At 40.0% G+C, this 57671-nt stretch carries 40 protein-coding genes (1 of these 40 running past the window's edge); 12 read left to right on the top strand and 28 right to left on the bottom strand.

Annotation, left to right across the window (positions count from 1 at the left end):
- The 4 genes from thrC to H5092_RS15980 all read right to left on the bottom strand — a co-directional run.
- Positions 1–257, bottom strand: partial view of a threonine synthase gene (gene thrC / locus H5092_RS15995; RefSeq protein WP_182734004.1) — the start only. Its footprint begins 1027 nt before the window's first position; only the first 257 of its 1284 coding nucleotides appear in the window; its start codon is at positions 255–257; its stop codon lies off the left edge, out of view.
- Positions 258–268: 11 nt separating this feature from the next.
- Positions 269–1204, bottom strand: a complete 936-nt coding sequence (thrB, locus tag H5092_RS15990) for a homoserine kinase (protein ID WP_182734001.1) — start codon at positions 1202–1204, stop codon at positions 269–271.
- 9 nt (positions 1205–1213) lie between these two features.
- A complete protein-coding gene (thrA, locus tag H5092_RS15985) occupies positions 1214–3631 on the bottom strand; it encodes a bifunctional aspartate kinase/homoserine dehydrogenase I (protein WP_138489567.1) in 2418 nt (805 codons plus the stop codon).
- Positions 3632–3859: 228 nt separating this feature from the next.
- A complete protein-coding gene (locus H5092_RS15980; protein ID WP_024596295.1) occupies positions 3860–4228 on the bottom strand; it encodes a response regulator in 369 nt (122 codons plus the stop codon).
- A gap of 355 nt (positions 4229–4583) precedes the next feature.
- Here H5092_RS15980 and H5092_RS15975 point away from each other — a divergent pair, with 355 nt between their 5' ends.
- Both H5092_RS15975 and rdgC read left to right on the top strand, forming a co-directional pair.
- Complete coding sequence (locus H5092_RS15975; protein ID WP_182733998.1) at positions 4584–6353, top strand: sensor histidine kinase; 1770 nt, start codon at positions 4584–4586, stop codon at positions 6351–6353.
- 461 nt (positions 6354–6814) lie between these two features.
- Entirely contained in the window at positions 6815–7732 is a 918-nt protein-coding gene (gene rdgC, locus H5092_RS15970) for a recombination-associated protein RdgC (protein ID WP_002962662.1), read from the top strand.
- A 356-nt stretch (positions 7733–8088) separates the two neighbouring features.
- Here rdgC and H5092_RS15965 read toward each other — a convergent pair whose 3' ends face one another.
- Positions 8089–8325: a YgjV family protein gene (locus tag H5092_RS15965; protein WP_002962663.1), complete on the bottom strand. Its 237-nt coding sequence runs from the start codon at positions 8323–8325 to the stop codon at positions 8089–8091.
- A 288-nt stretch (positions 8326–8613) separates the two neighbouring features.
- Here H5092_RS15965 and H5092_RS15960 point away from each other — a divergent pair, with 288 nt between their 5' ends.
- Positions 8614–9270: a Crp/Fnr family transcriptional regulator gene (locus H5092_RS15960; protein ID WP_002962665.1), complete on the top strand. Its 657-nt coding sequence runs from the start codon at positions 8614–8616 to the stop codon at positions 9268–9270.
- A gap of 48 nt (positions 9271–9318) precedes the next feature.
- Here H5092_RS15960 and H5092_RS15955 read toward each other — a convergent pair whose 3' ends face one another.
- Together H5092_RS15955 and pepB are read right to left on the bottom strand one after the other, a co-directional pair.
- Positions 9319–9885 (bottom strand): phosphoribosyltransferase, encoded by a 567-nt coding sequence (locus H5092_RS15955; protein WP_007377478.1) that lies wholly within the window; start codon positions 9883–9885, stop codon positions 9319–9321.
- Positions 9886–10068: 183 nt separating this feature from the next.
- Positions 10069–11364: an aminopeptidase PepB gene (pepB, locus tag H5092_RS15950; RefSeq protein WP_002962668.1), complete on the bottom strand. Its 1296-nt coding sequence runs from the start codon at positions 11362–11364 to the stop codon at positions 10069–10071.
- A 123-nt stretch (positions 11365–11487) separates the two neighbouring features.
- Here pepB and sfsA point away from each other — a divergent pair, with 123 nt between their 5' ends.
- From sfsA to H5092_RS15910, 8 genes are all read left to right on the top strand, one after another.
- The gene (gene sfsA / locus H5092_RS15945; RefSeq protein WP_182733997.1) at positions 11488–12207 is read left to right on the top strand and encodes a DNA/RNA nuclease SfsA; all 720 of its coding nucleotides are present in this window, start codon (positions 11488–11490) and stop codon (positions 12205–12207) included.
- Between the two features lie 308 nt (positions 12208–12515).
- Positions 12516–12959, top strand: a complete 444-nt coding sequence (dksA, locus tag H5092_RS15940) for an RNA polymerase-binding protein DksA (protein ID WP_002962671.1) — start codon at positions 12516–12518, stop codon at positions 12957–12959.
- 20 nt (positions 12960–12979) lie between these two features.
- Positions 12980–13924, top strand: coding sequence for a tRNA glutamyl-Q(34) synthetase GluQRS (gene gluQRS, locus H5092_RS15935; protein ID WP_024597170.1), 945 nt, complete (start codon positions 12980–12982; stop codon positions 13922–13924).
- A 78-nt stretch (positions 13925–14002) separates the two neighbouring features.
- On the top strand, positions 14003–15484 hold the full coding sequence (pcnB, locus tag H5092_RS15930; protein WP_002962675.1) for a polynucleotide adenylyltransferase PcnB: 1482 nt from the start codon (positions 14003–14005) through the stop codon (positions 15482–15484).
- A 4-nt stretch (positions 15485–15488) separates the two neighbouring features.
- Positions 15489–15974, top strand: coding sequence for a 2-amino-4-hydroxy-6-hydroxymethyldihydropteridine diphosphokinase (folK, locus tag H5092_RS15925; RefSeq protein WP_002962677.1), 486 nt, complete (start codon positions 15489–15491; stop codon positions 15972–15974).
- Positions 15975–16004: 30 nt separating this feature from the next.
- The gene (panB, locus tag H5092_RS15920) at positions 16005–16799 is read left to right on the top strand and encodes a 3-methyl-2-oxobutanoate hydroxymethyltransferase (protein ID WP_002962679.1); all 795 of its coding nucleotides are present in this window, start codon (positions 16005–16007) and stop codon (positions 16797–16799) included.
- Complete coding sequence (panC, locus tag H5092_RS15915) at positions 16799–17647, top strand: pantoate--beta-alanine ligase (RefSeq protein ID WP_182733995.1); 849 nt, start codon at positions 16799–16801, stop codon at positions 17645–17647. The genes panB and panC overlap by 1 nt, the downstream gene beginning before the upstream one ends.
- 33 nt (positions 17648–17680) lie before the next feature.
- Positions 17681–17917, top strand: a complete 237-nt coding sequence (locus H5092_RS15910) for a hypothetical protein (RefSeq protein ID WP_024597166.1) — start codon at positions 17681–17683, stop codon at positions 17915–17917.
- 70 nt (positions 17918–17987) lie between these two features.
- Here H5092_RS15910 and H5092_RS15905 read toward each other — a convergent pair whose 3' ends face one another.
- The 12 genes from H5092_RS15905 to H5092_RS15850 form a co-directional block, all read right to left on the bottom strand.
- Positions 17988–18956 carry a PstS family phosphate ABC transporter substrate-binding protein gene (locus H5092_RS15905; protein ID WP_002962686.1) on the bottom strand — a complete coding sequence of 323 codons (969 nt, stop codon included), beginning with the start codon at positions 18954–18956 and terminating at the stop codon, positions 17988–17990.
- Positions 18957–19071: 115 nt separating this feature from the next.
- The gene (phoR, locus tag H5092_RS15900; RefSeq protein ID WP_182694011.1) at positions 19072–20379 is read right to left on the bottom strand and encodes a phosphate regulon sensor histidine kinase PhoR; all 1308 of its coding nucleotides are present in this window, start codon (positions 20377–20379) and stop codon (positions 19072–19074) included.
- A gap of 65 nt (positions 20380–20444) precedes the next feature.
- Entirely contained in the window at positions 20445–21134 is a 690-nt protein-coding gene (gene phoB / locus H5092_RS15895; protein WP_006791869.1) for a phosphate regulon transcriptional regulator PhoB, read from the bottom strand.
- 1039 nt (positions 21135–22173) lie between these two features.
- Positions 22174–23238, bottom strand: coding sequence for a class II fructose-bisphosphate aldolase (gene fba, locus H5092_RS15890; protein WP_182733993.1), 1065 nt, complete (start codon positions 23236–23238; stop codon positions 22174–22176).
- A 201-nt stretch (positions 23239–23439) separates the two neighbouring features.
- A complete protein-coding gene (locus H5092_RS15885) occupies positions 23440–24615 on the bottom strand; it encodes a phosphoglycerate kinase (protein ID WP_002961525.1) in 1176 nt (391 codons plus the stop codon).
- 64 nt (positions 24616–24679) lie between these two features.
- Entirely contained in the window at positions 24680–25696 is a 1017-nt protein-coding gene (epd, locus tag H5092_RS15880; protein ID WP_002961528.1) for an erythrose-4-phosphate dehydrogenase, read from the bottom strand.
- Between the two features lie 178 nt (positions 25697–25874).
- Positions 25875–26537, bottom strand: a complete 663-nt coding sequence (locus H5092_RS15875) for a peroxiredoxin-like family protein (protein ID WP_182733990.1) — start codon at positions 26535–26537, stop codon at positions 25875–25877.
- A 79-nt stretch (positions 26538–26616) separates the two neighbouring features.
- Positions 26617–27345, bottom strand: a complete 729-nt coding sequence (locus H5092_RS15870; RefSeq protein ID WP_182733987.1) for an SIMPL domain-containing protein — start codon at positions 27343–27345, stop codon at positions 26617–26619.
- A 138-nt stretch (positions 27346–27483) separates the two neighbouring features.
- The gene (locus H5092_RS15865; protein WP_182733982.1) at positions 27484–28107 is read right to left on the bottom strand and encodes a 3'-5' exonuclease; all 624 of its coding nucleotides are present in this window, start codon (positions 28105–28107) and stop codon (positions 27484–27486) included.
- Positions 28108–28122: 15 nt separating this feature from the next.
- Positions 28123–29961 (bottom strand): DUF294 nucleotidyltransferase-like domain-containing protein, encoded by a 1839-nt coding sequence (locus H5092_RS15860; RefSeq protein WP_039490378.1) that lies wholly within the window; start codon positions 29959–29961, stop codon positions 28123–28125.
- Between the two features lie 123 nt (positions 29962–30084).
- A complete protein-coding gene (locus H5092_RS15855; RefSeq protein WP_002961534.1) occupies positions 30085–31809 on the bottom strand; it encodes a sodium:solute symporter family protein in 1725 nt (574 codons plus the stop codon).
- Between the two features lie 10 nt (positions 31810–31819).
- A complete protein-coding gene (locus tag H5092_RS15850) occupies positions 31820–32083 on the bottom strand; it encodes a DUF4212 domain-containing protein (protein ID WP_002961535.1) in 264 nt (87 codons plus the stop codon).
- 414 nt (positions 32084–32497) lie between these two features.
- Here H5092_RS15850 and H5092_RS15845 point away from each other — a divergent pair, with 414 nt between their 5' ends.
- Positions 32498–35938, top strand: coding sequence for a PAS-domain containing protein (locus H5092_RS15845; protein ID WP_182733978.1), 3441 nt, complete (start codon positions 32498–32500; stop codon positions 35936–35938).
- A 117-nt stretch (positions 35939–36055) separates the two neighbouring features.
- Here the strand turns inward: H5092_RS15845 and H5092_RS15840 are convergent, their stop codons facing one another.
- The 9 genes from H5092_RS15840 to H5092_RS15800 all read right to left on the bottom strand — a co-directional run bounded on the left by H5092_RS15840 (position 36056) and on the right by H5092_RS15800 (position 57571).
- Positions 36056–38701 carry a DUF2339 domain-containing protein gene (locus H5092_RS15840; protein ID WP_182733976.1) on the bottom strand — a complete coding sequence of 882 codons (2646 nt, stop codon included), beginning with the start codon at positions 38699–38701 and terminating at the stop codon, positions 36056–36058.
- A gap of 126 nt (positions 38702–38827) precedes the next feature.
- On the bottom strand, positions 38828–40189 hold the full coding sequence (locus tag H5092_RS15835; protein ID WP_182733973.1) for a hypothetical protein: 1362 nt from the start codon (positions 40187–40189) through the stop codon (positions 38828–38830).
- A 164-nt stretch (positions 40190–40353) separates the two neighbouring features.
- Positions 40354–41259 carry a GGDEF domain-containing protein gene (locus tag H5092_RS15830; RefSeq protein WP_182733971.1) on the bottom strand — a complete coding sequence of 302 codons (906 nt, stop codon included), beginning with the start codon at positions 41257–41259 and terminating at the stop codon, positions 40354–40356.
- A gap of 98 nt (positions 41260–41357) precedes the next feature.
- Positions 41358–41942: a YqaA family protein gene (locus H5092_RS15825; protein WP_024600650.1), complete on the bottom strand. Its 585-nt coding sequence runs from the start codon at positions 41940–41942 to the stop codon at positions 41358–41360.
- 128 nt (positions 41943–42070) lie between these two features.
- Positions 42071–42649 (bottom strand): OmpA family protein, encoded by a 579-nt coding sequence (locus tag H5092_RS15820; RefSeq protein WP_182721235.1) that lies wholly within the window; start codon positions 42647–42649, stop codon positions 42071–42073.
- Between the two features lies 1 nt (position 42650).
- Positions 42651–43952, bottom strand: coding sequence for a TolC family outer membrane protein (locus H5092_RS15815; RefSeq protein WP_182715575.1), 1302 nt, complete (start codon positions 43950–43952; stop codon positions 42651–42653).
- Positions 43953–43966: 14 nt separating this feature from the next.
- Positions 43967–45274: an HlyD family type I secretion periplasmic adaptor subunit gene (locus H5092_RS15810; RefSeq protein WP_182715576.1), complete on the bottom strand. Its 1308-nt coding sequence runs from the start codon at positions 45272–45274 to the stop codon at positions 43967–43969.
- On the bottom strand, positions 45267–47390 hold the full coding sequence (locus tag H5092_RS15805) for an ATP-binding cassette domain-containing protein (RefSeq protein WP_182733968.1): 2124 nt from the start codon (positions 47388–47390) through the stop codon (positions 45267–45269). Before H5092_RS15805 ends, H5092_RS15810 begins: the two co-directional genes overlap by 8 nt.
- A complete protein-coding gene (locus H5092_RS15800) occupies positions 47387–57571 on the bottom strand; it encodes an Ig-like domain-containing protein (protein WP_310736018.1) in 10185 nt (3394 codons plus the stop codon). The genes H5092_RS15805 and H5092_RS15800 overlap by 4 nt, the downstream gene beginning before the upstream one ends.
- Positions 57572–57671: the final 100 nt, after the last annotated feature.

Genomic DNA, 57671 nt, shown 5'->3' with positions numbered 1-57671 from the left:
TCCACCAGCTTAACTGGAAAGTTAAATGCATTTTTAACCATTTGTGTCACAGTGTCGCTAGGCAGCTCATCACCAATTAGGTGAGATAATATTTTGCCACTGCGTGTAACAAAGTCCATATCAAGCAAAGCATGAACATCGGACAGTGGGGCAAGGGATTCAGGGAAAAACACACCTTGATTACGACCCAAACCTGTTTTTACGGCTTCAACGAACGACACTTTTTGTGAGCTATCTTTTAAATTATGTAATTGCATGACTACCTATCCTATAAAACTGTTAATTGACGCGTGCCGTCGTTATCTAATTTACAAATGTGGCAAAAGCCTTGCTCGTTAATGTAATTTGCCTCTAACCACTGCGCGCATTGCTTTGCAGCTTCAAGTGTTTTACATACACTAAACAAGGTAGGTCCTGCGCCCGAAATACTCACTATTTCAGCGCCCAACGCTGGTAAGCTTGCTTTGGCTTCACTAAAACCTTTAATAAGCGGTGCGCGGTAAGGTTCTGCTATTTCATCTTTCATTATGCTCAGTGCATCGTCAAAACGATTAGTCAACAGTAAGCTACTAAATGCCGATAAACGCTGTGCAAACTCAACACTTGCATGCATGCTCAACTCTTTTGGTAAAACCGAGCGCGCTTTTGCAGTGTTGAGTGAAAAACCAGGGAACGCAGCAACGTAGTACCAATTTTCATCAACAGGCAGTGCAATCGATTTATCAGGGATTAAATCACCTGTTAATTGCAAACCACCTAAATAGCATGGCGTGATGTTGTCGTAATGACGACCACCGCTCACTACAGCTTCAAAGTCAGCCATAAGCTCAATAAGCTCAACCTGACTTAAGTTAGTTTGTGCAAACTTATCAAGGGCAGCAAAGGTAGCCACGACCGAGCATGCACTAGAACCAAGTCCAGATCCAATTGGTAAATTCTTTTTAAGCTCGAGCTTTACGCTTGGCATATCAGGCGCGACATGCGCTCTAAAATGTACTAAACACTGGTACGCTAAGTTTTCATTCGCCTCACTTGGTAACTTGTGAGCGTAGTCGCCAGTACAAATAAATTCGTCACTTGGTGCTGCACTTACAACAGCTACATCGCCTAATAAACTACCATCGATTGGCGCAAGCGCTGCGCCAAGTGCATCAAAACCCACTGCAAAATTACCAATAGACGCCGGAGCATATACTTCAATCATAACGAGCTCCTAGCGCGATAGTGTTTTTAAAATATCAGCAAATACACCCGCTGCTGTTACTTCAGAGCCGGCACCATAACCACGAATTACAAACGGACGTGGCTGGTAGTATTGGCTTAAAATAGCAAGCGCGTTTTCGCCATCGCGAATTACATTAAGCGCATGTTTTTCATCAACAGCCTCAATACCTACTTTACAGTGACCTTCTTTAATTGTACCTACATAACGAAGTACCTTTCCTTCGCTCGCAGCACTTTGAATGCGGTCATTAAAATCAGCATCTAGGCTTGGTAGTTTTGCCATAAACTCATCAACGCTATCACCTTGTGCAAAACCTTGTGGTAATACTGACTCAACTTCAATATCGCTTAGCTCCAACTTCATACCGGCTTCGCGAGCAATGATCAGTAACTTACGTGCTACATCGGTACCCGATAAATCATCACGAGGATCTGGCTCAGTAAAACCGCTTTCTTTGGCTTTAATAGTTGCCTCAGAAAGTGATAAACCATCTTGAAGTGCGCCAAACATATACGAAAGTGAGCCTGATAAAATACCGCTAAACTCTAGTAACTCATCACCGGCACCAAATAATGACTGCAAGTTATCGATTACTGGTAAACCTGCACCAACGTTAGTTTCGTATAAAAATTTACGATTATTCTTTTGCGTAGCAGCTATTAAATCTTGGTAATACGTGTATGAGCTTGTTGTCGCTTTTTTATTAGCTGCAACCACATGAAAACCTGCATTTAAAAAGTCTACGTACTGCGCAGCAAGTGCATCTGAAGATGTACAATCTACTAATACCGGATTCACTAAGTGGTTTTGCTTAACAAATTGCTCTACTAATTTTAAATCAAATGCTTGCTCAGATGAGGCCAATTTTTGCTGCCAATCACTAAAAGCGATGCCTTCGTTATCAAGGTGTAATTGACGAGAGTTAGCAACACCATACAAGTTAAGTTTAATATTACGCTTTTCAAGCCAAGCTTGCTGGCGCTCAAGCTGATTAATAAGCTCTTGCCCTACTAAGCCACAACCTAGTAAAAACACATCAATTGACGGCACATGCGTGAAAAAGTTTTCATGGCATATTTTTACAGCGTCATTACATAACTCACCATCAATTACCGCAGAAATAGCACTTTCTGTAGAATCCTGTGCAATTGCCACAATATTTACTTGCGCTTGTGCAAGCGATGCAAAAAACTTAGCCGCTAAGCCACGGTGTGCGCGCATGTTGTCGCCCACTAAAGTAACAATGGCTAAATTACGCTGTACTTGTACAGGCTCAATAAGCCCTGCTTGTAATTCAAGCTCAAATGCAGTTTGTAGCGCATCCAGTGCAAGCGCTAGGTCTGTTTCGTGCACACAAAAACTAATACTAAATTCACATGATGATTGCGTGATCAATACAATTGATACGTTATCGTGAGCAAGCGCGTTAAATACCTTAGATGCCATGCCTACTTTACCTTTCATGCCTGGGCCTGAAACAGTTAACATTGCAAGGTCTTGTAAGCTAGAAAGCGCTTTTACGGGCTCATCAGATGAATAATCATTACCAATTAATGAGCCTTGTGCGTCTGGGTTATGCGTATTTTTAATTTCACATGGCACGCCTGCTTTAGCACACGGTAAAATTGTTTTTGGATGAAGTACTTTTGCACCAAAGTAAGAAAGCTCCATCGCTTCTTTATAAGATAAAAAATCTACTTTAGTGGCTTTTTTAATATAACGAGGATCAGCGCTATATACGCCATCAACGTCAGTCCAAATTTGGCAAATCTCAGCTTCTAAACATGCCGCAGCAATAGCTGCTGAGTAATCTGAGCCATTACGGCCAAGCGTCGTAAGCTCACCTTTATCATTACTCGCCGTAAAACCAGGCATAATATAAATAGTTGCAGGGTTTTCTTTAAGCACAGCTTGAAAGCGAGCTTTACTTGCCACTAAATCAGCTTCTGCATCAATGTAGCCACCAGTTGAAGCAATACAGCTTGTTGCTTCTAAGTACCTTGCATCTTGTGAGCTCAATAAAGCCTGCATTAAAGAAACGCTAACGCGCTCTCCAAAGCTAATTACAAATGCGCGAACTTGATCAGGGCAACACTGTATAAGCGACACGCCATCTAATTTATTTTTAAGCTCGCCTAGGTCTGGCCAGCTTGTAACGACTACGCCACTTTTTTCAACGTCAGCTTTTAAGCCTTCACAACGACTCGCTAATGCTTGCCATTGCTGCGAAAAATCTAAGCCTTGCTCTGCAGCACTTGCAAGTGCAACTAGCGAATCGGTCATTCCACCTGGAGCAGAAAGCACCAATAACATTTCATCTTTTAACTGTGCTTTAACTAACTGAGCTACCTGTTGTAAGCATGCATAATCGGCAAGTGAAGACCCACCAAATTTTAAAACTCGCATTGTTTATGTTCCTCATCCCATAAAACGAAAAAAGGCCTGTGTTCTAAGTGAACACAGGCCTTTAAATTTGTTGCACCGACCTATGCCACTATCCAGTAAGAATGATGGTTGTAATAATAATGGTCAGTACGCGATTAATTGTTTTCATATGTTAAGACTGCCTTAACAAAGGCTATGCTGTCAACCCTAAATTAAAAGATAAAACAGCCTTTTTTAACATGAAAAAACCTAATGAATGCCAAATTTATGCAATATTTCATTCAAGCTTGATTTATTAATAGGTTTATCAATAAAATCAATTGCGCCAAGTTGGGCGACTCGTTGCTTCATTTTTTCCTGTATATCAGCAGAAATAACCAACACAAAGCACTCTATTTTTTCTGTTTTTATAGTTTCAAGTACTTGTATACCATCAACCTCTGGCATGGTGAGGTCTAGGCACAGTAAATCAAAGTTTTGTGCTCTTAAAAGATCGAGGGCGTTTGCTCCATTTATAGCTTGTTGTATATCTGCGTCTATACACTCATTTAAACACCGCACGACTTGTTTACGAGCAACAGCAGAATCATCACAGACTAATATCGAAAATTTCATCATGTTTACTACTACACAACCATCAAAGTTATTAAAAGACCATCTTTCTTTGCACTCAGGACACTTTAACACGCATCTAAATACTTAGCGCATTAATAATTCAATGCAATGATAAATATAGAATTAACTCATTTAAATATGATTAACGAAACTAAATTCTAATCAAACTTACAAAACTTAACGTCTAGCAAATTTACTAATTCATAGCTGAGTTTAATTACATTAATACTACATACCGACTTAATTAGATTTATCTTATTAAATTTTAACTTTTTTATTTATTTTTAGAGGTTTATTGACTAACTTTTAAATTACAATAGTAACGTTACAAAAATAACAAAGGATGAACAAGTCACTCATGTTACAAAAAAGCCTTTCTAAGAAGCTGCTAACAAGCGTTTTATCCGTTTATTTTTTGCTTACCTTCGTAGTGACTTGCGGACAGGTGCTTGCTGAATATCTCAATACTAAAGACTATATACGTGATGAATTAAGTACATTACAAAAAACCTTTAGTCGTAGCTTAACACGTGCAATTTGGGAGCTTAATACCAAGCAAACAATTACAACAGCAGAAGGTTTACTCGCCATTCCCATGATTGAAGGGATTATTGTTCGAGACGACAGCGGCGAAATTATTTCACAGTTAGGGCGCTCGCTCGACATACATAAGCTATATAACCAACAGTTAGTACAAGAAGAAGCTATTTTAGAAGACGCGAAATCCGGTCTGTTTGGTTACACCTTTCCACTTATTTTTGAATTTTCTGGCCGTGCTACCCAAGTGGGCGACGTTACCTTGTTCTCTAGCCGAGAAGTTGTTTTAAGCCGAATTATGGTATCAATCTACTTTTTGATTGGTAATGCGATGATTAAAACTACCTTTTTAATCATTTTATTTTTAATGGCATTTAGAAAGCTTCTTACAGATCCCTTAGCTGAGCTTACTGAGCAACTAGAAAACCTAGAATTAGATGAGCTAGAAGGACAACACATAGAAATAGAAACAGAGGAGCATAACGAACTAAAAGTAATGGAGCAGTCGTTTAACAAACTAATAGATAAAGTGGTTCAGTACAGAAAAGAGCTTGAGCACACCCAAAAAGAACTTATTATTAGTAACGAAAAGCTCGATCATCACAACATACAACTTGAGCAAGACGTAGCCCGTAAAACATCAAACTTAAGCCAAGCAATGATGGAATTACAACAGCAAAAATACGAACTTGAGAAGCAAAAAATTGTGCTCACTGAAGAAATAGACTTACGCCGCAGCACAGAGCAAGAGCTAATTACAAAACAAACTGAATCTCAGCGTTATATAGAGGAATTAAGCCTTGCACAGGAACGTTTATTAGGCACAGAGAAGATGGCCGCACTAGGCGGGCTTGTGGCGGGTATTACGCATGATATTAACACCCCTATTGGGATAGGTGTAACGGCAATATCGTTTTTGCAAGAACGCTTAAATAAACTCGAAAGTGCTTATAGTGAAAAAACACTTTCACCAAAAGCACTAGAAGAATTTATTAACGAAGCAAAACAAAGTACAAGCTTGTTAACCACTAACTTAGATAGAGCCTCAGAGCTTATTGCTAGCTTTAAGCAAATAGCGGTCGATCAGGCCAGTGAAGCTGTAAGAACTATTAACTTTAAAGATTACACTAACGAAGTAATACGCTCACTGCATCCAAAACTAAAAAAGACATCCCATACAATAAAATTAGAATGCCCTGATGATTTAGTTTTAAATTTACCGGCAGGCGCCATCAGCCAAATTTTTACTAACTTAATTATGAATTCACTCATTCATGGCTTTGAAGGTAAAAGCAACGGTGTGATGAATATCAAAATAAGCGCAGATGACACTAACTTAACGATTGATTACAAAGATGACGGTAACGGAGTTACCAGTGAGCAATTGAAAAAATTGTTTGACCCATTCTTTACGACTAAACGCGATGAGGGCGGAAGCGGATTAGGTACCCATATAATGTTTAACTTAGTTAAACAAACTCTTAGTGGATCTATTGATGCAACGAGTGAACCTGGTAAAGGTCTGCGTTACTATATTCAATTTCCAAAGAACATGGCTAAGCCAATGCCTATTTTTGATAAATATGAATAAAAAAGTATATGCATTAAATTATTAGGGCGTGTTGTTCTTTGGTGGTTGAATTTGCAGCAATATGTTTGGTTTTTAGGCAAGGCAGAGCCTATGTAGTGTGGTTATTCCCCATAAGTAGGCGATAACGCAGCATAAATACCAAACATGCGCTGCCCTTTGAGCTCGATCTAGGGACGATTAACTCTTTGTTGCCTACATGGATGTAGGTAAGGGGCGTGAGCAGGACGCGGAAGCTTTGCTCGGTTTTTACTTATTCTTACATGGATGTAAGCCAGTAGAATAACGCAGGAGCAGTTACCGAGCCCACTAGGTTACAAACCTAGCGCCGCGATTTAATCTTCCTTGGATTGAACAAATTTCAATCCATAAAGTTCAACACGCCCTAGTAACAAATCAGTCATTTCGAGATGCTGTTTTTATTGCTATGATTGGACAAATTTTTCAAATGGATCAATTCCCCTATGTGGTTTAGTAACCTTATTTGTTACCGCTTTAAGCAAGACGTTTCATACACCCAAGAAGATTTTGATAAAGCATTAGAGCAAGATTTATTTCGCCCATGTACTGGTCAAGAGCTTGCAACATTTGGTTGGACGAAAGCGTTTGGAAAGCATGGCGAAACACTATCGCATTTTTCTCAAAAAAGTATTTTAGTTTGCGCAAAACGTGAAGAAAAAGTACTCCCAGCTTCTGTTATCAACGAACTAGTTGCTGAGAAAATTGATCAGATAGAAGCCGAAGAAAACCGCCCTGTTAAAAAGAAAGAAAAAGACGAATTAAAAGAAAACATTCTTCATACTCTTCTACCCCAGGCATTTAAAAAGTCGAGCTTACAATTTGCCTTTATTGACCAAGAAAATGGCTGGGTGGTTGTAAATAGTGGCAGCTTTAATAAAGCTGAAGAGCTACTGGCACTACTTCGTAAATCGTTAGGAACGCTCCCAGTTGTACCTGCGTTTGCTAACTACGACCTAGATGTATTCTTAACTGATTGGTTAACTAACTTTAGTACACCAGAAGGCTTTGCTATTGGCTCTGACGCTGAGCTTGAAGAAGCTGACGACAGCGGTGCACAAGTAAAACTAAAAGGCCATGATCTGGCATGTGATGAGGTTAAATCGCACTTAGAAAGTGGTAAACGCGTAACTAAACTGGCACTTGATTGGCAAGAACGCCTCAAGTTTATGCTGCAAAACGATGGCTCTATCAAGCGTTTAAGCTACTCTGAAACTCTAAAAGAAGAGAACGCAGATATTCCTAAAGAAGATATGGCTTTAAAACTTGATGCTGACTTTATTTTAGCTTCTGAGGAAATAAAGCAATTACTTGAAGAACTAACTGCTGGCTTAGGTGACGTTGAAGATTTAGAAAAAGCGTAAATACCACAACCTACATAAATATTTAAGCGCTTTGAAGCATTAAATAGACCCACATATAAGCAGGTTGGTATAACAGATAAAAAATCCGATAGCAGTTTACTGCTATCGGATTTTTTAATGGAATTTTTAGAAGCGCTTATTTATATATTTGTTATCCGCGAACAGAATTTAGCTAACGTTCGGCGTATTAAAACCTAATGTAATCATCTTTTAAGTAAGAGCTTACAGCAAGGTTCAAAGGAAAGTTATGTAGAGTGATATGAGATTATCTGTATTCACTTCAAGCCGGAATGCACAAAAACTGAAATTTTGATTTTAATTAAAACCATTAACTTACTTTGTGCAGATAACTTATTTTAGCTTTTAGCGTCTTCAACTTTAGGTTGGCGATATATTTTTATAATGTGGTATAAATTTACAAGCGACAATAAGCCGTTGGTAAAAATAACAGGCACTGCGCCAATGGCAACACCGTATGCGGTAAATACAATACAACCAAACATGTTGTACCAACGTAGTTTTACTACATCTGTCATTGTTAACGATGCAACCAATAAAGCTGATGCAATATAACCTAAATATTCCCAACTCAATTGTTCTCTCCTAGCCTTTAGGTTAGCATTACATGTACTGCTAGCTTATGGCACTTATAAGTATTGCAAAGTTACAACAAAATAAAAAAGCTAACCTGCTTAAAAAACCTGAAAAAGTTTGCCGGAAAATACCAGCAAATTCTTAAATCATTACACGGGAAATGAAGGTAAAATAATACTCTTAGCAAAGCTAATAATATTAATAGCAAGTTAGCGTAAATTCTTAGTGTCTTAATGCTATCGTCATTAAGATGTAATAAATAGGACAAATGTCCGAAGAGCACATTGATGTTTCAATACCATTTTTCTAGTTACCTTGTTGATCAGCTTTTAACCTTTGCCGGTAGTAGCTATCAACAATCAAAAAAAGAAGTCCTGATCCATCAAGATCAGCCTTTAAGCAAGCTTGTGCTTGTACGCAGTGGCACTGTGTCGTTTAGTTACGACGTAGGTAATGGACGACGCCTGCTGTTAGGTCAATTGGATTGTAACAATACCCTTATTGGTGAAATAGAAGCGCTAAATAATAATCCATGTATTTATACAGTTACGTGCTTTAGCGATGTAACCTATAACCTTATTGAATTAAGACATTGGCGTGCTCTGCTACTTGAAAAACCAGAACTGAGCTTATACACCGCACAAACCATTGCGGCTAAGTTTCAGGAAAACCAAAAAATCAATTTAGATAAGTTATTACTACCACTTAGCTATAACATAGCTAAAGATTGCTTACTAAGGGCCGAGAACAACAACCCTACGCTACTTAGAGCCTACCCAACTGTAAATGCTGAAGCCGAACGCTTTGCTACCACTGAGCGAGCTTACAGACGTGTTGTTACAGAACTCGTAGAAAAAGGCTTAGTACTTAGAAGCAACGATGGCTTACAAGCCGTCGATATACCAAAGCTAAGTGAATACGTAGATAGCTTTGCTCAGCTTTAAAATAAAAAAAGGCCTTCACGGCCTTTTTTTATTTATGCAAATTACTAATTACTTCTCTAGCAAAATGTCATGAATTTTCGCAAGATCAGATTTACCAGCAATAATTTCATCCGGTGTTAAACCCGATAGTTCATGCGGGAACACTAACCACTCTTCAGACTCATGAATATAATAATCTGGAACAGTGTCTACTTTTGAGTTTTTTGGCTTGTAGTACGGACATGCAATACGAATATCACGTGGCAAGTTTAAGCGCATAAGCTCTGAAAGCTTTTCTTTTAATGCAACAATACTACGACCAGAGTCAAATACATCATCAACAATTAATAATGAGTCGCCTGCATTTGCGTTCTCAACAATGTAATGCAAACCGTGCACTTTAATTTCTTTAGATTGTTTACCAATACCGTAATAAGACGATGTACGTACTGCAATGTGGTCAGTCTCAATGCCTTTATAATCGTAATATTCTTGAACAGCAATACCGATCGGGGCACCACCTCGCCAAATACCAATAATAAAATCAGGACGAAAGCCATCTTGGTATACTTGTGCCGCTACGCGGAACGAATCTTCAAGCAGCTGTTGAGCTGTGATGTAGCACTTATCTGACATAATTAGAAACCCCAGTGGTGGATATAAGATTTGAGCGCAGCTTAGAGTTAAGCAAAAATTAAACTCAAACAGGTATTGGCGACGGATTTTACCGCAAATGAAATAAAATTGCTTGCCTGTAAATTAAAAAATAGGCACCCAAAGGTGCCTATTTTTAGTGTAAAAAGCATAATTTAGTAAATATTATGCTTTTTCTTGTAGGGTACGAGCAACCGTACGCATACCTTGAGTTGTTGCGCCCGCTGCCCATTGGCTTGTACTGCCCATGTTAAAAGCAGCAGCTAAATCTATGTGCACCCAGCCTTTGCCATCGTTTGGCACAAAGCGTGATAAAAAGCCTGCAGCATTCGATGCACCGCCGTAACCGCCACCCTTTTGTGCACGGCTATTTGCCGTATCAGCATAAGGAGATGGGCAGTTTTGTTGATGCCATTTTTCAAGAGGAAGTGGCCAAGCAGCTTCCATTTCTTGAGATGCAAAACTTTCAACTTCACGTGCAAGTTCTTTATCAAGTGCAAATAATGCATTGTACTCTTGGCCAACAGCAACAAGCGCTGCTCCAGTTAGTGTTGCTGCATCAATGATAAGTGGAGCGCCAGTCTCTCCTGCTGCCATTAAGCCATCAGCAAGTACTAAGCGACCTTCAGCATCCGTGTTTACAATTTCAACTGTTGTGCCATTTTTGTAAGTAAGAATGTCACCTAATTTGTATGCATGACCCGAAATTAAGTTCTCAGCACAACATAAAAACAGCTTAATACGTTTTTCAATACCACGGTTAATAGCCAATGCTAAACCTGCTGTTACTGTTGCAGCGCCGCCCATGTCGCACTTCATACCAAGCATACCTTCGCTTGATTTAATTGAGTAACCACCTGAGTCAAACGTAATACCTTTACCTACAAGCGCAGCACTTACTGGTGCATTTTCGTCGCCTGTTGGGTTGTAATCAAGCTCAAGCAATACTGGTGGGCGAACACTACCGCGACCAACTGCATGAATACCAATCCACTGTTGTTCTAGTAACGCATCACCTTTAATAATTTGGTAACTTACATGTTCAGGCGCTAATGATTGAATAAACTCAGCTGCTTTTTCAGCTAGGCTTTCTGGGTATATGTCATCGGCAGTACCGTTAACCATTTCACGTGCCCAAATTGCTGACGTTTTTAAGTGAGCAAGTTCTTTAATATCTGATTGTGCGTTATCAACAAACTCAACACCGTTTAATGATTTTGGTGTTACAAAGCCTTGGTAAAAAGCCCACTGGCTTTCTGTACACCAAGTATCACCTGCTAATTCAACATTTTTAACGCCTTGGCTTGCAATAGTACGGCCTGCTTTTTGAACATTTTTTAATGTGTCTTGCTCAGATAAATGAACAGTTGCACCGCGCTCGTTAAAAGACAATGACGCATTATCGCCCCAATGACTCGCTGCTGCTTGTTCGCTTAGTTGAACAACAAATTTTTCACTCATGTTAGAATTCCCTTGCACTTAAATGTGCCACCGAGTTTACTATAGAGCGCTTAAGTTCCCAACAGCTTGAGATAAATAACATAAATCACACTGCTGAGCAGTGTTTACGCTTTGGAAGTTATTATGAAGTACACGCCAGCGCTGCAACCAGCCATATTATTAAAGCGCTACAAACGCTTTTTAGCTGATTTACAATTAAGTGATGGCAGCGAATTTACCGCCCACTGTGCAAATACAGGTAAAATGACGGGATGCGCTGAGCCAGGCTTTACTGCTTTTTATTCAACGAGCGATAACGCAAAACGAAAATACCCGCATTCATTAGAGCTTACGCAAAATAACTTATCGCAGCTTATTTGTGTAAATACAGCGGTGGCTAATAAAGTAGTAGAAGAAGCAATAAACAATAATGTGATAAGCGAACTACTCGACTACAGTCAATTGCAAAGCGAAGTGAAGTACGGCAGCGAAAACAGTCGTATCGACTTTTTACTCACAGACGAAAATAAGCCCGATTGCTATGTAGAAGTTAAGTCAGTCACATTATTAAGCGAAAATGCACCACAAAGCGGGCAAGGCTACTTTCCTGATGCGCAAACACTGCGTGGACAAAAACATATCCGCGAACTAATAGAAATGATCGAACAAGGCCACCGAGCAGTATTACTGTTCGCTGTTTTGCATGAGGGAATAAATACCGTAAGTGCAGCTGCGCATATTGATAAAAAATACGCCACGTTATTAAACCAAGCAATAATAGCCGGTGTTGAAGTATTAGCATACAAAGCCAAAATTTCAGCTAATGGAGTCTTACTTCATAAAAGAATAGCATTTATAGAATAGTGTAATAAACCAACGGATTGAACTAAGCGTAATTTACAAAGTACTCCAATTATAGAAAGTGGTAAAAAGTGAATTATTAAAATTAACTTGTTTTTAAAGCTTTTGCCCATATAACAAGGCAAGTTTTAGAAAGCGAATATGTGAATTAATTAAAAGTGTAAATAAACTATTAATACACTTTTTTACTCAGTAAGCATGGTTGAAGCTAATTCGATTAATTAAAAATAAATTTGCCTAGGGTATAAGATTCTGTTATTTATACCGCCGGCTAATGCTGAGGCATTAAATTAAGGATTTAGGAGAGAGTTATGCCAGACCAAAAGAAACATGGTTTATTGGCTCAAGCCGGTTTAGAACCATACCAAGAAAAACCAGGCGAAGAGTACATGAATGATGCACAACGTGCTCATTTTAGAGCAATTTTAGAGACTTGGCGTAACGATTTACGTAACGAAGTTGATCGTACTAAATCGCACATGCAAGACGAAGCTGCTAACTTTCCTGACCCAGTTGACCGCGCTGCACAAGAAGAAGAATTCTCTTTAGAACTTCGTACTCGTGACCGCGAACGTAAATTAATCAAAAAAATTGAAAAAACAATTAATTTGATTAAAGAAGATGATTTTGGCTTTTGTGAGTCTTGTGGCATCGAAATTGGCATACGTCGCTTAGAAGCACGTCCTACTGCCGATTTATGCGTAGACTGTAAAACACTTGCAGAAATCAAAGAAAAGCAATCTGGACGCGGCTAATTAAAACTTATTAGTTAGTTATGTCTCCTACAGCCGTTACTGCGCCTATGCGTAAATATCGCGGTCGTTTTGCGCCGTCTCCTTCTGGGCCATTACATTTTGGCTCACTTGTAGCGGCTGTGGGTAGCTATTTAGATGCAAAAGCTAATCAAGGAAAATGGTTAGTTCGTATTGAAGACATTGACACTACGCGCGTGGTTAAAAACGCCGACTCCGATATTCTAAATACCTTACAAGCCTACGCCCTTTATTGGGATGAACCTGTTGTATACCAAACACAGCGCCTGTCTTTATATCAAGATATTACCCACTCACTTTTAGAGCAAAACCTTGTTTATGGTTGCACCTGTACTCGCAAGCAGATAAAAGCCATTGGCGGTATTTATCAGGGGCATTGCAAAGCACTTAATCATCATACTCAATCCGGCGCGCTTCGTTTAGTTCAGCAACATCCAACGACTCAATTTAGTGATTTAATTCAAGGTGATATATCGGTAAATAGTGCATTATCCCACGAAGATTACTTAATTAAACGCAGTGACGGTTTATTTGCATATCAACTTGTTGTGGTCGTCGATGATATCGATCAAAGCATAAATCGAATTGTAAGAGGCGCAGATTTAATTGAACCAACAGCTCGGCAAATTAGTTTGTTTAAACAACTCGACAGCCCTGTACCTGAATTTGCTCATTTACCTTTAGCGGTTGCCAAACCCGGTTTTAAACTATCTAAACAAAATTATGCCCCCGCCATTTGTAAGCAAAATCCAAAGCCTGCTTTAATTAGCGCTTTTGAATTTTTAGGGCTACCTGTTATAGCTGATTTAAGCGACTTAAATATAGAACAATTAATCGATTGGGGAATTAAAAACTTTAGCTTAAAACAGGTCCCCCAAGTATCCGAAATACAAATTTCTCAACATCCACATAGCCAGAAAGTCCAATTTACACATTTAAGTAAATAAAATAGCTAAAAACGGCTTAATTTCAACACATCAACTTAATTTTTAAACCCTGCTGGTATATGATAGCCGCCTAAATATATGCTAATTACGTCAAACAGCTTGTACTGGGTTATAACCGCCCTATTTGCTGTAACTTTTGATTGCGATGCAGAGTCAATCACACCTTCTAGGAGACAGACTATTATTTCCAAGCTTTTTCAATTTTGCCGACAAATAATCGGCCCGAATACCAGTGCCGAAAGCGCTTCTGTAAGCAGTGAACCTATTGTTGTCACTCGTGGTGAGCATGGTATTTCTCGCAAACAATTTAGCCCAAATGCAATCAAAGTATTATACCGCTTAAAAGACGGTGGCTACGATGCCTACCTTGTTGGTGGTTGTATTCGCGATATATTGTTAGGCCAACAGCCAAAAGATTTTGACGTAGTTACTAATGCAACTCCAGATCAGGTAAAAAAACTATTTAGAAACTGTCGCCTGATAGGTCGTCGCTTTCGTCTAGCACACATTGTATTTGGCCGTGAAATTATCGAAGTGGCAACAATGCGTGGCCACCACGAAGCGCAAGAAGACAAAAATCAAATAAGCCAATCAAGCAATGAGGGCCAACTACTACGTGATAACGTATTTGGCAGTATTGAAGAAGATGCAGAGCGCCGCGACTTTTCAATCAACGCACTTTATTACTCAATTAAAGATTTTAGTATTCACGATTACGCCAACGGCTTAGCGGCAATTAAAGCTAAACAAATCGAGCTTATTGGCGACCCTGAAACGCGTTACCGCGAAGACCCTGTTCGTATGTTACGTGCAGTACGTTTTGCCACTAAGCTTGATATGAGCATTGCGCCTAAAAGTGAAAAGCCAATTAGCGAGCTTGCAAGCTTGCTTGATAACATTCCGCCAGCACGTTTATTTGAAGAAATTCTTAAGCTATTTTTAAACGGCAAGGCCGAAGCTAACTTTTTAATGCTGCGTAAATACGGCTTATTCCGCTCACTTTTTCCTGAACTTGATAAAATTTTAGATAAAAACCCAAGTGGCTTAGAGCACACGCTTATTCAGCAAATGTTTCAAAATACCGACAAGCGTATTAATGCCGATAAAAAAGTAACACCGGCGTTTATTTTTGCTGCCCTACTTTGGTTCCCACTGCTTGAGCGCACTAAAAAAATTCAAAGCCAAGAGCAACTATCTGAATACGATGCTTTCGCACAAGCAATGAATAAAGTACTAAGCGATAATTCACAGCATATAGCTGTTCCTAAGCGCTTTACTTTAGGTGCTCGCGATATTTGGCATATTCAGCACCGCTTAGATAAACGTGCTGGCCAACGTGCATACAGGCTAACGCAACAGCCTCGCTTTAAAGCCGCTTACGACTTTTTATTATTACGCGTAGATGCAGGCGAAACTCAGCATACAGAGCTTGCTCAGTGGTGGACACAATACTTAAGTAAAGATATAAACGGCCAAAAAGAGATGGTTAAAAGCTTAGGTCATCAAGGTGGTCCTAAGCCGCGAAAGCGCCGTCGCCCTACTAAAAAGCCAACTGAGTAATAACATGCATTGTGTTTATTTGGGTTTAGGTGCCAACCTAAACTCACCAAAAGAGCAGCTTGATAACGCGATAATTGCGCTTAAAAAGCTGCCTAATTGTGAATTTGTAAACGTATCGCATTACTATGCAAGTAAGCCTATGGGCCCACAAGATCAACCAGACTATATCAATGCCGTAGCCTGTATTAAAACGACCCTTGATCCAGAGCAATTACTTGATTTAACACAAAGTATTGAGCTTGAGCATGGTCGAGTAAGAAAAGCTGAGCGTTGGGGTCCACGCACACTTGATATCGATACCCTATTATTTGATGATCAAATTATAAATACGGCGCGCTTAACCGTGCCTCATTATGGTTTGAGTGATCGCGAGTTTGTGGTTTACCCACTATTAGAGCTTGCACCTGAACTTATTTTACCTAGCGGCATTGCATTAAAAACCATTGCAAATAACTTACCGCTCAACGACTTACAACAATTACCTCTGTAATTAACCTAGGCTTTTGCCTGCGAGGATATTATGTCTAAAATAACCGTTTCTACTTTAAATAAAATGAAAGCAGAAAATAACAAAATTACTGCATTAACAGCCTACGACGCTAGTTTTGCAAAGTTATTTCATGATAACGGCGTTGAAGTTATTTTAGTGGGCGACTCATTGGGCATGGTACTACAAGGCGGCGATGACACCCTTGGCGTAACAAATCAAGATATTGCATATCATACCCGCTGTGTACGCGCTGGTAGCCGCGAATTATTTGTAATTGCTGACTTACCTTTTATGACCTACTCAAGCGTTAGTGATACCTGTAAAAATGCAGCTGAGCTTATGCGCGCTGGCGCAAACATGATTAAACTTGAAGGCGGAGAGTGGCTTTACGAGAGCATTAAAGCACTCACTCAACAAGGTATCCCAGTTTGCGGGCATTTAGGCCTTACACCACAGTCAGTTCATGTATTTGGTGGCTTTAAAATACAAGGTCGCGAAGAAGATAAAGCACAAAAAATGATTGATGATGCGAAAGCACTTGAAGCTGCTGGCGCGCAATTATTAGTACTTGAGTGTATTCCAAGTGCCCTGGCAAAACGCATTACAGACGCTTTAAGTATCCCGACTATTGGTATTGGTGCAGGCAGCTTAACTGACGGCCAAATACTGGTAATGCATGACCTGGTTGGTATTTCGGCAGGTTACATTCCTAAATTTTCTAAAAACTTTTTGCTCGAAACAGGCAATATGCCTGCAGCCGTTCAAAAGTATTGTACAGATGTTAAAAGTGGCGCATTTCCAAGCGCTGAACATGAGTTTAAATAATGCAATCAATAACTGAAATCAGATCGTTACGTAGTCAAATTAAAGCATGGCGCCAAGCAGGTCTTAGCGTGGCGCTTGTGCCAACAATGGGCAACTTGCACCGTGGGCATTTTTCGCTAGTAGAAAAAGCAAAAAGCTTGGCCGACAAAGTCGTTGTAAGTATTTTTGTAAACCCAATGCAATTTGGTGCTAACGAAGATTTAGATAACTATCCTCGTACGCTAAACGAAGACAAACAAGGCCTTGCTGAACTAGGCACTGATATTGTATTTACCCCAAGTGTAGAAACAATCTACCCTAACGGACTGGGTGCACAAAGCTTTGTAGATGTACCTGACATTTCATTAGGCTATTGCGGTGGCTCACGTCCAGGTCACTTTAGAGGTGTTGCAACAATCGTAACTAAGTTATTTAACTTAGTGCAACCAGATTACGCCTGCTTTGGTGAAAAAGATTTTCAGCAACTACAAGTAATCAAAACTATGGCACGCGACTTATCAATTCCGGTTGAAGTCATTGGTGTACCTACAATGCGAGAAGTTTCTGGCCTTGCTATGAGCTCACGTAATGGTTACTTATCTGATGATCAAAAAGCGACTGCAACCGTATTATTTAAAGCCCTTAATACGTGCGCTGAGCAACTTAAAAGTGGCGAGAAAGACTTTGTAAAACTTGAAAGCTTAGCTAAACAAAGTTTAGAGAAAGCAGGCCTAAAACCAGACTATTTTGAGATTGCTCAACGAGATACATTAAAAACTGCTACAATCGAAGATACTCAATTTGTTATTTTAGCCGCAGCCTATTTTGGTGGTGTTAGATTGATCGACAATATCCAAGTCGAAATTTAATATTATTGCGACTCCATTTTAAGGATAAGAAGCATGCACACTTTAATAAAAACAAGCGTAGTCGCCCTTACTTTTGCACTATTGGCAGGTTGTCAAAACCAAGTTGAAAACCCTGAAATGAATCAGTGTGCTCAACAAAACTACCAGTGTGAAAGTAGTTGTGAACAGCAAACAACTGCTGAGGGCTTAAAGCAACAAGTATGCTCTGGCAAATGTGTTGAGAGCTATAATCAATGTAAAGCACAAGCCGAAAAATTAGGTAATATTTAATTCCTTAAAGTTTTTAGTTTTAGGCACAAAAAAACCGCTCAATGAGCGGTTTTTTATTGCTTATAGTTTATTAATTTAAACCAAGCTTCTTAAGTTCTGTTTCTACTAGCTTTGCAGAAAGTGGTACATAACCATCTTTTTCTACAATTTGCTGACCATCTTTTGAAAGTACCATTTTTAAGAATTGCGCTTCCATTGGAGACAACGGCTTGTTTGGGTGCTTATTCACATAAAGGTATAAAAAGCGAGATAATGGATATTTACCTTGTGCAACGTTATCAAGTGTTGCATCAACAAAGTTATCGCCTTTTTTAGCTAGCGGTACTGTACGTACGCCCGATGTTTTATAACCTATACCTGAGTAACCAATTGCATTTAATGAAGATGAAATTGACTGTACTACTGATGCAGAACCCGGTTGCTCATTTACGTTATTACGGAAATCACCTTTACAAAGTGCTTTCTTTTTAAAGTAACCATACGTACCTGATACTGAGTTGCGTCCGTAAAGTTGCACATCTTTAGCTGCCCAATCACCTGTTAGACCAACATCGCTCCAACGGTTAACTTGTTCTGGTGCGCCACATTTACGAGTAGATGAAAAGATAGCATCTACTTGGTCAATACGAAGACCTTCAATTGGGTTATCTTTATGTACAAATACAGCAAGTGCATCAATAGCTACGCGAACTTCTGTTGGCTTGTAACCGTAACGTTTTTCGAACGCTTCGATTTCTTTAGATTTCATTTTACGGCTCATTGGACCTAGGTTAGCTGTACCTTCGGTAAGTGCCGGTGGAGCAGTAGAAGAACCTGCTGCTTGAATCTGAATATTTACATTTGGGTAAATACGTTTGTACTCTTCAGCCCAAAACGTCATCATGTTGGCTAAAGTGTCAGAACCTACTGATGAAAAGTTGCCTGAAACACCACTAATTTTTTGATACTCAGGAATATTTTGGTCTAGAGCAACTGCTTGTGCAGATACGAAAGTTGTAACAGCCACACCCATTGCGGCAACTAAGTTTTTAAATTTCATGTAGAGTTCTCCGGTTTGTTCGTTCCATTTTCTAACTGCTGCCCACTCTAAAGTGAGTACATGACAGTTACATTACTCTTAAATGACACTTTTATGACTTGACCTATTAGCTTAATTATTTAGTCAGCGAAACTATCTTATCTATTGAAAATTCAAAAGAAAAACACGATCCTTTGTTAACTTCACTGCGAATATTTAATTTACTATCATGGCGAGTTAACACATGTTTTGTTATAGCGAGCCCTAAGCCTGAGCCACCTGTTGTTCTACTGCGAGCTTTATCAACACGATAAAAACGCTCAGTTAATCGGTTAATATGCTCAGGCGCAATACCATCACCATTATCGGTAACACTAAAACACGCTTTATTGTTTTTGCGCTGCCAGCAAACTTCTACTTTACCGCCTGGTTTTGTGTAATGAATCGCGTTGAATACTAAATTAGAAAACGCACTACGCAGTTCATCCTCAGAGCCTTTAATATCAAGGGTTTTATCAATATCAAAAATAAGTTCGTGGCCTTTGTCTTGATTAATTGAGTTTGCTTCAGTGTGAATATAACCAAGTAATTGCGGCACATTTATAGCTTTATCGTTGTCTTGGCGCCGTGCACCTTCAATACGCGAAAGCGATAATAATTGGCTGACTAAGCTATCCATGCGCTTACATTGTTCAAGCATGGTATTTTGCGCTTTGTTCCACATTGCTGGCGGCGGCATCATGTCGCCATCCATCATCTCAAGATACCCTGTAACCACTGTAAGCGGTGTACGTAGTTCATGCGACACATTGGCTACAAAGTCTTTACGCATCTGTTCAAGCTGTTTTAAGCGCGTTACATCACGTACCACAACCATAAGTTGCGTACTTGCATATGGCATTACCCTAAACTCAAGCACCTGCTCAATACTGTGACCGTTATCCAGCTCAAGCGCCTCGTCAAATTCGCCTTTGTGCATGTATTTAGCAAACTTAGGTTCGCGAATTAAATTATCAAGGCGCTGACCATGATCGGTAGGCCACTGCAAACCAAGCACTTTAAGGGCTAATTGATTACACCACACAATACTTAAATCGTTTTGTAATACCACAACCGCATCAGGTACCGCTTCAGCCCCATCGCGAAAGCGACGAATTAAATCTGCAAGCTCATTACGTTTTTTACGATTACGGTGCTGGAGATGATAAATACCTTCGAACACTTGCTCCCATGCACCCTCACCCTCTGGCGGATTAAAGCTGCGTTGATTAAGTAGCCAATCGCTCAAACGATAAAGTTGATGGTAGTGCCAAATAAGGAGGGAAAAAGATCCTAAAAATAAAAGCAAAAATGGCGCGCCAACCAGCACACCAATTAATAGTAAGGGTAAAAAATAGATAAACAGGCGTTTAACTAACGCCTGTTTATTAACAACTCGATACATACACTCACTTTACCTTAGAGTAGTAATACATGCGTATTTTACACATTAGCTAAGTTTTAAGCTGATCACAGCTTACTTGAAAAACGATACCCAGCGCCACGTACTGTTTGCACCAAACGGTCATGTCCAAGTGGGCCAATTGCTTTACGCAGGCGACGAATGTGCACATCAACCGTGCGATCTTCTACGTAAACGTTAGTTCCCCACACATGATCAAGCAGTTGTTCACGGCTATAAACACGCTCTGGGTGAGTCATAAAAAAGTGCAGTAATCTAAATTCGGTTGGCCCCATATCAAGCTCGTTACCTTCTGAGGTAACACGATGCGAAATAGGGTCTAAACGCAGGCCATGTACTTCAATAGCTTCTTCTAATGAGGTTGGCGATACACGACGAATAACCGCTTTAATACGTGCCATAAGCTCTTTAGGTGAAAACGGCTTAGTGACGTAATCATCTGCACCTACTTCAAGACCGCGTACTTTGTCTTCTTCTTCGCCGCGAGCTGTAAGCATAATAATTGGGATTTGGCGGGTGTGTTCGTTTTGCTTAAACTTTTTAGCAATTTGAATACCGCTTCCACCTGGTAACATCCAATCAAGTAAAACCATATCTGGGTAAGGTTCAACCATAGCTGCAATAGCAGAGTCGTAATCTTCTGCTTCAATTGCTTGAAATCCATTTTGCTCTAAAACAAAAACCAACATCTCCCTGATAGGAGCTTCGTCATCTACGACTAGTACTTTACGTGACATTCCAATTTATCTCTTACGCTATCGAATTAGTTTTCATTATTATGACTAAGTATGACATTTTTATGAAAGTGTAACGTGTAAATTAAAATGGTGGTAAAAAAAACACAAATTAGTGACAAAAAACCTCATTAACGTCATATTTTTAAAACCTTTTTAATATTTAACGTAATAAAAAGAGATTTACGATAAATTTATGTAATAGCTAACTTTTTGAAATTATCTTTTTTGTATCGCTATTTAAACCACTAAACAATATCAAACTAGCTGGGATCATTGTTTTACTAACCAAGACATTTTTACAGATCGATCGTTTAAAAGTAGCTTTAAAGCCATTTTAAAATCAACAAACCCGCCTGTGTAACAAACAATACGTTCAAAAATAGATCTAAATTTTACTAAGCTCCAAATAAAGGATCAGATTTTTACCAAGCCGATCAACCCTCAGATCAGAGTTGTACCTAGTCAAAGCCATAAGTTGTTGATTGTTTGTACAAATAAATAACGATCAAATTATCTCAGAACCCATATATAGCATTAAAGTGTATTTGGCTTAGTAAAGTAATGATCCGAAAAGGCTGTGTTAGTAAATGCGTGATCCCAAAATTCCGCGTTGGTAATGCAGTGATCTGATCAAAAAACCGTAATCTGTAATATAAAAAGGGCTGACATTAAAAAAGCCAGCAACAAAGTTACTGGCTTAGGGCCTGTTGACCTTTCATGATTAAAATTTGATCAACCCAGGGGCGATTTAATCGCGGCGTGGGGTTTGTAACCTAGCGGGCTAAGTAAAAACCGAGCAAAGCTTCCGCGTCCTGCTCACGCCCCTTACCTACATCCATGTAGGCAACAAAGAGTAAATTGCCCCTAAGCAGAACCCTTCGGGCAGCGCATGTTTGGCATTTATTCCACGTTATCGCCTATTTATGGGGAATAACCACACTGCATAGGCTCTGCCTTGCCTAAATACCAAACATACTGCTGCAAATTCAACCTCGAAAGATAAACAGGCCCTAATAATGATCAATTATAAATTGATCTATTATCTAATTTTAGGGTCTAGTTCGCCGCTTAAGTATTTAAGGTGCATTTCATCAAGTGAAATTGGCTTAATTTTACTAGCCTGACCAGAAGTACCAAACGAGTTATAGCGTGCAACGCAAATCTCTGTCATTGCTTTTGTAGCTTCAGCTAGGTATTTACGTGGATCAAAGTTAGATGGGTTAAGCGCCATATGACGGCGAATTGCACCGGTAGATGCTAAACGTAAATCGGTATCAATATTTACCTTGCGAACACCAAACTTAATGCCTTCAACAATCTGCTCAACTGGCACACCATAAGTTTCTGGAATTTCGCCACCGTACTGATTAATAATTTCTAACCATTCTTGAGGAACTGAAGATGAGCCATGCATCACTAAGTGCGTGTTAGGAATACGGGCATGAATCGCTTTAATGCGATCAATCGCTAAAATGTCATCTGTTGGTGGGCGAGTAAATTTATAAGCACCGTGTGAAGTACCGCAAGCAATTGCAAGTGCATCAACGTGTGTTTTATTTACAAAATCAGCCGCTTCTTCAGGGTCTGTTAGCATTTGATCAGTTGTTAATATGCCTTCTGCGCCAACGCCATCTTCTTCGCCAGCTTCACCTGTTTCAAGTGAACCAAGTACACCTAGCTCGCCTTCAACCGATACGCCACAGGCATGCGCCATCGCAACAGTTTCGCGCGTTACTTCTACATTGTATTCGTAGCTTGAAGGGGTTTTGCCGTCGCTCATTAACGAGCCATCCATCATTACTGATGAAAAACCAAGCTGAATTGAACGCTGACATACACCTGGCGACGTGCCGTGATCTTGGTGCATTACAACTGGGATATGTGGCCATTCTTCAACGGCTGCTAAAATCATATGACGAATAAATGGAGCACCAGCATAAGCACGTGCGCCAGCTGATCCCTGAACGATTACTGGACTGTTTGTTTTGTCAGCCGCTTCCATTATTGCGCGCATTTGCTCTTGATTGTTAACGTTAAAAGCAGGTACGCCGTAACCATGCTCTGCTGCATGATCTAAAAGTTGTCGCATACTGATTAAAGCCATTGGGTATTCTCCAATTTATCGACAGTAGTTCCCTACCATCTAGTTTGAACGGATGTGTTAGTTTGGCGTTATAACAACGCCACGAAAAACCACTGCTTTGCAGTAATATTCCGTCTAAATTAACGACTAAATTAGGGTGAGAGGTATTTAGTAATTAATTGTCGGTGAGGGCTATTACACCCTCACCTTACGCGACTAAAATTACTTAGCGCGCGACTCTAGCATTTCAACTGCTGGAAGTTTTTTGCCTTCTAAAAACTCTAAGAACGCACCACCACCAGTAGAAATATAAGATACTTTATCGGCAATGCCGTATTTATCGATTGCGGCTAAGGTATCACCACCACCCGCAATTGAAAACGCATTTGAGTTAGCAATTGCTTGTGCAATAGCACGAGTACCATTACCAAATTGGTCAAACTCGAACACGCCAACTGGACCATTCCATACAACAGTGCCTGCATTTGCAATAATTTTTGCAAGCTTGCTCGCTGTATCAGGGCCAATATCAAAAATCATATCATTGCTTGTTACTTCGCTTACATCTTTAAGTGTAGCTACAGCAGATTCAGAAAACTCATTACCAACCACTACGTCAGTCGGTACCGGAATTTCACCATTATTAGCAATCGCTGCTGCACATAAACGGTTCGCTTCATCCATTAAATCAGGTTCGTAAAGCGATTTACCAACTGGGCTACCTGATGCAGCAATAAAGGTATTTGCAATACCGCCGCCGGTAACTAATTGGTCAACAATTTTAGAAAGTGAATCTAAAACGGTAAGCTTAGTAGATACTTTAGAACCACCAACAATCGCTACTAATGGACGCGCTGGATTATCAAGTGCTTTTCCTAACGCTTCAAGCTCAGCCGATAACAATGGACCTGCACATGCCACATCAGCAAATAAACCAACGCCATGGGTAGACGCTTGTGCACGGTGAGCCGTACCAAATGCATCCATTACATATACATCACACAGTGCTGCTAGTTGCTTAGATAGCGCTTCGTCGTTTTTCTTCTCGCCTTTGTTAAAGCGCACATTTTCAAAAACAACCACTTCGTTATCAGCAATATCAACACCGTTTAGGTAATCTTTTTCTAAACGTACAGTTTGCTCTAGGGCATCGTTTAAGTAATCAGCTACAGGTGCAAGCGAAAACGCTTCATCGTATTCCCCTTCCGTAGGACGGCCAAGGTGTGACATAACCATTACTTTAGCGCCTTTCTCAAGGGCTAGTTTAATAGTAGGTAGTGCTGCACGAATACGCGCATCTGACGTCACTTTACCTGCTTTAACTGGTACATTTAAATCTTCACGAATTAATACGCGTTTGCCGTTTAAATCTAAATCTGCCATTTTTATGACCGACATGAACATCTCCTTAGTTAACGATACTGAACCTGAAAAATACGTTTAAAATTATTATATTAATAAATTACTTATTCACTGCCATCATAGCACGCGCTGTGTCGAGCATACGATTAGCAAAACCCCATTCGTTATCACACCATACTAATAACTTTATCAGTCGTTTGTGACTAACACGTGTTTGTGTGCCATCAATAATACAAGAATGTGGGTCGTGATTAAAATCAACCGATACAAGCGGCTCTTCGGTATAACTTAAAATACCTTCTAAGCGGTCTTTTGCTTGTGCTTTAAGTGCATTATTTACTGCATTTAAATCTACATCGGTATTAACCGTTACACTTAAATCCATTGCCGTGACATTTATAGTAGGTACACGTACGGCGATGGCTTCAAAACGGCCTTTAAATTTAGGTAAAATACGGTCTATACCACGAGCGAGCTTTGTATCAACTGGAATAATTGATTGGCTTGCAGCGCGAGTACGGCGTAAATCATGATGATAACCATCAATCACTTGTTGATCGTTCATCGACGCATGAATCGTTGTAATAGCGCCCGACTCAATACCAAATGCATCATCTAATACTTTAATAACCGGCACAACACAGTTAGTTGTACACGATCCGTTAGAAACAATTGTGTGCTCGCTTTTAAGCTCATCGTCGTTAATGCCATACACAATCGTAGCATCAACATCGTTATCGGCCGGATGCGAAAACAACACCTTTTTAGCACCTGCGGTAATATGTAACTGCGCATGTTCACGCGAGTGGTAAACACCCGTACATTCAAGTACAACGTCTACATCGAGCGTTTGCCAAGGTAATTCAATTGGGTTTTCTTCACAAAAAAGTGCAATGGTATCGCCTGCAACACTAATGGTGTCTTCACCAAGTTTTACAGGAAAAGAAAAACGACCGTGGGATGTGTCGTATTTTAATAAATGAGCAATAGCTTCAGGATCAGCAAGTTCGTTAATCGCAACAATTTTTATATCGTCGCTCAAACCAGACTCGTATAACGCGCGGACAATATTTCGACCAATACGACCAAAACCATTAATTGCAAGTTTGATTGCCATGAAATATAAAATCCACTCTTTTAGCGTGCAGATAAAGGCAATACGCCTTTTAGATGTCTGTATTGTAATCGACCTTGCATCTGATTATAAGAGGGAAGCATTAGAAACTTTAAATTAACGTTGAAGAGCTTAGGCATTGCAAGCTCTTCAAGGGGTCTGACTTTCAAAATTAAGTTTTTTATACTAAATTTTTCAAAGCGTTAATTATATCTTCTGGCTCAGAACGAGTACGATAATCAACATCAACATAACGCCAAGTCACTTTACCTTGTTTATCTAAAACAAAGGTGGCAGGGATCGGTAAAACACTACTATTGCCATTGTTAACCGACTCTAAATCTAGGCCTCGGTCTACTCGCATATGCTCGAGTAAAAATGTGGGCACTTGCCATGCTACGCCGTAGCTTGCTGCTACATCGGCATTTTGATCACTCAGCACTAAAAAATCCATGTTACTTATATCGCTTTCGCTCATTGAGCCGTCGGGTACTTGCGGGCTAATAGCCACCAGCTGCGCACCTAAAGCATGAATTTCAGGTAAACGTGACTGCAGTGCTTTTAGTTGTAAATTACAGTACGGACACCAACTACCACGATAAAAAGTAACAACCACAGGCCCTTTAGCAAGTAACTCAGTTAACTGCACCGATTGACCATGTTGATTTGGTAACTCAAAACTTGGTGCAATTTGGTTTAAATCAAGTGCATTAGCACCTTGTTGAAACGCTTTTGCTTGTGCAATCGTTTCATCAACACCTTTCATAAAATCAGGATTACCTTTGCGCCCTGCTGCTACTTTTGCCTCAGTTTGTGCTTTTAACGTGTTGATTTCATCGCTCATAATATGGCTACCTTCAAATTAATCAAAAACTTAAAGCCAGCTTACATTATGAAAATGTATTTGAAATGAAAATTTTAACTTAATCATTTACTTCTAAATCAAACACCACGTTTATTGATGATTTAAAGCTTACCGTTTGTTGTAGATAATTTTTGCGAGCTTTAGGAAAGGAATCGCTTATTGGATTTACTCTATCTATTTTTTTAACCGCTGCACCAAAACCACTGTAAACACTTTTTTGAGTTGAGCTAATAGTGCGTACTTCACCCACTTTTGTATCAAAGGAGTTAGCAAGCATATTTGCTTTTTCTTTTGCGTTATTAAGTGCTTGTTGTGTAGCTTGTGCTTGTAACAGCTCAGCTTTTGAAGATAAAAACTCAGTACTTTGAATCGCATTTACTTTTAAATTCAATAAAAAATCACTTAAATCATTCACTCTTTCATTATTTTTTAGTGTTACTTCAAAAATCCTTATAGCTGCGTATTCAGCGGGAGCCTGATGCCCTGTTTCAATGTAATCCATACCCGTTTTTTCAACTTTAACACTTGAGGCGACTACATCATCGGCAGTTATTTCAAATTGACTTAGTCCGTCAATTAGTAAATTAACTTTATTATCAAGATCGTTCTTAGCTGCTAAAGGTTCGTTTTTAATACTTATAATTTGAAATAGTATTTTAGCTATATCAGGAACGGCAAGCACCTCTGCAGTCCCTTGAACCGAAATTTGACGGCTTGTAGGTAAGCATGAATTAGCAAAAGTGATGAGTGGGAATAAGGTTAAGAAAATGGCAGTGATGAGTTTCATGATCGTCCTTGAAGTGATTAGTTAGATAATGATTACGTAACTGTACCTATAGTTATACGGATAACAATAAAAGTAAACTGCTCTTTATTGTAGGCGGGAGTTTATCTCGCGCGGCATAAAGCCCCGCCTTCAGCCAACCTACATCAACTCGCCTACTTTTAACTCTTTGCCACGGTTTATTTGATGACACTGGGCTAGCAGTAACTCGGCAGTGGCTTGTGCATCGGTCAGTGCGTGATGGCAATGATAGCTTGGTAACTCATAACGTGTGCGGCAAGCATTAAGGGTTAAATCATCTTGTTTTATTTCAGTTGAATGATGGAGTAAGCGCTTTTGCTCAATATGCAGTGTGTCGATTATGAGTTTAGGCCGTATTGTTATATTGGCATTTTTAAGCGCTATTTTTAAAAAGCCCCAGTCGAGCATGGCATTATGAAACACTAAAATACAGTCGCTAAAATGGTTACTTAATTGCATTAATATACTGTTTAGGCTTAGCCCCTTTGCTATAGCATCATCGCTAATCCCATGAAAAACAGGACTTTGCTCAAGGCTTTTTACGTTTTTATTTATAAGGTGCTGCGACTCGCTCATTTTTATACATTGGTTATCTATTATCACCCACGCTACCGATACAATTTCGTGCTGTTTTGCATCAAGCCCAGTGAGCTCTAAATCAATCACTAAGTAACGTTGTTGTAAGGCATTTTTGCCTAGTAATTTACGGCGCTTTAAATACCGAGTGAGCAGCTTTTTTACCATGTTAGTAATCCATCATTATAAACTGCCGCGAGCAAACTTAAACGCGGCGGCTTGCTGCGCTTGTTTAACAAGGTAAAACGCTTCTTTTAGTTGATGGCGCTCTAGTGAGTTTAATTTATTAGGGTTAATGCAATTACTCGGTAAGCCCTCTTCGTTTATTTGTGTACTCAAACGAAGCTGCGTTAAGAACCGCCAGCAGTCTTTTAGGTTGTATATATCTTCTTTGCTGATCAGTTTATGTTTTAGTAGTGCGTCCAACCGCTCTTGTGTGTTGGCGCGCCTAATACCCGCTTTTAAAGCGTATAACCGCACTATGTCATTTATAATTACGACACCACGTTTTTTTAAATCTATGTATTTATTATTTTGATCTGTTTTTTCGGTTTTAAATTTATTAAATAAACCAATTGGCACGCTGTTGCTGCTTATGTCGGTTGCCATTGCGGCATAGAATAAGTCGTTACGCGATATACGAATTAGTTGCTCGCAAAAAGCCGTGTATAAAGCGTTTGAACCTTCAATAAATCGCAGGTCAAAAAATATCTTACAGTTAAGCATTGCATTGGGTGTGGGGCTTTTTATCCATTTAAAAAAGCGCTCGCTCCAGTCGTTTACGCTCATACGGCACTCATCACTGCTTGCCATAATATTACCTGGGCAACGCCTAATGCCGCACTCAACTAAATTCTCGCATACAAACTCCCCCATACTTTTAAAGTAAGCGTGTTGCTCGGTGGTTAAGTCGTTAGGGAGTAATAAGCCGTTATCTTGATCTGAATGCAGGGTTTGTTCTTCGCGTGCTTGCGAGCCAAAGCAAATAAAACTAAAGCTGGTTGGCGCTGCGCCATGCTCTTCTTGAAATAAGTGAATCAGGCGCGATGTAAGCGCATCGGTTAAACCACTGAGTAATTTACCAATTAGCGATATGTCGTCAATGTTGTACGAAAAACTACGCAAAAGTTCGGGAATTTCTTTAGCGTAGCGTTTTAAATCAGTAACAGTGTGCGCTTTATATATGCGCCCAATAAGCTGTACGGGGTCACTTTTTTGTTGGCGCAGTAAATCGGTGCTGGTTATCATCCCTATCGGGTTATGGTTTTCGTCAAGCACGGGCAAATGGTGAATATTGTATTTAAGCATTAAGTGTAGCGCCGAAAACACCCGGTTATTTTCAAATATAAACTTAGGTTTGGCGGTCATAATACTGCTTACTGCGTCTTGTGGATCTACCTCGTCGGCAAGTACTCGGTTGCGTAAATCGCGGTCGGTCACAACCCCTACTAAGTGCGCGTGCTGCGTTATCATTATTGACGATACGCCATGCTCTTTCATTTTTTTAGCACTTTGCCTAATACTTGCATCGGGCGTAAGCGTAATTGCTGTGCGCGTCATCAGCTCTGATATTTTACGTTCCGACCAGCTATCGTTTTTACTTTTATAATGTGATGACAATAACCGGTTAGCGTGAGCGCGTACAAAGTATTGCTCAAACGATTTATATTCTCTGCGTAAAAAATCAAAATGCGTTTGAGAGAGCATATACACTATCCCCTCTTTTTGTACTTCTAACCTATTTTGAATTGCCTCACCGGTTAACAGCGACGGAAAACCAAAATAGTCACCTTGCGCTAAGCGCGTAACAACATCGCCCTTGCCATCAACTAGGTCGTACAAACCAGAGCGAATTAAAAATAGTTTAGGGTTTTCACTTTGTAACCACTGAGTCTGGTTTTCGCGGGTAAGGTAAATAATATCAAGATGATTTACAAAGTATTCGCATGCGCTGCTATCAAGCATAGTAAAAGGCGCTTGCAAACAAACGTATTGGGCTATTTCTTGTTGTTCTACACTCATTGTATTCGCTCTTTAAATGGTGATGTACCAATCTAATGTACTTATTTATTAAACAAATAAAAAGCCCGACTAAAGTCGGGCTTTGGGTGCTTTATATTTTTTTACTATATCTATAAATGTTGCCTAGTGATCGTGCGCTTCAGCTGACCCTTTAGGGTTACGAATACCTTCTACCATTTCTTGAATTTCAATAGGTGTAGCTTGAGTAAATTTAAGAACAACTGCAGCTACTACAAAGTTAATAATCATACCAATCAAGCCAATACCTTCAGGCGAAATACCTAAAAACCAATGTTCAGGATTATTAAGCTCAGGGCTTACAAACTTGAAGAAGATGATATACGCAGCGGTAAAGCCAATACCCGTTACCATGCCTGCAATTGCGCCCTCTCGGTTCATTGTTTTAGAGAATATACCCATAATAATTGCTGGGAAGAAACTCGCTGCCGCCAAGCCGAAGGCAAATGCCACTACCGATGCCACAAATCCAGGCGGGTTAATACCAAAGTACGCGGAGATAACAATAGCGACCATGGCTGCCAACCTCGCTGCAAGTAACTCTTGCTTGTCGGTAATATCGGGCTTGAGGGTTCGCTTGAGTAAATCGTGCGAAACGGAGGTCGAAATAACCAGTAGTAAACCTGCTGTTGTAGACAATGCAGCGGCAATACCACCAGCAGCTACGAGTGCAATTACCCATGCTGGTAAATTAGCAATTTCTGGATTTGCTAATACCATAATGTCGCGGTCTACATTTACTTCGTTAGCACTGTTCGGATCGGTGATTTTACCCGCCGTGTAGAACATTTTGCCATCGCCGTTTTTATCATCAAATGTAATTAAACCTGTGCGTTCCCAGTTTTTAATCCATCCTGGTGCTTCTGCGTAAGCTGTACCGCTACCGTCTTTACCATTAATAGTATCAACCATGTTTACGCGAGCAAAGGCTGCAACCGCAGGTGCTGTTGTGTAAACAATCGCGATGAACACAAGAGTCCATGCAGCAGAAATACGTGTGTCTTTTACGCGAGGTACAGTGAAAAAGCGTACAATTACATGTGGTAAACCAGCAGTACCTACCATTAACGCACCAGTAATAGCAAATACGTCAATCATGCTCTTAGAGCCTTCGGTATATTGCGCAAAACCAAGTTCAGCGCTTAAGCCATCTAATTTATCAAGTACGTACACGCCGTCGCTGCCAATTAGTGTGGCACCAAAACCGGTTTGTGGGAAGAAGTGACCCGTCATCATCATCGAGATAAAAATGGCTGGTACAAGGTAGGCAAATACAAGTACACAATACTGCGCTACTTGTGTGTAGGTAATGCCTTTCATGCCGCCAAGTACCGCATAAAAGAATACAATCACCATACCAATGTAAACACCGGTTTCAATTTCTACTTCTAAAAAGCGTGAAAATACCACGCCTACGCCACGCATTTGCCCTGCTATATAAGTGAAACAAATGAATATGGCACAAAAAATAGCAACTAAACGCGCGGTACGTGAATAGTAACGGTCGCCAATAAAGTCTGGCACAGTAAACTTGCCGAATTTACGTAAGTAAGGCGCTAAACACATGGCTAATAGTACATAACCACCTGTCCACCCCATTAAGTAAACACTGCCATCGTAACCTGCAAACGAAATAATACCCGCCATTGAAATAAACGACGCGGCGCTCATCCAATCGGCAGCTGTTGCCATACCATTAGCAAGAGGAGGTACGCCGCCGCCCGCTACATAAAACTCTTTGGTTGAACCCGCTCGGGCCCATATTGCTATGCCGATATAAAGCGCAAAGCTTAAACCAACAATTAAGAACGTGAGTGTTTGAACATCCATTGCTTAGCTCCTATTCGTCTACGCCGTATTTTTTATCTAACGTATTCATTTTGAAAACGTACACAAAAATCAAAGCAACAAAGGTATAAATCGCGCCTTGCTGGGCGAACCAGAAGCCAAGTTTAAACCCAAAAAAACGTACTTCATTAAGTACATCAACCAGTAATATGCCAAAGCCAAAAGACACGACAAACCACACTGCTAACAGTTTAAATAACAGCGAAATGTTTTCTGCCCAATAAGCTTTTGCTTGTTCTTCATCTTTAAAAGCCATTTTTGTTTTCCCCTTTAAGCACCGCAATATCGCGATGAGTGGTTTTTTATCTTCGCTTACCAATTTAGCAACGCTGGTTACATATTGAATTGAGACCATAGTCGTAACAGCTTGTTAACGTTTACGTAAACTGCATTTATCATTCAAGCGTGCTTTATATATTTTTATATTATTTCAATTGCTTAGGCTGTTTTTGTAAGCTGGCTTTATGATTAAATTGATAAGTTGGTCATTAATGCGACATTAGTCTAATGCTCAAGGGTGTTTTATTTTTACTGTTAATATTCAATAAGATATAAATAAAATAAAAGTTTTATTTTAAATTCAACCCTCACACTTAACCTCAGTTCTGGTATTGTGTTAATCCCTCATAGGGATGAGGGACTATTTAAAATAATAAGGTTTAATAACAACATGACTGCCGTACTCATTATTGTTGCTTTAAGTTATATAGGTGTGCTGTTTTGGCTTGCCAATTGGGGCGATAAAACAACCCCTTTAGCAAAGCGTATTAGCCATCACCCATTTGTGTATTCACTCTCACTCGGGATTTACTGTACCTCTTGGACTTATTACGGTTCGGTAGGAACAGCCGCCACCAGCAGTTGGAGTTACTTGCCAATATTATTAGGCCCTGCGTTGCTGTTTTTATTCGGCCAAGGATTTTTACGTAAGCTGGTACTGGTAAGTAAAAAACAAAATATAACGACTATTGCTGACTTTATTTCAGCTCGTTACGGCAAACGTCAAACTACAGCAATAATGGTTACTGTAATCGCATTACTGGCAACCATTCCCTACATTGCACTGCAATTAAAAGCGCTTAGTACAAGCTTTTTACTTTTGCAAAACAGTAATAAAATATCCGGCGATATGCTCGCGCTTTCTGCCACACTAATTATGGCTTTATTTGCTATATTTTTTGGTACTCGCAAAGTTGATGTAACTGAATATCGCTCTGGCTTAATGCTCGCTGTTGCATTTGAATCTATGATTAAACTTATTGCTCTTATTGCCGTTGCGGGGCTTGCAGTATTTACACTTTTTAATTTACCCGAAGCCACCACGAACAAAGTAACTGAGTCTATTTGGGGTCACTGGAGCGATTTTAACTTTTTTAGCTTTAACTTTATTGGCCAGTCTTTAATGGCTGCAGCGGCTATTATATGTTTGCCTCGCCAGTTTCATGTAACCGTGGTCGACAACCAAAACAAACGCCACTTACTTACCGCTCGCTGGGCTTTTCCGCTGTATTTACTACTAACAGCCGCAATGATTTTACCTATTGCGACTGCGGCCATTCATCCTGAAATTGGCAGCGGCTATTCACCCGACAGCTTTGTACTTGCCCTACCGCTAATTAACGACAACGCTTTTTTAACCACCTTTGTATTTATAGGTGGGCTATCGGCCGCCACCGCAATGATAGTGGTAGCAACGCTTACATTAAGCACGATGATCTCAAACGATGTGGTACTGCCGTTAATGCTGCGTAGAAAGTTTAAACGTAACTTAATTACCAGCAGTTATAAGTCTCGTATATTACTTGTAAGGCGCTTTGCTATTGCAGGCATATTAATTTTGGCCTATTTCTATCAGCAATGGTTTGGCCATAGTAGCGCACTGGCCAGTATGGGCTTGGTCGCATTTTCACTTGTTACCCAATTGCTACCCTCTATTGTGGGTGGTTTATATTGGCGAAAAGGTCATGCTTATGGGGTGTATGCGGGTTTGGTAGCAGGCTTTATTTGCTGGATACTATTTTTAATGCTGCCAATACTCGATGCCGGCGCAACCCTTGATAGCGAGCTGCAACAAACGCTTATAACGCGTGGAACCTTGATAGCTTTGTTTGCCAATATTGGTTGTTATATTAGTTTTTCACTTGGGGCTGAGGAGCGCTTAATTGATAAAATTCAGGCCGCTGCTTTTGTTAACCCTAAAGATCAGGCTATCTTATCAAGGCGCTTAAATAAAGACGTAAAAGCCACCGTTTACGACTTTAAAATACTACTGCAAACATTTCTAGGTATTCAGCGCAGCCAACAAGTACTGGCCCATTACGCACTCGCCCATCATTTAAGCGATAACAACGCACACCCGGAGCCTGAATTTATAGCCTACTGCGAACGCGCGTTAACAGGCGTGCTTGGCGCATCGTCAGCGCAAGCGTTAATACATACGGTATCGTCGGGTAAGCGTATGGCGTTTGAAGAAGTTGTAAACTTTTTTGACGAAACCACACAAGCGCTGCAATTTAATCAAAACCTGTTATTTACCTCACTCGAAAATTTAAGCCACGGTATTTCAGTTGTTGATAAAGATTTAAAACTCGTTGCATGGAACAAACGCTACAATGAAATGTTTGGCTACCCTGAAGGCTTTTTAGAAGTAGGCCAACCCATAGAAGACATTATTAGATACAACGCTAACCGTGGTGAATGTGGCCCAGGCGAAATAGAACGCCAAGTAGAAAAACGTGTACAGCATTTAAAATATGGCAGCTCGCATCATTTTATTCGCCACCGTCGTAATGGCCAAGTATACGAAATGATTGGTAATCCGCTGCCCGATGGCGGATTTGTTACCAGCTTTTCAGATATTACAAACCACATAAGTACGCAAAATGCGCTTGAAGAAGTAAACATGGATCTTGAAAACCGCATAGAAGCACGTACTCAAGAAGTGCAAACTATTAATAAAGACTTACAAGCTCAAATAGATAGCCGCGTACAAACTGAGCAAGCACTTACTTTAGCTAAACGAGAAGCAGAGCAAGCCAACGACAGTAAAACGCGCTTTTTAGCACTGGCGAGCCACGACATTTTACAGCCGTTAAATGCAGCACGTTTATACCTTGCCGCCATTGACGAAAAACAGCTCGACAGCACTAACCAAAACAGCTTTGAAAAACTAGGCGATAGTCTCGATTCAACCGTGCATTTAATGTCGGCATTGCTTGAAATAGCTAAGCTTGAGCAAGGCGCTATGACCCCTACCCCTCGCCACTTTTATATTGAAGATATTTTAGCGCCACTACAAAGTGAATACGCTATTTTATCAAGTGATAAAGGCCTTAAGCTTAGTGTGCGTTCAAACCAACAAATTGTGCACAGCGATATAACCTATTTGCGCCGAATTATTCAAAACTTGGTCTCTAATGCAGTTAAATACACCGACAATGGCCGTGTATTAATTGCCTGCAGGAACCGAAAGCACAATTTACGAATAGAAGTATGGGATACAGGCCCCGGTATTAGCGAAGTAGAGCAAGCCAAAATATTTAACGACTTTTACCGTGTGGAGTCGGGCGATAACAAAGGCGTAGGCTTAGGCTTAGGTGTTGTAAAACGTATGGCTGACTTATTAAGTTTGCCGCTTGATGTGCATTCTGAGCCAAATAAAGGTAGCCGTTTTAGCATTGAGGTACCTTATGGTGACGAGCAGTTTGTACAACAAAAAAGTACTACAAACAGCCTAATAGAAAACCGTGCAGCAATTAATATTGTTGCCGTAGACGACGACCCTGAAAATTTAGCAGCAATGGCAAGCTTACTTAAAAAGTGGCAGGCTAATTACACCCTTTTTGATAACGTAGATAATGTACTGGCGCATGCTAAGCAAAACGGTACACCCGATGTTATTTTAATGGACTACCAATTAGGCAATGACTGCGATGGCATAACGCTAATTAAAACCCTGCGCGAAATTTGGCAAAGCCAAGTCCCTGCTATTTTAATTACCGCCGTGCGCGACACCGAGCTTAAGCAAGAAACCAAAGCCGCTAATATTCATTATTTAAGTAAGCCAATTAAACCGGGCAAACTAAAGGCACTGCTTAATCACAGTACATAGTGATCTAGTTAAAAGTATTCTAGTAAAAAGTGTTCTAGTTAAAAGCTATCAAGTAATAGCGTAAAACAAAAAGCCCAGTATCTTCACTGGGCTTTGCTTTATAAAGTGTTCATAAAATTAAACTGGATTTACTCGGCTTCTAAGCTTTTGGAACAACCAACTTAACCCCACCAATGAAAGCCCTAATCCAATAAACGAAAGCGCTTTAAGTAAGCCCTCCAAGTTAGCCATATCAATTAAAAACACTTTAACAATAACGGCAGCTAGTATGCCCAGGCCTACTTTTTGTATTAATAATTGATTTTTTAAATGCCCAAAAATAACAGTACCCGCCCCCAATACTAACCAAATAACAGAGTAGCTATAGAGCTCTGCATTGCTTGCGCCTTTTGATAAGTAAATGTAAGGACCTTGCCAGTACTGACGAATAAAGCTGTTTATTGCCAATAATATAAAGCCACCTGCAACGGCCAATATAAATGGCGTAGCTTTAGCATTTATTGGTTTTACAAGCTTGGCCAGCCAAAGCGTTAATCCTGCAGGTACTAACCACAATAGTAATAACCAGTTAAATATTGGCAGCTCACCTATGTAAAGTGATTCAAATAATGGGTTATCGTCAAGTAGTGTTTTAATAGCAAAAAGCCCTGCTAACCCCGCAAGTGCAAAACCCGCCACTTTATATAACTTAGCTAAAGTACCGGCAAGTTTTGCTCTGTGTAAATACACACACCCTAATGCCAGCCAGTTACAGGTAAGGAGTATTTGTTCGTAAAAGTTAAGTGAATCAAATTGCGGATAATGCCCTACTAACTGATAACTTGTTTCGGTAGTAATAAAAAGCGCTAAACAATGAAGGGCTGCACCTTCGAGCCATATTTTAAGTTTTGATGAGTCAAAGCACTTAGCTGCGGCAAAAAATAACGAAATACATAACGGATAAACCACAATACTCCAATGTAAGCCAAATACCGTAAGTGCATCGTAACTTGGTGTCCAAGGTGCGAGCGTTAAGCGCAGTAATAACGCAGCAACCAAGGCTTTTATAGGCCAATGCGGCATAGGCACGTTATAGCGTTTAATAAGTACGCTTATAAGTAATACTTGTACAGCAAGTGCAATGGTTAGGCCGCTGTCACTTAGTAGCATGGTAATTGCTAACGTAATATTGGCATTAGCCCCTACCCAATAAGTAAAACGCTGAAAAAGCGTTGTATTATGTTGCGCACACTTTATTAAAATAGCCGCCACTACAAACAATGCAACGGCCCAAAGTGGATATGCAGTACTTAACGCGGAATTAGGAATAAGCGTATATAAAGTAGCTATCATTACAAATACACTAAACGCTCCCGTAATATGAAACGCTAAACGCTTAATCTGTTTTTTACCGTAATAAAGCCCAAAAGCGGTAAGTAACAATCCGAGTAATAAACCCAAACCGTATTCATTTTTGAATATAAAGAGTGCGTCATCAAATAGGTTTGGCGAAAGATGCGTGCGCTGAGCGCCTAATACTAATAGCGTTGAAATAACTAACGCTACGCCCTGCCAAATATCCCAACGGCTATTTTTAAGGACTAAAAACAACACCAATACAATACTTAACACGCCGATTGCTTGCCACTGCATATCAAAGTGACTGATCAACATAGTAAATATTAAGGGCGCAATAAAGGCGAGTAGTAATGCATGATCTGGAAGCACTTTAATTAAGCGTTTTAAACTGTGCGGGCGATGTTCAATAACATTTAGTTTTAGACCTAAGCGCGGTATAGCAATTAACCCTACAATACTAAGTAAAGCAAATGCCCCCATTAACCAAACGGTATTAGCTTTAAGTAGCGTAAAACCAACTAAATACCAGCCAATGTGCCCAACCCATAATAAATACCACAACCAAGCTCGCTGTACTTTATGTGCAACTAACGCAGCCGACAAACTTACAAAGCCAATATACATTAACAGCGCAAATAAGTTACCACTGCCAGTGCTAACCCATATTGGTACGCTGTAAGCGCCAATAATACCAAGCACGGCCAATAGCGGGCCTAACCTAAGCGCCATCGCGCTTGCACTAATTGCTATAATAGCTAACGCAAAAAATGCCACGGTAGGGCTCAGCATGTCGTAACTGCTGTAAGCTAAAAGCGTTAAAGCAAAACAGGTAATAAACCCACCACTTGCAAGCGCTGCGGGTATGTAATTATTAAAGCCTTCAAATACAATGCGTTTATGGTGTAAATAAGCTGCGGCTGCAATTAAGCTAAGCCCAAATAATCCACCTAAACTCAGCCTCATTACAGGTGATAGTAATCCCGCTTCTAGGCTGTATTTAGCTAAAAATATGCCCCCAAACGCAAGCGCTATTGCGCCTATCCAGGTCATCCAGTTTTGCTCAAACCCTGCGCGCAATTTATTAAATAGTAATTCTATGGCTGATGCTTCAGCTGGTTTGGCTTTTTTAGGAGGTGCTGATAGCTGATTTATTACAGGTGGCGACGCGTTTTGGGACGTCAAGCTTGGCTGTGCTTTATGAGCAATTGGCTCTGATCTTGAAATCGCTGCCTGAGCCGTAGATGCTTCACTTTGAGGTTCACTTTGCGATATCGATTTATGTGTTTGTAGATGTGTTATTTTGGCCCTTAAAACAGCAACTTCTTGTTTTAATGCATTTAACTGCACTAGCGCAATTAAGCCGCAAATAGCACCGGCAACTACAACCAGTATTACTATGACGGCTAACCCAACTAAATCATCCATGGCACACTCTTATTAATTATTATGCCCTGAGTGTACCTAATTATTAATGAGTAGGTAAATTTTGTTCAATAAAAAAGCCTAAGCACTTAAAGTGCTTAGGCTTTATGCTACTTTATATGTTTAGGTTTATTCAACACTATCGGTAATAGTGCGCTCTAGGGTCATCTTATAACCTGAGCTTGTTGTTTCATCATGCTCTAAAATCAATATGTAGTTACCCTCTTGTGTAAAGTCCATATCGCTTTGTTGAATAAGCACAATTTGCTGGCCGTTGTCTTCGTAAACAACATAAACCGTGTAAATTTCGTTATCTACAACCTGCTCTTCTTGGTCATACTTATCTAGGCCATCGACTACGTTACTGGTGTCGTCTACCGTTTCGCCGTTAAGTGTAAAGTACACATCTACATCTGAAACCGACTGCCCTGCGTAGCTTTCAATTAGGTTTACAACCGATACCGTGTGGCTGTAACTGCTTGGTGTTAGATTTTCTTCAACGCTCATCATACGTAAACCGTTATCTGCGTCGTTATAGAAAATACCCACCGCACTTTGCTCGCGCTCTAGCGTCATTAAAAAGTTATCAGCTAGTTTTGTACCTTCTTCATCGTACATCGCTACGCTGTAACTATTAGGCGAAAGTTCAACATAATCGGTATAAGAGTCACTAGCGACTGTATTTGTTGTATTTACAGTTGTACCGCGTGTAGCAGAAAAGCTTACTGGCGAGTAGTCATCAACCGTATTTATAAAACGTAATTGCCCTAGGGCAGATTGATGTTTAAGCTCAGTAACGTAGTTATTATCGGTTACTACATCAAGCGTAATACCGCCCTCTTCTGTTGCATAACTTGGGCGGATCATTGCTACATAACTTGCTTCATCGTATAAATAAACAGATGACGACTCGTACACAACATCACTGCTGCCCGCTTCTGTTATGTAAATAGTGTAATAACCTTCATCAACGCTTTGCAGATCTAACTCACTTAAATATTGAGCCGATGAGAAAAGTGTCGCGCTTTCAAATACGCCATCATCAGTTGCTAAGTAAATATCGTAGTTAGTATCCTCACCTACAATATTGTAAAACCCTAAGTTAAACTCACCCGTATCGCTTGAGATAGGTACGCTAAGCTCTGTAAATGTAGGCTCATCAAAGTTACCACTCATTACTACTAACTGTGTTTTGTCACCCTTAATAGAAATTTCTTGATCGCTAATTGTTATATAGCTGTCGTTAGCATCTAGATACTCAAAACTTACATCATAAGTGTCTGTGCTGTAGTTATGGCGAGTAGTTACATCAGCAAAATCAGCGCCTGAGCGCTCTGTTTCTTCAACAAACAAACGTGTGTATGGGCTATTGTAAGAGCCGTTATACAATTGGATGTAACCTGTAGAGCTTGAGCTATCGTCAGAGCCACAGCCCGACAAAATAGTAATTAGACTTAAGGGTAATGCAGCTTTTAAAAGGGAGTTGGTCATTAAGGTTATTCCTTATTATTAATATCTCCATTATGACCCAAACATTCTATTTTAATTTCATGATTTACAAAGCATTACCCTCACTGACATTTCCTTACGAAAACGTTAAAAAGTGTAGTAAATGTGCAAACAATAAGGACGTGTTTTTATATAATTAAAAACGCTTACGGGGCAACTTCAAAACGATCCCGACCTGTTTTTTTAGCTACGTATAGAGCTTGATCGGCACGCTTCATGACTTTATCGAGGGGCTCGTTAGGGGTTTGTTTTGCTACGCCAATACTTACTGTTAAATGGCGCGTATTTTTAACATTGATAGTGTGCGCAAGGTCTATTAATTGCTGACAAAACTCACTAACTTGCTCTATATTACTTGTTGGTAAATAACCTCCAAACTCCTCACCGCCCAAGCGAGCAAACTGCGCGTTTCCTTCAAATGCATTATTGTATGTAGTTGCTAACTGCTGAAGAATTGAGTCGCCCACATCATGGCCAAACTCATCATTAATAGACTTAAAATGGTCTATATCAATAATTAAAATAACATAAGATACAATGTTTGCACTTTTAACATGTCGATAAAAATAGCGCCTATTATGCACTTTCGTTAAGTCATCTATTATTAACTCTGCGGCTAACCTATTATTAATACTTTGTACAAAGCGCATAGTTTTAAATAAACCATAAGAAGTTAAAAGCATGCCGCTGGTTCTACATAAGTCTTCAAAATAAACACTTACCCAGTAAGGCTGTACAACTAACTCATCAAGCACGTCTGCCGTGGTACCAATACTCCATAGTAATAAACCAAAACTAGAAAAAATATATGCTTTTTTAGATAGCTCAGAGCATTGAACCATCCAAAACAGAAATATAATGACAGTTAAATTAATAAAATCGGTAGTAAAACCGTACACATTGTTTTGAACTTGTAAGGGAGGAAAGCTAGTTAGGGAGTAGGCTGAAAAAATAGCAATATAGATCAATAAAGCTAAACTTAAAACTTTATTGATCAAAGGCATTTTATAAAAGTTAGAAAGTTTAACGGTAAGTTTTACTGTTTCAATCATATTAATTGCTAGGTTTTTCAGTACTTCATTTGAAAACTATAGCACAATAATAAAAACCATCACGAAGATGAAAACCGTAATCCCCCTCAAATTTAAACTTAAACTACGGTACTAAGTCCCCACAATCCCAACACTAAAATAGTAATGCCAATCATCGCTTTAGTTTTATGTTTACTAATGATTCGCTCAGCTTCATTACCTGCATAATAAACAATAATAGCCAGACCAAAGTAACGAATAGAACGCGCGATACCCGAAGCCAATAAAAATAGCCAAATAGAATACTTAGTCGCGCCTGCTGCAAGCATCGCTATTTGAAACGGAATTGGCACAATGCCAAGCGTTATAACAAACCAAAAACCTTGATCTTGCATTTGCTGCTTAACGTTTTCAAATTGCTCAGGGCTCGAAAACGTATTAATAATCCAATCACCAACCGCATCAAATAAATAATAACCCAACGCATAACCAAACAATGCACCCACTATGCAACCTAAAGTCGCCATTAAGGCGATAAGCCATAGCTTCTCTCTACGAGCTTGCATTAGCGGTACTAATACAGCCTCAAGTGGAATAGGCACTATGGTTGACTCTAAAAACGACGCCACTGTAATACCGCTAAGCATATGCTTAGAATCAATAAAATTACGTGTTTTTTCTTTTAGCTTTTTTTGAATTGCCATATAATTTTCCTTTTATAGTGCCAAAAATAAAGTGGTTAGTTTATTTTGGCACATCCACGTTAATATAAACTTAAGCAATAAAAAAGCCCGTATAAAACGGGCTTTTTAAACTGTATTTGTATAATTATTTAAAAACCGGCATTATATAAATCAAATTGCTTTTCTAGTTCAACAGAACTCTCTCCATCAACTAACGCTATAACTCGTGTTTTTCTGCCAGCTAATACTTTAGGAATATCTTTTGAATCAATAAATGTTTGCTCAGTTATTTCTATATTTTTAACACCTTGCGCTAACAAAGCCGCTTTAACTGTTTCAACTCGTTTTAAAGCAAGCTTACGGTTATATTCTAATGACCCTTCTAAGCTAGTATCACCAATTAATAAAATAGTAATACCTGGCACATCAACAACACTATTAGCAAAACTTACTACTTTTGCTTTTGCATCATCCGTTAGCGTCGATTTATCGTAACCAAATTCAATAACAACGTTTCTTGATGTCGTTATTTTTTGCTCTTTAGGGCAACCATCATTATTTGTTTTGGCTCTTATCGGTGTTTCAGCACACTTGTCTCTTGCGTTAATAACACCGTCGCGGTCTTGGTCAAATAAATCTTTTGATTGAACTTGATACTCATATTTTTTTGCATCGCTAGCACAGCCAGACAGTAATAATGCAAGACTTAAAAACATAATGCTTTTCATATTATCTATCTCCTAGTAGCCATGCTTCAGGTTTATCAACCCTAAGAGCTCTAACTAAACGCCCTGTTGCATTTACAAGCCTAAAGCTTGCTTTGCGTTGATCATAAGCCGATTCAATATAGTTACGACGCGCTGTAAACAACTCAATTTGCGAATCAAGTACATCTAATAACGAACGACGACCTAATGAAAATTGGCGTTCATACCCTTTTTGAGCAACTTCAGCATAGCCAACATTTTCTTCGTAAAAGCCTTTTTGCTCAGCTAAAAACATGTTTGCATTCCATGCAAAGGTTGTCGCTTCTTCGACTTGCCGGTGAGTTGTGTCTTTAACTGCTACGGCTTCTTGGTAACGCCATTTTGCCGCTTCGGTATCTGCATTTGTTTTGCCACCGTTGTATAAATCGTAACTCATAGAAAGCATTACTCGGCCGTTATCATCACGACCAGGAGAGCCCGAAATATTATCGTTATCAGCTACATCAAACTCTAAACTAACCTTTGGCCAATAACCGCTTTTCTCTCTTTCTATTTGTTTATTTGCAGCTTCTATATCAAAAACAGCAGCCATAATTTCTGGATGTGATTTTTTAGCGACTGCTATAGCATCACCTAAAGTGGCTGGTATATATGTTTCATCCACTTTAGGAATCATTAAATCATCAGGGTACTGACCCACTAAATCATAGTAATTTGCTTTAATATCTTGAAGATTATTTTTAGCAGCTAAAAAACCAGATTGTGATGTAGCAAGTCTAGACTGTACTTGAGCTACATCGGCATCGCTTGATAAACCACGTTGACGTCGTTGTTCAATATCACTTAATATTTTTTTATGTATGTTGATATTTCGCTCTGACAACTCAACTAACTCAACTGATTTAAGCAAGTCTAAATATACCTGTACAACTTCAAGGCTAATATTCTCTGCAGCAGATATTAAACCCAATTGGTCAGCTTTTGCTTCGTTATCTAGTCTAGCAACTTCAGATGATGTTCTAAAACCATCAAATAACATTTGTGTTATTTTTAAACCTATTTCTCTACGATTTAATTCGCTATCAAGTTCTCGGCCTGATTTATAGTTTACGCGCTCGTATCCATATCCTGCATATAAACGAACTTGTGGTAAATACTCACTAAACGCACTGCGTTTATCGCGGTATTTTGCTTCAAAGCTCGCATATTTCTGCATTAATCTCGGATTAGTGTTTAATGTTTCAGCTACAGATTGCTCAAGCGTTAACGCATTCGATAACCCTGGGGCTAAGGCTAAAACAGAGAGTAGTCCTAATTTACGCATTTAATATTCCTATATTATGGTTCACGCATTGCATTGGCTTTTGCTCTAAGCAAAGGTTTTAGCCAATAATCTAAAACAGTTTTTTTTCCAGTAATAACATCTACTTGCGTTTGCATCCCTGGGATTATTGCTTGCTCTGCTATTTGGCTTATTGTTGTTTTAATATAAGCCTGATAATAAGCAGTTCCATCTTCTAAATACTGAGCATCTGCACCAATATAAGTAACTTCACCTTCAAGTCCACCGTATATTACAAAGTCATAAGCAGTAAACTTAACTTTAGCAGCCATGCCCACTCGAATAAAACCGATATCTTTTGGTTGAATTTTAGTATCAATTAAAAGCAAATCGTTTTGAGGGACAATTTCCATCATCACCTCGCCGGGGTCAATTACACTGCCAATAGAGCGTGATACAATATTTTTTACGGTACCACGTACTGGCGATCTAACTTGTGCTTTTATAAGTCTATCTTCGAGTGATTTGCTACTTTGTTGAATTTTAGCAAGCTCGTTACTCACTTCATCTAACTGATTTTGTGTATCCGCTAAATAATCAAATACTATCGCTTTTCGCTCTTCTTTTACCTGACTTTTTGCCGCTTTTAATTGCTGTAATAACGCATTGGCTTGGTTTAATTCACCTTGCATGCCAATTTCGTCTCGTTGCAATTTAACCAACTCCATTTCGGCAACAGCACCCGCATCTACAGCACCTTGAGTTAACAGTACTTCCCGTGTTGTGAGCTTTAGCCTTTGCTTAAGCGCAGATATATTTGCACGTTGCTCTACACTGGCTTGCTCCTGCTGGAGTAGGTTTTGCGTGCGCTGCTGTAGCTGAGACTCAAGCTGTGTAAGTCTTGAAGTATACGTATTGTATGCCTGCTTATACACATCTACAGCAATATCTTTTCTAGGTATTTCTAAGCGTTCTATATTAGCGCCAAAACTGCTTTCTTCATTTAAAGTAACGCTTTTCAATTCAGTTACTAGACGGTTTCGTCTTGCTAATAACGAACCTTTTTCTTGACTAGATTCAGCATAAGCAGCAGCAAATCGGGTTTCATCAATCAGTAAAAGCGGATCACCCACCTCTACAATTTGCCCTTCACGTACTAAAACTTCTTTTAAAATACCGCCATCAAGGTTTTCAATAGTTTGAACACGTTGTACTGGTATAACAGCACCTTGACCTACAACAACTTCTTCTAGCTTAGCAAATTTAGCCCACAAAACCACAGCAAAAAGTAATACAAAAACTATAATAACCAATCTTTTAGCTTGTTTTGCAGCTTGTAGCTGCCCCATATATAAATCAGCCATTGGTTGAAGAACTCCCAGTCTCTGTATTCACCCTTGTCACTTTTTTACTTACTAGTTTTACACCACCATGCACTTTATTACTAAATAATGAGCTTGGTGTTTCTATACTTTTTAAGCGACCGTGGTCGAGCACAAATATTCTGTCGCATATAGTCAGCATATCTTTACGATGACTCGAAATAACCACCGTTTCAGTGCGATCCTGAAGGGTTTTAATGAGGAGTTTTTCGTGGCCTGCATCCATAGCCGACGAAGGTTCATCTAAAATAAGTAATGCGTTATCGTCTTTTAATAAAGCACGCGCAATACATACAGCTTGACGTTGTCCGCCCGATAAAAACCGACCAAACTCGCCAACCTGTGTTTCCAGCCCCGACTCCAACCGGTCAATAAAACGACTTACGCCAGATTTAACTAATGCATTGGTTAAGTTTGTTGGGGTTATATTTTGTGCGCCTAGAGTAATGTTTTCAAGCACTGTGCCATAAAACAAGCTTGGGCTTTGTGCTACCCAGCCACTTTGCTTGCGTAGCGCACTTAACGACCAGTGCCTTATATCTATGTCGTCAATTAAAAGCTGACCTGATGTAGCTCTGTACTGCCCAGCAATAATTGCAAGCAAGGTAGACTTACCAGAGCCTGCACGGCCATATAAACCTATTTTTTCGCCCTGCTTAATTTCAAAGTTAATACTGTGCACTGCCTCAAGTTCTTGCTCATGGTACTGAAAGCTCAAATGGCGGGCTGTAATATTGCCATTTACAGGCGCATTAATCGTGTTTTCGCCACTTTTTTGTTCTTGCTCAAGCGCCATTATATTTTTAACCGACTCAATGGCTGTTTGTGTTTGTTTATATTTTAAAACAAGCCCAGCTAAAGCAGAAATAGAACCCGATGCGCGCCCACTCAGCATAACAATAGCAATCAGTGCGCCCATGCTAATGTCGCCGTTACTAATTAAATAAACACCAAACACAATAAGCGCAATACTGGTAAATTGGCTAAGGCTTGCAACTGTATGCGTAAGTGTTGTGGCGCTATGGCGTGATTTATTTTGCCAATCAACCATTTGTGCGAGTGTTTGTTCAAGCTTTTGTTGCGCGCCTGCTTGGCCGTTCATTTGCTTAAGCTCAACAAGCTGGTTCAGGTTTTCGATTAAATACGCTTGGCGCTGGGTCGATAACTTAGATGCCTGTTCAACACTTTCACTCAGTCTTGCTTGTAATACCGCGCTTGTAATAACAACCAAGGTAAGTACTACAACCGGAATTAAAACAATTAAGCCACCTAGCCAAAAAATAAGCGCTAAAAACAGCAGTGTAAAAGGTAAATCGATTACCGATACAAGCGTCGCTGAGGTTATAAACTCTCGCACGCTGTCAAAGTCTTGCACTTGCTTTGCATAAGCACCTGCAGAGGCTGGGCGCTGCTCAAGGCGCATACCTAGCACTTTAGCGTACAACATACTGCTAATACGTAAATCTATTTGCCTGCCAGCCGCATCGGTTAAATGCCCGCGCGCTTGCTTTAATAACCAATCAAACACAATGGCTATTGTTGCGCCGGTTGCAAGTACCCATAAGGTATCGAGCGCAGCATTAGGCACAACGCGGTCGTATACGTTCATGGTAAACAACGGCACTACTAAAGCTAATAAATTAACGGTTAGCGAGGCGAGTAACAACGAATTATAAAATGGTTTAACCTGATCCCATGCAGGCTTTAGCCAACTAGGAATACGTGTATGAAGTTTTTCTGAGCGTTCATCAGTTACATTATCGTGCGACAAGTACCAAATAAGCTCTTTATCAATATCACTTAATTGCTTAGGTTTTGCTTCATCAAGTGAGCTAAACGTACTTTTACCATCGTTTTCAAAAAACCAAAAGTAGCCTTCTTTATCAAGCACCAAAGCAGGGTAAGCATAATGTTTTGGCGTAGTTTGCTGCTGCGCACTCACATTAATATTACTTAATGCTTGCTCTAAATGATGCGCCGAAAACTCATTACTTGGCAAACCAAGTAATAAGTTTTCGCTTTGATGGCGTAAATGCAGGGCATCTGCAATGTGCTTACCGAGTGCCAGTATTTGCTCTCGGTTTAGGATTAGCTTCATACGTTTTGATCGCCGTTGGTCATACTTGCAATCGTCTCATCATGTGCTGTGTTACCACTGCCAGACATATCGCTATAATCAGGCCCACTGTCGCCGCTCGCACTTGCGGTACCCGCTGAGCTAGTTGTAGCCGACTCAGAAATAGTTACATTTACTTCCTCAGGCGAAGCTTCTCGTGTTTCACCGTTAAGTGTTGAAAATGCAGTTAACGTTAAGTCAAAACTATCGCCAGCATCCGCATTTACAATCTCAAGGGTTTCAATATCAGCAATATCAACGGTCCACGTATCACCTACTTTATCTCCAAAGTTAAAGCTGTATCCATCAGGTAAGCCAGTAATTTCAATATAGCCGGTTTCATCTGCTGCAGGGTTTTGTAAATCAACATCAAGGTTAAGTGCAATATTATTAGTTGAGCTACTGGTTACATCATTAGCGGCTGTCCATAACGGCGCGTCTGCTTGTGGTTCTAACTCTACAATAAAGTCTGACGTTTCAGGTGTGCCAGTTACAGTAACGGTTTCACCATTAATAACTGCGCTATCCATAGTCGCTACCTCAACGCTCATATTAAACGTGCCAAACGCAAGGCCACCGGCGTTAAAGTCAAAGTTTTCTATACCACTGCCTTCTTCGCTTATTACGGTAGCAATATAGTTATTACCCTCTTGTGCAAAGTTAACTTTAGTACCATCAGCAAGCTCTATATAGCCATTTTCTAGCTCAGCTAATGCCGATGAGTCAGAAGTATCACCATTAATAATAACTTTAAGTTGCACTTGCTCAGTGCCATCGGCCTCAGTGCTAAAGGCAGCAAGATCAATAGTTACGTTGCTATCTTCGTCACCTGAATAGTTATCTTCTGGTTTTTGACTAAAATCAAGCGTGTCTGCTACAGGGTTAACACTCACGTTAAAGCTTTGTGATTGCTGTAATAACTCGCCCTGTGTACCATCTTGGCTAATTGCATTTAAACTTAGTGTTATGTCTCCACTAAAATCAAGAGGAGGAAGTAATACAATATTATCTGCATTCCCTTCAAGTAAGCTTCGAGGAATAGTCCAGCTCGTTGTGCCATTTTCTGAGCCGTCATCACCATTATTAATTATTTGTAGCTCTTCACCTGTTACCGCATCAATAAGAGTGGCACCTTTTGGTACACCGCTAATTGTAAAATAGGTAGTTTCGGAGTCATCTAGCGAAGTAGCCGCTAATCCCGTAAGTATAATTTCGCTGTCTTCATCGCCAGTAACGCTATTAGCAGTAAGCATAACACCGTCTGTTACAGGTGTTACATTTACTGTAATTGTTTGGTTAATAGTAGAGCTCGCTTTTACTTCACCTGTCGAAAGCGTAGCTCTATCTACTACTGTAGCGCTAATATTAATATCAAAATCACCCTTGGCATTTTCAGGAGGGTTAATCCCAACACCGGCTAAATCATCGTCAAATGTACTGCCATTACCTTTGTATAAATAACTGCCATCAGTTTGTAACTCAAAATTATCTGAAGGGTCATATAATGTACCTCCATCTGGTAACTCAATTGTTATTGGCTGAGTAAAATCAATTTCTTCAACACCACCATCTTCAGTATCTGTACTTTCGTCTGTTGAGGTAAACGTAATACCAAGTGATGTATTTGTATTGTCTTCAGTAATCGTTTGCGTTGCAGCAGCAAGGGTGCCACCATCAACTACAGGGTTAATATCCACACTTAATGATTGGGTTATATCTATTTCGCGGTCGCCACTTGGGTCTACGGCAACTATTTTTACTGGAATTTCTAATAAGCCAGAGTAGTCACTGTCGTTACTGTTAATAACCATTGTACTTAGCGAGCTTTCAGGGATTATGTACTCTATACCAGTGTCTGTTTCTACCGCAATTATACCATCGCCCTCAATAGTGAAGCCTTCTGGCAAACTGCTCTGCTCAACATAAATAGTAATTACATCGTTATAGTTATCATCAACATCTTGAGATAAATCTTCACCTAAATTAAAGTCACTTTCCTCAAAAGTAACGCTACCGCCTTCATCAGCCGTAACATTTTCTATTTGTAACGTATTAACTGGCGATGCAGTAGTCGTTTCTCCTTCGCCATCAATATTAAACCGTACTTTAAAGTTTCCGCTAATAAGGGCGCTGTCGTCACCGTCTTTAACGCGTGCATTAACTGTCACATCAACGTCAGAACCAGTAGATGAGTTAGCTTCAATAATTACGTTATTAAGCAAATCGTTTATGCTGTCTTTAGCGGCGTCACTTGTACCAGCGTCTATAGGAATAACCCAGCGACCAGTCCCATCTGGCGAGGCTATGTTTTCACCATCTTGCATGTAAATAACTTTTAATGAGGAGTTTTTTGGCAAGATAATTTCGATATATGTTATATGCTCAGAACCATCAATATCCTCTTCAATGAATGATGCAACGCCAGTTAAATTAATTTGACGCTCATTAGCACTTCCTTCATTAGTAATGGTTTCATCTGTGGTTTCGATACGAGTAACAGCGCCGTCAGCCTCAATGCTTGGGGCTACATCTACTTTGCCATTAACAGTTACCGTAATATTTGCACTTATATCACTTGATACAGCAGCAGAAGTATCTTGTACGGTGTAAGTTATCTCAACACTAAGCTCGCCTGAGTAATCTTCATCAGGTTTGAGTGTAACACTATCTGTATTTAAGTAGTCGGTAACATCTATTCCACTACCAACAGCTGTTTCAACACCGTTTATGTAAAGCGTTGTACCATCTGGAATACTATTAATAATCGCTTTTGTAATACTTTCAGAACCATCTACATCTGAGAGGTCGGGATTTAATTTAAGTGAGATTTGGCTGTCTTCATTGCCAACAACATTTGTATTTAAGTTAGTGGAGTCAATAACCGGCGTAAATGTAACACTTGCCTTAATTTCCGTGTCTTTTGTGTTAAATTCACCTGTATCTGGCTCAGTAGTCACCACTGTAATATTAAAGTCAACGTTACCGCTAAAATCGGCACTTGGTTTTAATGCATAATTACCAGACTCGCTGGCTAACAAGCTGTACTTAGGGTTGCCATTAGCGCCAATACCTACAACAGGTAAATTAGCAGGCTCTCCCGTTATTGCATTTACAAGCGTTACACCATCGGGTAATTCTGAAATTACTAAACTAACGGTTTCTGAGCCATCGGTGTCTTCACTTTCGAATAAAAAGTCGAGCGTGAGTAATTCATCTTCTACACCGGTGGTATTTTCTAAAGTAAGCCCTGAGTCGTCATATACCCAGTCATTATTGCTTGTTAATACGGGTGAATCTGCAACACCCACTACTTTAAAGGTAAATTCTTTTACGCCGGTTTCTGCACTATCAACAACATTACCATCTACAACTTCTTCACTAATTGCGTTTACTTTAAGTGCAATTTTTTCTTGCGCTAAATGCTCAGGTAACTTAAGCGTATAATTTGCTAAGTCAGTGTCAAAAATAGTGTAAACACCATTAACTGGGGTTACTTCATCTCCATTACCATCTAATAATGTAACAACTTGCTCATCACCATTAGCATCTATAAATGTTGGTATTTCTATTTCGTACTTGAGACGCTCAGAACCATCTGTATCAACGAGCAGTCCGTTTATTAGGTCACTCAGTTGAGGGTTTGAATCTTCGTTAATTGTATCAACGCGCACAGCTAGTTTTGGCGCGTCGGCTACTGGATTAATCGTTACTGTAACCGTTTGTTTGTCAGCTGTTGCTGTGTTGTTATTGTCTTTTTCTGTACTTGTTGCTTGAATATCAAACGTATATTCGCCAGTTGAATGTAATTTGTTACTAACCGTTAATTTGTTAAGTTCACTTTGTGTGAGTATTGCGCCTTCGGTTATTGTTCTGCCACCAATTTTAAGTACTAAGTTTTCATCTAAACCTGAAATTACATAAGTCAATTTCTCAGAGCCATCAGTATCAGTTAATGCTGCACTAATAATGAGGTTTTCAGGTGAGTCTTCATCTAGGGTGTATTGGTAAGCATTACCTGTATCCCACTCTGGGGTATCGGCTACTGATTCAACTGAAATGGTAGTCGAATCGCTTAACTCTCGTGGTGTTCCACCATCTTTGATAGTTATTGTGGTTTCAACTTTAAATTCAACCGTATTAGAAAAATCGGAGCTGTTTTCTGCTGGTTGATAAGTTAAATTAGCAACTGTCACTGTATCATCAGCGTTAGTAGTTAATGCAGCGCCTGTAAATACATAATAGCCATTCACAATTGTAACATTGGCATTGTTTGTAGCTAAACTACCATTGAGGTAAAGCTCTCCGCCTTGTAAAGACGCCAACTCAATTTTTATTTCACTGACTGTCTCTTCTTGGTCAGAAATATCACCTCTATCAATGGTAATGGTCACTTCACTACGTGTATTGTTAGCGTTACCGCTACCGTCAGTGGCATCTTCATTAATGTCAGTTGCTTCAACGGTTAGCTCACCTTTGTAATCACTTATTTTTAAATCAATACTTCCTGTTGCTTTATCAGCATCATTGTCGATAACGGTATAGCTAATTGAGTCTGTAAAATCTTCGTTATCGCTTTGAGCAAACTCGTCAGTTGTAATCACTACTTTACCGCTTTCGTATACTCTTAATGTGCCAGATGTATCACTGTCACCCTCACCTTTAAAGGCAACTTCTTTATAGTTACCGGTTGAATCAGAGCCTGAGTCAAACGCAATGTACTTTGTACCACCATAAGTAAATGAAGCTAATTTAGCACCATCTGCACCTGGGTTATTGGTGTTACCAACAAAGTTACTGCTATTAATATCAAGCAGTTCGAGTGTTTTACCGCCGCCCTCAACAAGGTTAACAGCGACAGGTGTGGTATCTACTGTTGGTGTATCATCAGTTACTGTAATAGTTACTGCTGCGTTATTAGTATCGCCATCAGCATCAACAGCAGTTACATCAAAGCTGATATCTTGCGTATTTGTTCCGTCAGCATCAGGGTGTTTAATTGCTGTAAATTGCTCGTAAGTGTAAGAGCCATCAGGATTAAATTTAACGCGTAAAACATCTTCGCCATTTGCTGTAGCGATATACCAGCCATCAGCGTTTTTATCGTTTAATGTAATTGGATTATTTCCATCCGCAGTAACGTAACTTCCGCCGTTAAAGGTTGCTATAAAGTTATCTGCAAGCTTAATTTCTACAACTTCATCAGAGCCTTGCGTTACTGTAATTTGCCCCGTAGTTGTAATTGGGTCATTATTTCTAAGGTTAGTCTCATCAACACTTGCAGCTGAGTCAGCTATTACAGGATCGGTACCGTCGTTTAATGTCACCGTGACGTTACTTGTAACCTGTGAGTTATCGGTATCTTTTGTATATACTGGGATCACGATTTGAGGTGTATCAGTACCATTGATATGATCTATTGCACCTGTTATTTCAAATGAAATTGAGTAGGTTTCAGACGTTTGTGCTGCTACATCTACATCTGGTAGCGTAATTTTAAAGACCTCGGTTGAAGTGCCTTCTAAAATACCTTGTGCGGTACCGTCGCTATTAACTTGCCAAACAATATTTGTGGTGACAGCATTACCGTTCTCATCGAGCGTAGTTTGCGTTAGCTGATTACCATTACTATCAAGCACCGCTGCCCCATCAGTAATACTAACTTGCATGTCCACTACATCATCAAGACCTGCTGTTACTGTAAATGAGGTATCAGTATCAGTATTTGCTTGGCCATCTCCATCTTCGTTATTGTCAGCCACGCTGTTAGGTGTTTCAGAAACATTTAAAGTAATATCATTTTGAGTATGCTCTGCCCCGCCATCATTAACGGTAATGTTTAATGTGGTCGTATTACTGTCCCCATCATTATCTATCACTTCGACTTGCAATGGTACGCCGGTACCTTCTATTGTGTTGTCAAATGGACGGTAAAGCGTAAACTCGTATGTTAAGTTTTGATTACTCGTGCCATTAATGTCGGGTAACGTCGCTACAAAAATTGTTTCTGTACCTTCGCCAGTATTTGCCGTTATCGTTCTTCCATCATCACTTAAAGTGTATACAAGCGCGACACCACCGGCAGTTAAATTTGGTTGTGAATCACTAGAGAATGCTAGCGATGTTATTGTGTCACTGCCAACTGTTGTGCTCACGGTACCTTGCTGAGATACGGTGGTATTATTAGCGGGGTCTAAACCACTTTCGTCAATACTAATAGGTGTTTCTGAGGTATCTTCAACCTGAGGCCCACCGCCATCTTGAACGGTTATGGTTACGTTACCCGCACCGCTGATTGCTGTACCATCACTGTCCTCCCCATTAATAGAAAGCGCAAAATCAATATTCTCTCCATTAGGGTTATCAAGGGGTAAGCTTACTGTTGTTTGAACCTTAGCATCTAAATCTTTGCCATTTGCATCTTGCGTTGCACTTACGCTAAAGCGAATAACTTCGCTGCCATTAGCTGAGCCTGTAATTGTTTTTCCGTCTTCACTTAAAACAAAGGTAATAGCAGAGCCTGAACTTGTTAAGTTAAGCGAATCTAAACTTGAAATAGTGTCATCAAAGGTGATTGAATCGGCAACTAATGCATCAGAGCCTGCCACAACATCAAAGTTTTTGTTATTCGTGGTAATAACGCCGTAGTCACTTTCAGTGTAGGTGGTTGCTTGGTTAGTAAAACTGCCCGCACTGCCATCTTGTACTGTAAATGTAGCTGTACTGGTAGAGCTACCTACACCGTCGCGATCTGCTATTGTGTATTCAATAGTAAACTGTGGTGAAGGCGTTGAGTCTCGCTTATCAAGCGCGTTAAAGCTCCATGTGCCATCGCTGTTAACCGTTAAAGTACCTTCATCGGTTACTATCGTGGCTGGTGTACTTGTGGTTACGTCATAATCAGTGCCATTAAATGTTACACTTGTAACGGTTGGTGCGCCCTCTACTACACTGTCGTTTGTGACTAAGCTACCTGTTGATACTCTACCTGCATCAGTGTCTGCTTCGGTGACTGTAAAGCTGTCGTCACTGCTTTGTGGGGCAGAGTCGGTAATAGTAACGGCTGTTGGTACAACGACTAATTCGGTTGTGCCATCGGCATCTGTTTGTAGTGCATCAACAAAAATATCAGTAAGTAAGCTTTCACTTTCGTGATCAATAGGTGCATGTAGCGTAGTGGTAAGTTCTCCACCAGCAAGCGCCACACTTAACACTAAGTTGCCTTGAGAGTCTTTAACTTCTAACGATAAACCGTCATTTGCTAAGGTAACCGAAACAGGGCTGCCGTCTACCGTTAAGCCTTCAAGGCCAGATTGGTTTGTACTTAATGTAAGGTCAGCGTTATCTATTTCTATTGAACTAGTCGCTGAGCTTGTGCCGCCATTTGCAGTATTACTTTCGTTTAATGTTTGGCTATCAAGCGCATCTAATGTGGGTGCGATATCTTGCGCTGTGTTTCCTGCAGAATCGGTAACGGTTGCTGTAATAGTCCACGACTGTGTATCATCAAGCTCAGATACATCTATACCGTTAACAGTCCAAGTTCCACCATTTGCTACTGCTGCAGTCACTATTTCACTAGTAGTGCCATCAAAAATCGTAAGTGTAACGATAGAACCTGGTTCAGCATCGGTTGTACCATTTAACGTGGTTACTTCACCGTCTTTAAATGATCTACTGTTAATGCCGCTTTCACCAGTATCAATATCAATATTAATGGTGGTGTCTTTAGTGAAAGTTGTTGAATTAGTCGCTAAATTGCCCTCAATATCAAGTGCGCTCACTTCTGCGGTAATCTCTCCATCAGCAAGTTCTGATATATCAGTGGCATTAATTACCCACTCACCCGCGGCATTAATAACTACATTTTCGACTGTGACTTTGTCACCATTTACATCGGTAAAGACCACCGTGGCGGTTTGATTTTCATCAGCCTCTTCTATTACACCGCTTACTACAACATTACCCTGCTCATCAGTATTAACAACGTCATCGCCTGCTGCCATTTCAATGGTGGTTGCTGCGGTTTTATCGTGAATGGCTGTGTCTGTATCGGTTGCGGTATTGCCTGCAACATCACTTACGGTGGCTGTGGCGGTTAATGTACCGTCATCTAGCCCTGATAAATCAGCACCGGTAATCGTGTAGGCATTATTAATAACCGTCGCTTCAAAGCTGCGCTCATTACCCGCTGCATCCTTTACAACCACCGTGACTGTTTGGTTATCTTCAACGCCGGTTGTAGTTCCTGTAATTTCAACGCTTACGTTTTCACCATTGCCGTTTATTACGTTGTCGCTTGTATCGTTTATATCTACCGTTACGGCAACTGTGGTGTCTTTAGTAAAGCTGGTTTCGTTTGTGGCTAAATTGCCTTCAACATCTAATGCGCTAACACTTGCTGTAATTTCACCATCTGCTAGCGTTGAAATATCCGTAGCCGCTATTTGCCATTCACCATCTGCATCAATAGCTACGTTTTCAACAGTAACTTTGTCTCCGTTCACATCGGTAAAGACAACCGTGGCAGTTTGGCTTGTATCTGCTTCTTCTATTACACCGCTTACAACTACATCACTTTGCTCTGCGGTATTAATAACAGTGTCGTCACCTGTTGCAACATCAATGCTGGTTACGGCTGTTTTATCGTGAATGGCGGTGTCTGTAGCGGTTGCTGTATTGCCTGCGACATCACTTACCGTGGCTGTGGCGGTTAATGTGCCATCGTTAAGCTCTGATACGTCTGCGCCTGTGATTGTGTACGCTTCATCAGTAACGAGTGCGGTGAAAGTTTCACTATTTGTGCCATCACTGACTACTACGGTGACCGTTTGCCCATTTTCTACGCCTACGGCAGTGCCGTTTATAGTAACGTTTGTATTTTCACCAGCACCATTTATTACGCTATCGTCTGTATCAACAATATCAACCGTGACATTAGCAACAGTATCTTTTGTTAGGCTTGTCGTATTAACCGCTTCATTACCTGCGTTATCAAATACGCTAACACTTACAGTTATGTTGCCATCTGCAAGTGAGCTTATGTCTTCGTCACTTACTTCCCATGTGCCATCGGCATTTATGGTTACATCATCAACGGTCACTTTTGTGCCGTCTTTATCTGTAAAGGTAACGGTTATGCTATTGGTTGACTCTACATCATCAACCACACCGCTTAAGCTTACCGCTTCGTCCTCGGCTGCGTTTATTAAAGTATCATCCAACACTAAAGTGGTGCTTGCTTGGGTGTCTTTAGTAAAATCTAGCGTGCTTGTTGCTACGTTACCCGCTATATCTTGTGTGCTTACATCTACTGTATAGTCGCCATCAGACAGTGCATTTAAAATACTGCTATCTAATTCCCAGTTGCCAGCATCATCTACACTTGCAGTGCCATTAAATACAGTATTGCCGCTACTGTCTTTAATAGTAATTGCTACGCTTTGGTTAGCTTCTACGTCGTTTACTGTGCCTGCTACTTTCGCAGTGCTTTGCTCAGCATTGTTAATAACAGCATTATCGCCCACATTTACCGTAACAGCGCTTTGTGTATCTTTAACAATGTTAAGATCTGCATTGGCAGTGTTGCCTGCGGTATCAGCGGTTGTTGCTGTAACAGTCAATGCCCCTTCATCAAGGGATGTCAAATCGAGTGAGTTACTTTGCCATGTACCATCAGCTAAAATAGTCGCTTGCCCTGTTACCGAAGCATTACCATCGGAAACAGTAATATTGACGATTTTACCTTCTTCAATATTGGCACTTTGACCATTAATAACTACAGCCGATCTTTCTGCATTATTGATTAATAAATCGTTATTTTCACTTGGTATAGAAATGGAAGCTTGGGTGTCTTTTTCAAAGGTTGTGCTATTTGTGGCTTGGTTACCCGCATTGTCGAGTACATTAACAGTCGCAGTAATAGTGCCATCGGCAAGGGTATTAATATCTGCACTATCAACTTCCCAGCTGCCGTCGTTATTAATCGTAACATTGTTTATAGTAACGAGTTCGCCACTTTCATCAGTAAAAGTAACTGTTGCTGTATTCGTCGGCTCGATATCAGTAACCTGACCACTCACAACAACATTTGTTTGCTCGTTCGCATTAACTAAGTCATCGCCAGCCCCCATTTGTATGGTGGTTACGGCTGTTTTATCGTGAATGGCGGTGTCTGTAGCGGTTGCTGTATTGCCAGCTTCATCACTGACTGTGGCTGTGGCAGTTAATTCGCCATCGTTAAGACCTGATAAGTTTGCACCGGTA

It is taken from the genome of Pseudoalteromonas sp. SR41-7, assembly GCF_014163935.1.
GTDB classification, from domain to species: Bacteria; Pseudomonadota; Gammaproteobacteria; order Enterobacterales; family Alteromonadaceae; genus Pseudoalteromonas; species Pseudoalteromonas distincta.
The sequence above is the reverse complement of the archived record's forward strand: the minus strand, read 5'-3'. Positions and strand labels throughout refer to the sequence as shown.

Bases quoted from the DNA above. Each gene is read 5' to 3' on its own strand.
- phoR (WP_182694011.1), bottom strand. From the start codon at position 20,379: ATGTATCGAGTTGTTAATAAACAGGCGTTAGTTAAACGCCTGTTTATC.
- H5092_RS15860 (WP_039490378.1), bottom strand. From the start codon at position 29,961: ATGAGTGTAGAACAACAAGAAATAGCCCAATACGTTTGTTTGCAAGCG.
- H5092_RS15885 (WP_002961525.1), bottom strand. From the start codon at position 24,615: ATGTCGGTCATAAAAATGGCAGATTTAGATTTAAACGGCAAACGCGTA.
- epd (WP_002961528.1), bottom strand. From the start codon at position 25,696: ATGGCAATCAAACTTGCAATTAATGGTTTTGGTCGTATTGGTCGAAAT.
- H5092_RS15810 (WP_182715576.1), bottom strand. From the start codon at position 45,274: ATGGCTGATTTATATATGGGGCAGCTACAAGCTGCAAAACAAGCTAAA.
- H5092_RS15850 (WP_002961535.1), bottom strand. From the start codon at position 32,083: ATGGCTTTTAAAGATGAAGAACAAGCAAAAGCTTATTGGGCAGAAAAC.
- H5092_RS15820 (WP_182721235.1), bottom strand. From the start codon at position 42,649: ATGAAAAGCATTATGTTTTTAAGTCTTGCATTATTACTGTCTGGCTGT.
- thrB (WP_182734001.1), bottom strand. From the start codon at position 1,204: ATGATTGAAGTATATGCTCCGGCGTCTATTGGTAATTTTGCAGTGGGT.
- panC (WP_182733995.1), top strand. From the start codon at position 16,799: ATGCAATCAATAACTGAAATCAGATCGTTACGTAGTCAAATTAAAGCA.
- rdgC (WP_002962662.1), top strand. From the start codon at position 6,815: ATGTGGTTTAGTAACCTTATTTGTTACCGCTTTAAGCAAGACGTTTCA.
- H5092_RS15980 (WP_024596295.1), bottom strand. From the start codon at position 4,228: ATGATGAAATTTTCGATATTAGTCTGTGATGATTCTGCTGTTGCTCGT.
- H5092_RS15955 (WP_007377478.1), bottom strand. From the start codon at position 9,885: ATGTCAGATAAGTGCTACATCACAGCTCAACAGCTGCTTGAAGATTCG.
- H5092_RS15870 (WP_182733987.1), bottom strand. From the start codon at position 27,345: ATGAAACTCATCACTGCCATTTTCTTAACCTTATTCCCACTCATCACT.
- gluQRS (WP_024597170.1), top strand. From the start codon at position 12,980: ATGTCTCCTACAGCCGTTACTGCGCCTATGCGTAAATATCGCGGTCGT.
- H5092_RS15875 (WP_182733990.1), bottom strand. From the start codon at position 26,537: ATGAGCGATGAAATCAACACGTTAAAAGCACAAACTGAGGCAAAAGTA.
- H5092_RS15845 (WP_182733978.1), top strand. From the start codon at position 32,498: ATGACTGCCGTACTCATTATTGTTGCTTTAAGTTATATAGGTGTGCTG.
- H5092_RS15835 (WP_182733973.1), bottom strand. From the start codon at position 40,189: ATGACCAACTCCCTTTTAAAAGCTGCATTACCCTTAAGTCTAATTACT.
- H5092_RS15905 (WP_002962686.1), bottom strand. From the start codon at position 18,956: ATGAAATTTAAAAACTTAGTTGCCGCAATGGGTGTGGCTGTTACAACT.
- H5092_RS15975 (WP_182733998.1), top strand. From the start codon at position 4,584: ATGTTACAAAAAAGCCTTTCTAAGAAGCTGCTAACAAGCGTTTTATCC.
- H5092_RS15825 (WP_024600650.1), bottom strand. From the start codon at position 41,942: ATGGCAATTCAAAAAAAGCTAAAAGAAAAAACACGTAATTTTATTGAT.
- H5092_RS15840 (WP_182733976.1), bottom strand. From the start codon at position 38,701: ATGGATGATTTAGTTGGGTTAGCCGTCATAGTAATACTGGTTGTAGTT.
- H5092_RS15910 (WP_024597166.1), top strand. From the start codon at position 17,681: ATGCACACTTTAATAAAAACAAGCGTAGTCGCCCTTACTTTTGCACTA.
- panB (WP_002962679.1), top strand. From the start codon at position 16,005: ATGTCTAAAATAACCGTTTCTACTTTAAATAAAATGAAAGCAGAAAAT.
- pepB (WP_002962668.1), bottom strand. From the start codon at position 11,364: ATGAGTGAAAAATTTGTTGTTCAACTAAGCGAACAAGCAGCAGCGAGT.
- H5092_RS15815 (WP_182715575.1), bottom strand. From the start codon at position 43,952: ATGCGTAAATTAGGACTACTCTCTGTTTTAGCCTTAGCCCCAGGGTTA.
- sfsA (WP_182733997.1), top strand. From the start codon at position 11,488: ATGAAGTACACGCCAGCGCTGCAACCAGCCATATTATTAAAGCGCTAC.
- pcnB (WP_002962675.1), top strand. From the start codon at position 14,003: ATGCTAATTACGTCAAACAGCTTGTACTGGGTTATAACCGCCCTATTT.
- H5092_RS15830 (WP_182733971.1), bottom strand. From the start codon at position 41,259: ATGATTGAAACAGTAAAACTTACCGTTAAACTTTCTAACTTTTATAAA.
- dksA (WP_002962671.1), top strand. From the start codon at position 12,516: ATGCCAGACCAAAAGAAACATGGTTTATTGGCTCAAGCCGGTTTAGAA.
- H5092_RS15855 (WP_002961534.1), bottom strand. From the start codon at position 31,809: ATGGATGTTCAAACACTCACGTTCTTAATTGTTGGTTTAAGCTTTGCG.
- thrA (WP_138489567.1), bottom strand. From the start codon at position 3,631: ATGCGAGTTTTAAAATTTGGTGGGTCTTCACTTGCCGATTATGCATGC.
- H5092_RS15865 (WP_182733982.1), bottom strand. From the start codon at position 28,107: ATGGTAAAAAAGCTGCTCACTCGGTATTTAAAGCGCCGTAAATTACTA.
- H5092_RS15805 (WP_182733968.1), bottom strand. From the start codon at position 47,390: ATGAAGCTAATCCTAAACCGAGAGCAAATACTGGCACTCGGTAAGCAC.
- H5092_RS15960 (WP_002962665.1), top strand. From the start codon at position 8,614: ATGTTTCAATACCATTTTTCTAGTTACCTTGTTGATCAGCTTTTAACC.
- phoB (WP_006791869.1), bottom strand. From the start codon at position 21,134: ATGTCACGTAAAGTACTAGTCGTAGATGACGAAGCTCCTATCAGGGAG.
- folK (WP_002962677.1), top strand. From the start codon at position 15,489: ATGCATTGTGTTTATTTGGGTTTAGGTGCCAACCTAAACTCACCAAAA.
- fba (WP_182733993.1), bottom strand. From the start codon at position 23,238: ATGGCTTTAATCAGTATGCGACAACTTTTAGATCATGCAGCAGAGCAT.